Raw genomic sequence first — 47,408 nt, 5'->3', positions numbered from 1 at the left:
GTATTCCGGATTTTGGGGTGCAGCTCAAAAGGGAGCCTTTTTATTTGGTCAAATTTTGTTTAATTTATTTACTATATCTTCAATTTCACTTAGTTTTTCCTTAGCATCTTCAGGATCATTATTTTCTAAGGCCTGATACACACAATGGCTAAGGTGGGCTGATAAAACTTCTTTGTTGATATTTTTTAAAATTGAGATTGAAGCCATTAGTTGATTGCTTATATCAATGCAATACCTATCTTCTTCAACCATTTTTATTAAACCATCGATTTGACCGCCGACAGTTTTTAATTTCCTTATTGTTTTTGCCTTATCAGCGTGCATTACTTATATTCAATACCGTTAAATTCGTATCCTGCTTCTGTGATAGCTTCTTTAATTTGATCTTCTTCAGCACTACCAAAGTAGTCTACTGTTGCATTTTTTGCTTCTAGATCTACATTTGCATTTTCTACAAATGATAATTCATTTAACGCTTTTTCTACATTTTTCTTGCAGTGTTCACAAGTCATTCCGCCTACATTTACTACTAATTTATTTGTATCTGCCATTTTTTCTTCTCCTTTTGTTTCTTCTATATTATTTGATAGGTGTTCATTTTCTTCATTTGATGCTTCTATTTCGTCTATAGCTTTTTGATTTTTAAACTCTGGTTTAAATCCTCTTAGTCTTAGTGAGTTTAAACATACGAATACAGATGAAATACTCATTGCAAAGGCTGCAAACATTGGATTTAATGTGATTCCTTTAAATGGATATAAAAGCCCTGCTGCTACTGGGATTAGTATTACATTGTAAAAGAAAGCCCAGAATAAATTTTGCTTAATGGTCTTTATAGTTGATTTTGAAAGTTCAATTGCACTTACTATATCTAGTAGTGAATTTCTCATCAATACAACATCTGCAGAGTCTATAGCAACATCAGTACCATTACCAATGGCCATACCTATATCACTTCTTGCAAGAGCAGGCGCATCATTAATACCATCACCTACCATGGTTACTTTTTTACCCATATCTTGCAATTGTTTTACAACTTTATCTTTATCTTGAGGTAGGACATCAGCAAATTTTTTATCAATACCTAAGTCAGATCGGATTGCTTCTGCTGTTTTTTCGTTATCTCCAGTTACCATAGTTACTTCATAACCTAGATTTTTAAGCTCATCTATAGCAATTTTTGAAGTTGCTTTTGGTAAGTCCTTAGCAGCTATTAGACCAATTAATTGATTTTCATCAGCAAAGTACATAGAAGTCTTACCTTCATTTGCATAAGTATCAGCTATTTCTATATAGTTTTTAAGATCTATATTATTTTCTTTCATTAGCCTTAAGTTACCTGCAAGGTATCTTTGGCCATTATATGTTGCGCTTATTCCTTTACCAGAAATAGCGTTAAAGTCTGATACATTCTCTGAAGCTATATTATTTTCTTCAGCATAGGTAACTATTGCATTACTTAATGGGTGTTCAGATGAATTTTCTATAGAAGTTGCAAGTTTTATAAACTCATCATGGTCTATATCAGTTTTTACATCTGTAACTTGAGGTCTACCTTCAGTAATAGTTCCTGTCTTGTCTAGAAGTATTGTATCAACTTTGCTTAAGTTTTCTAAACTTTCTGCACTTTTAAATAATAAACCTAGTTCTGCGGATTTTCCAGTAGAAACCATTATCCCCATCGGTGTAGCTAGACCTAGGGCACATGGACAGGATATAACTAAAACTGAAATCATTAAATTTAATGCAAATTCAAAACTATAGCCCAGTGCCATCCATATTATAAATGTAGCAATAGATATTATAATTACAGCTGGTACAAATATAGCTGAAATCTCATCTGCCATTTTTGCAATTGGAGCCTTAGTTTCATTCGCTTCGTTTACTAGATTTATTATCTGAGCTAGAGTAGTATCTTCACCAACTTTGGTTGCCTTAAACTTAAATGAACCTTCCTTATTTATAGTTGCAGTGATTACTTCATCTCCAACACCCTTATTAACAGGAATAGATTCACCGGTTAAAGCTGCTTCATCAAGTAGGGAAGAGCCTTCTATAATCTCACCATCCACTGGAATAGAATCTCCAGGTCTAATTAAGATTATATCTCCTTTTTCTATCTCAGAAACATCTACGCTTTTTTCCTTACCATCAACAAGAATTGTTGCTTTTTTTGGTGCTAGATTTATTAAATTTTCTAGGGATGCTTTAGTTTGACCCTTTGATCTAGCTTCAAAATATTTACCAAGAGTTATTAAAGTTAGAATCACAGCAGCAGACTCAAAATAGAGGTTATGCATATATTGATCTATAATTTCTGGTTGGTTAAATCCGAAACCATAGGCCATTCGCATTATAGCAAAAATACCATAAAATGTTGCTGCACTAGCACCAAGAGCCACTAGAGTATCCATGTTTGGAGCTTTATTAAATAATCCTTTAAATCCATTTATAAAAAACTTTCTATTTACTACTAATACTGGAATAGTTAGTATAAATTGTATAAAGGCATTATTTATAGAACCTTCTCTTCCTTGCATAAAAGAGGGAACTGGTAGACCTATCATAGGTCCCATAGCTATATACAAAAGCGGGATTAAGAAAACCAATGATACTTTTAATCTAAATCTGGTATTACTTTCTTCTTGGTCTTTTTCCTTTTCTTTACTAGCTACTTCTTTTTTACCCTGGTCTTTAGGGCTTGCCCCGTAACCAATTTTCTCCACTGCGTTAATAATGTCATCATCACTTAGCTTATCCTCATCATAATCTACACTCATAGATTCATTGATGAGGTTGACATTTACATCATTAACGCCGAGTTTTTCAACTGCTCTTGTAACATTGGCTTGACAGGAAGCACAAGTCATGCCTGTTACATCGTAGCGTTTTTTCATATAACCTCCTCCTACACCCCTAGGGGGTGTTAATATTATTAAACTATATTGATAATATATTTCAAGTACTATGGTAAAATAAAGGTAAGGAGAAAATATGAAAAGATATAAAATATTATTTAAAGGAAGAGTTCAAGGAGTAGGTTTTAGGTATACATCTAAAATGCTGGCAGATAAATTAAATTTAACAGGTACTGTAGAAAATTTATCTAATGGTGATGTAGAATGTTTTATCCAAGGGACTGATGAAAAAATTGATGAATTTATAAGAGCGTTAAAAAATCAAAGGAATATAAAAATATCATCCTTTGATAAAAATGAAGCAAAGCTAGTAGATAGCGAATCATCCTATAAAATTATAGGTTAGATATTGCCAAGTTCACTTTTTAAGATATACTAAAATTATGAGTGTAAGAAATAAATTAACAAAAGAAATAGCAAAAATAGTTAGGGCAGGACTAAGGCTTACAAATCGTAAGGCAACATCCCTACCTGGCTATGTTGCTTATAAATTAGATAAAAATATATTAAATGAGTTGTCAAAAAATACCAAGTTCATCTTTGTTACTGGTACAAATGGTAAAACAATGACAACCCATTTTTTGGTAAACATATTAAAACAAAGATACGATAAAGTTTTTACAAACGAGTCTGGATCAAATATGGTTCAAGGAATCATAACCACCCTGCTAGATAATCCTTCTAAGGAAGAAACCATAGCAGTTCTTGAAGTAGATGAGGCAAACCTAGTAAGGATAGGTCAAAATATAAAGCCTGATTATGTTATATTTACAAATATATTTAGAGATCAGATGGACAGGTTTGGTGAAATATATAATATTTTTGCAAAACTTATGGAAGGGATGGCAGTAATGCCAGATGCAAAAATTGTTGCCAATGGAGATTTGCCTATCTTTAATTACGATCAGATGAAAAATTATAATAAGACCTATTTTGGTATCAGAGATTATCAAAAGGCGAGCGAAGACTATAATCTGGATGCTGAAGTAAATTCTGATGGTATTCTTTGCCCACATTGCCACCATGTTTTAAAATATAAACTTAATAATTATTCTTCTTTAGGTGACTATGCTTGTCCAAATTGTGATTTCAAAACTCCTGCTATAGACTATGCTATAGATAAATTAATAAAACTTGATGCAAACTATTCTGAGTTTATGGTGGGAGATGAGTTTTATGAGGTAAATGTAGGTGGTTTATATAATGTTTATAACGCTCTTGCTGCTTTAAGTGTTGCCAAAGAGATCGGCTTAAGCTATGAAGAAATTCATGAAGGTCTTCGTAGCCAAAAAAATGTTTTTGGAAGGCAGGAAAATATTGATATCGAGGGTAAAAATGTAACCATTAACTTAGTAAAAAACCCTACAGGTCTTAACCAAATCATAGACCTTATGCTTTTAGAAGAAAATCCAGTATCTCTTATTTGTTTATTAAATGATAATTATGCGGATGGGACTGATGTAAGCTGGATATATGATTCCTACTACGAAAATCTATCTAATCTTGATATAAAAGATGTCTATGTTTCCGGTATAAGAAAAAAAGATATGAAAAGACGTCTAGAGATTGCCGAAATATTTGATGATGCGATTAAAGAATTTGATTATGAAAATGAAATCTATGATGTCATAAAAAATTCTAAGACAGATAATATATATATCCTATCAACTTATACCGCCATGCTTAGATTAAGAGAGGTATTAGGATTATGAAAAAAATAAAAATATGTCACCTTTACGGAAATCTATTAAATACCTACGGGGATGTAGGAAATGTAATGGCCTTTGCCCATGAAGCTAGAAAAAAAGGTTATGAAGTTGAAACTGAAACTATAAGTATAGGTGATAGATTTTCTTCAAATGCTTATGACTTTGTCTTTTTTGGTGGAGGTCAAGACTATGAGCAAAGAATAGTACAGTCTGACCTATTAGAAAAGAAAGATGAATTAGAAAAATATATAGAAAATGGTGGAGTTTTTCTAGCTATTTGTGGAGGCTATCAGCTTTTAGGCCAGTACTACTTTGACGCCTATAATAAAAAAATTAAGGGCCTTAATATCTTTGATCACTACACCCAAAACCAAGAAAATGCTTCTAGGTTTTCAGGCAATATAAAAATAAAGGATGCTATTAATGGCCAAATTTATGAAGGCTTTGAAAATCATGGGGGAGTTACCTATTTATCCGAAAATCAAAAGCCATTTGCTACTGTGATTGAGGGTAATGGCAATAACGGCTCGGATAAAACTGAAGGATTTAGATACAAAAATACAATCGGAACTTATTTACATGGTCCGTTACTAGCTAGAAATGAAAAACTTTGCCAGGAATTACTTTCAATTGCTATAGGCAATAAATCTGATAATTAGAATCATAATAGAAAATTATTTGCATATAAAATCATATGAGCAGAATATTTTGACAAAAGTATGTTCATATCAAATTTTAGTGTATAATACTAATGGAACAAAAGACACATTTTATATACTCGGGGGAAAAATGACAGATTCAAAATTAAGAAATGAACAAATAGATGAATTATTTGAAGCAATTTTAATGCTAAATGATGTTGAAGAATGTTATGCATTTTTTACAGACATTTGTACAGCCAGAGAAATCCAATCTATAGCTCAAAGATTACATGTTGCAAGACTGCTTAAAATTAGAAAAACTTATAATGTTATTGAAGAAGAAACAGGTGCATCAACTGCAACTATTTCTAGGGTAAATAGATCATTAAACTATGGATCAAATGGCTATGACATTGTCCTTGATAAACTTATCGAAAAAGATTTAAAAAGACAAAGAGAAAATCAAGATAAGTAGTTTTTTATTATAAACAAATTTAAAGAGCAGACTTTATGTCTACTCTTTTTTCATGTGGTATAATAAAATAGATAAGGGGGAATGTGATGATTTTAGAAGGTTTAAATGACAAACAAACTCAAGCAGTCCTACATAAAAAAGGACCTCTTTTAGTTTTAGCAGGAGCTGGTAGTGGGAAGACAAGAGTACTTACAACCAGCATTGCAAATTTAATAGAAAATGAAGGGGTAGACCCTAGAAATATATTAGCAATCACATTTACCAACAAGGCTGCAAATGAGATGAAAGATAGAGTGGCTACTCTTTTAAATATGGATGTCAGCCACCTTTGGATAGGCACCTTTCACTCCATTTGTGCTAGAATTTTAAGGATGAATATAGAAAAAATAGGATATTCATCTAATTTTACCATTTACGACACCAACGATCAGAGAACTTTGATAAAAGAAATTATAAACGACTTGGGATATAAGGATGATATAAGTGTAAGAGATGCTCAAAACCTTATAAGTTCTTTAAAAAATAAATCTATAAGTCCAAGTGAGTTTTTGAAAATTGATGGTTACTATAGAAACCAAAATGAATATTACGAAATATACCGCTTATATGAAAAACGTAAAAGAGAGTATAACTCCTTAGATTTTGACGATTTAATAGAAAAAGTTCTTGAACTTTTTATGAAAGATAAGCAAGTTTTAGAATATTATCAAAAAAAATTTGAATATGTATTTGTAGATGAATATCAAGATACCAATGCTGCTCAATATGAACTTATAAAATACTTTGGAGGCTACCATAATAATGTAATAGTTGTTGGTGATGCTGACCAATCTATTTATAGTTTTAGGGGAGCTGATATTAGCAATATATTAAACTTTGAAAGAGACTTTGAGGATGCTAAGGTAATAAAGCTTGAGCAAAACTATAGGTCAACATCAAATATACTAAATACTGCAAACTCTTTGATAGAAAATAACATTGAAAGAAAAGATAAGAATCTTTGGACTGCAAATGGTAATGGCGATGAGGTTATCTACAAAAACAATTCTGTAGAAAGTGAAGAAAGTAAGTTTGTAGTTGATGAGATAAAATCTCTAGTAAACTCAGGTTACTCATATAGTGATATTGCAATTTTATATAGAACCAATGCTCAATCAAGACCATTTGAAGAGACTTTAATGAAAAATCTAATAGATTATAAGGTTATTGGTGGTTTAAAATTCTATGATAGAAAAGAAATCAAAGACTTAGTTTCTTATTTAAAAATTATAGTAAATCCTAAGGATGATGTTGCCCTAAAACGCATTATCAATGAGCCAAAACGTGGCATTGGTCAAAAAAGTGTTGAACAAATGAGTAGGATTGCAAGTGAAAATGACATAGCCATGCTAGAGCTTATTACAAATCCTAATTATGATCAATTATTAACTGCTAGGTTAAATAAACTAGCCTTTAAGTTTTACAATCCTTTAAAAGAAATATTTAAAAATGCTCTAAATTATACTATAACTGATTTGATAAATGAAGTTTTAGATAAGTCTGGTTATTTAAAAAGTTTAGAAGCTAGCTATTCGGTAGAGGATAGGGCTAGAATTGATAATATCAATGAATTTATAAGTGCAGCAAGTGAATACGAAGAAAATAATCCAGATGATACTATCTATGATTATTTGGAAAATCTAAGTCTTATTTCTGATTTGGAAAAGACAGAAGATAAAGAAGATTCGGTAGTACTTATGACCATGCATGCAGCTAAAGGTCTAGAATTTTCAGTAGTATTTGTTGTAGGCTTAGATGATGGATTATTCCCAGGAAAAAGATCAATAGATGAAGGTAATGTAGAAGAAGAGCGTAGATTATTTTATGTAGCAATTACTAGAGCTCGTGAAAAACTATATCTAACTAGTAGTGAAGTTAGAAGATCTTATGGACAGCCAATCTATTATAAGACTTCAAGATTTGTGGACGAAATAAGAGAAAATATAAAAGAACTCGAAAATAAAACTTTTGCTAGTTTTAATTCTAGATCCTTTGAAAGAGCCTCTAATGAAGATTACATGAGAGAAAAAACTCGTCAATCGGTATTAGACACAAAACTTAAGAAGCATGAAAATAGTGATGAAACTTACCAAGTTGGTGATAAAGTTGTTCATTCTAAATGGGGTAAGGGCATGGTAGTTCAGATAAAAGAAAGCGAAGATGGCAATGAGTTAGTGGTAGCCTTTGATAAAAAAGGACTCAAAAAACTCAACCAAGACTATGCTCCAATATATAAGGTGTAATATGGATAAAAAAGAAGAAATTAATGAACTAATAGAAAAAATTGAAGAATTAAACTATCATTATTACACCCTAGATGCACCTTTGGTATCTGATGGTGAGTACGATAAGTTATATGATAGGCTAAAACAACTAGAAAATGAAACAGGTATACATCCTGAAAACTCTCCCACCCAAAAAGTAGGAGGAGAGGTTTTAGAAAAATTTGAAAAACACTTTCATATTTCAAGATTGTATTCGCAAGATAAGGCCCAGTCTTATGATGATTTGAAAAATTGGATAGATAGGGCTATTAGACTTTGTAATGCTTATAATGAAGATAATGATGATAAGCTACCAGAACTCGAGTTTGTAATGGAGTATAAGTTTGATGGTTTAACTATAAATCTGACTTACGAAAATGGCAATCTTATAAATGCTGCAACTAGGGGTAATGGTATTGTTGGCGAGGAAATTTCAGCACAAGTAAAGACCATAAAATCAGTGCCGTTAGAAATTGAAGAAAAGTCTTTAATAGAAATCCAAGGAGAGGCATTAATGCCTCTATCAGAACTAGAAAGATATAATAAAGAAAATGAATTTCAGCTAAAAAATGCAAGAAACGCTGCTGCAGGAGCTTTAAGAAACCTTGATACAAACGAAACCCGCAAAAGAAATTTAACAGCTTACTTTTATAATATTTCAACAACTAACCTAGATTTTTCAACTGAAGAAGATATGTTAGAGTTTCTTAAAAAAGAAGATTTTAACATTCATCCCTACCACAAGTTAGTAAAGACCTACGATGAAATAATCGCAGAACTTGAAAGAATTGAGGTTGAAAGAAAGACTCTCGATATCTTAACTGATGGGGTCGTTATAAAAATAAATGACATAAGAACCCAAGAAGTCCTAGGATTTACTAATAAATTTCCTAGATGGTCAGTTGCTTTTAAATTTGAAGCTGAAGAATTTACTACAACACTTTTAGATGTAGTATGGAATGTAGGTAGGACAGGAAAAGTTACACCATCTGCAATACTTGAACCCGTAGATTTCTCAGGGGCAACTGTTTCTCGTGCAACTTTAAATAACTATGATGATATTTTAAGAAAAAAAGTGCGCATAGGTTCACAGGTCTTTATTAGAAGGTCTAATGATGTTATTCCAGAAATTCTTGGTGTAGTGGATGAAAATCAAGATGGTACAAAAAAAATTGAAAGACCAACTCATTGCCCATATTGTAATACTGAACTAATAGAAGGCAATGTTCATATTATTTGTCCAAACTCTATATCCTGCACTCCTCAACTATTAGCACGTATGGAACATTATGCTTCTAGAAATGCTATGGATATAGAGGGTTTATCAGAAAAAACCATAGCCCAACTAATGGATGAGTTAGATATAGATGATATATATGAAATCTATGATTTAACCTATGATGATTTGATAAACTTAGATAGGTTTGGTCCAAAAAAATCTCAAAATCTGCTCGATGCCATAAAGTTAAGTAAAAATCGCGATTTAAATAGGTTTATTTATGCTATAGGCATACCAAATGTGGGGGAGCGTACTGCAAGAGACCTTGCAAATAAATTTAAAACCTTTAATAATCTACGACACGCTACAGCCGAGCAATTAGTTGAAATAGACGATATTGGCGAAATAACAGCTGATAATATAGTAGAGTTTTTTAAAGATGAAGAAATAAGTGACGCTATAGATATTCTTTTATCAAAGGGTATCAAATTAAATGAGGTCAATGAAGATGAATCTTCAAATGAACTAGAAAATCAAACTTTTGTAATTACCGGAACTATGGAAAATTACAAGAGAGATGATATAAAAGAATTAATTGAAAAAAATGGCGGTAAGGTTACAGGTTCTGTTTCAAAAAATACTGATGCTCTCCTTTGTGGAGAAAAAGCAGGATCAAAACTGACAAAAGCCAGAGACTTGGGTGTGGAAGTTTATGAAGGAGAAAAACTTTATGACTTTTTAAACCACCTAGAAGGGAAGTAAGATGCAAGCAAAAGAAGTAGAAAAAATTTATAGACTAGCAAATCTTAGCCTTGAAGGCAAAGATGTAGATGACTTGTCCGACAAATTTAATATTGTAATTGATTTTATAGAAGATATTTTTGATGTGGATACCGAGAATGTAGAAATGACTGAAAGCATTGATGCCCACAAAGCAGTTTTTAGAAAAGATGAGGCGAAAGAATCATCTAGCCGTGATGAGGCATTAAAAAATGCACCAGATAAAGAATTTGGATATTTTAGATTAGATTGGAATTTATAGGAGATTTTATGAATATAGAAAATTTAGTAAGTAAATTAAAATCTGGAGAAATTTCAGTTACTGATTATACAAAAGAAACATTAGAAAAAATTAAGAAAAATGAGCACAATGCTTATATCTCTTATGATGAAGAGGATGCCCTAACAAGAGCAGAATACTTAGATAATAAATTAAAAAATGGTGAAGAGTTAGGAAAACTTTTTGGTTTACCTGTCGCAGTTAAAGATAACATTTCATATGAAAATATGAAAATGACTTGTGGATCAAAGATGCTAGAAGATTTTACTCCAATTTATAATGCTACAGTTGTTGAAAACTTATTAAAAGAAGATGCAATTATAATTGCTAAAACAAATATGGATGAGTTTGCCATGGGTGCAAGCTCAAAAACTTCATATTTTGGTCCGGTAAAAAATAACTTAGACACATCAAAAACACCCGGTGGATCTTCATCAGGATCTGCAGTTGCAGTTTCAAATGAGGATGTATTAGTTTCTTTAGGAACCGATACAGGTGGATCAGTAAGAGGCCCAGCATCATACACAAATATTATTGGATATAAACCAACATATTCTCTAATGAGCCGTTATGGTGTGGTATCAATGGCAAATACATTAGACCAAGTAGGTTTATTTGCAAAAAATATAGATGATCTAAGATTATTAGCTGATATTACATCTTCACCAGATGAAAATGATATGACTGCTATCATTGATGCCTATGAATATAAAAAAGAAGACTATGACTTTAATGGTAAAAATATTGCAGTTATTAGCACAGATAGCATTCTTTATAATGGTATAGAAGAAGCTGTAAAAGAAGATTACAAGTTAGCTTTAAAAAGACTTAAAGACCTTGGTGCAAATTTAGTAGAAATAGAACTAAAATATGCAATTTATGCAAATCCTGTTTATAATATAGTAATGAGTTCTGAAGTTTCATCAAATATGAGTAGGTTTGATGGAGTAAGATACGGTCACCAAACTGATGGCTATAAAGATTTATCAGACCTATATATAAAGTCTAGATCAGAAGGCTTTGGCGAAGAGGTCCAAAGAAGAATTGCCTTAGGTACTATGTATTTATCAGCAGAAGATGATCAAAAAATTTACAAAAAAGGACTAAAGCTTCGTACCTTGATTAAAGAAGAATTAGAAGAGTTATTTAGTGAATATGATTTGATTGTAACACCAACATCAACAAGCTTACCGCATGATTTAGATGAAAAAACAGAGAAAGATCCACTTTCAGATTTTAAAGCTGATGGATTTAATGTTATTGTAAACCTTGCTGGTATGTGCGGACTATCTATTCCAGTAAAAGAAGGGATATCAGGATCTATCCAATTTATTGGAAATAGATTTGAAGATAATAAAGTTATAAATGCAGCTGATAAATTTTTAGGGGAGGCAAAATGAATTTTAAAACAATAATAGGTCTAGAAATCCACGTGGAGCTAGCAACTAATACAAAAATGTTTTGCTCCTGTAAAAATGAATTTGGAGCAGTACCAAATACAAATGTATGCCCAGTTTGTTTAGGGCATCCAGGTGCTCTTCCAGTTATGAATGAAAAAGCAGTCGAACTTGCTCTTAGAGCAGGACTTGCTTTTAATTGTGATATAGCAAATAATCAAAAAATGGATAGGAAAAAATATTTTTATCCAGACTTAACTAAGGGCTATCAAATTACTCAATATGATAAACCTTATGCTACAAATGGTTATGTAGAACTTTCAAATGGTAAAAAAGTCGGTCTAATCGAAATCCATATGGAAGAAGATACAGGAAAATCAAATCGTGATGAAGAAGGTAGAACACTAATGGATTATAACCGTGCCGGTGTTCCACTTATAGAGATAGTTACAAAACCTGATATAGAATCGCCAGATGAAGCACGTGAATTTGTAGAAACACTTGCATCAACTTTAAGATTTTTAGAAGTATCTGATTGTATAATGGCACAAGGTTCTATGCGTGTGGATGTAAATATCAATATAGTTGATACTGATACAGGCAATAAAACAAGTATAGCTGAAATTAAAAATATGAACTCTATTAAAGCTATAGAACAAGCCCTAGCCTTTGAAGAAGACCGTCAAAGAAAACTTCTAGAAAATAATGAAGCTGGTATAAAAGAAACCAGAAGATGGGATGACGAAAAGTTAGAAACTATCCATATGCGTCATAAAGAAGTAGGAAATGATTATAGGTTTTCTGTAGATGGTGATATTCCTAAAATATATCTAAAAGATAGCTATATAAATAGTGTTGGAGAAAATCTACCAGAATTACCAAGTCAAAAACAAAGTCGTTATATAAAAGAATATGATATGACAGAGTATGATGCAAACCTACTAGCAAATGATAGAGAACTTGCAGAGTTATTTGAAAGTACTAATGAATTAGTAAAGGATGCAAAAATATCTGCGAATTGGATTTTAACAGAATTATCTAGAAGATTAAACGAAACTGAGCAAAGACCATCTACTATGAACCTATCAGTAGAAAACTTTGCAAAACTTATAAATCTTGCAAAAGAAGACAAGATTAATAATAATGTAGCTAAAAAACTATTACGTGAAATTTTTGAGTCAAACGAAGACCCAGAAAAACTAGCAGAGGAGAGAAATCTATTACAAATTAGCGATAGTGGCCTACTAGAAGAAGTAGTGGATGAAGTATTAGCAGAAAATCCAGAATCAATTGAAGATATCAAAAACGGAAAAGACCGTGCTTTTGGTTTCTTAGTTGGCCAAGCTATGAAAAAGACCAAGGGTAAGGGAAATCCAGTTGAGATAACTAATTTATTAAAAGAAAAGATAGGAGAATAAGGAGTGGGCACCCACTCCTTTTTTGTAATATGAACACATTAATCCAAAATACAAATATTTTATCTATGGTAGATGATAATATAAAACAAGGTAATATTTACATAGAAAATGGAATAATATCTAAAATAGGAAAACTAGAAGATTTTGAAGCTGATAAAATAATAGATGGGTCAAATTATATAACCATGCCAGGTTTTATTAATGCCCATACCCACGTAGCTATGAGTTATTTTAGAAACTATGGTGATGATAATGAGCTTTTTACTTGGTTAAATGATTATATTTTCCCAGTAGAAGCTAAACTTACCGAAGAGATAGTATATCATGCATCTTTATTATCTTTTGCTGAGATGATAAAAACTGGCACAACTACTTTCGCGGATATGTATTTTTTTGAAGAACAAACCATAAAAGCCTTAGATAAAGCAAAACTTAGAGCACAAATATCAAGGGGACTAGCAAGTCCAGATCCAGATGATGAGAAAATAAATGAGTGTATAAACCTACATAAAAAATATAATGGCCATAATGGAAAAATAGAAATAGCTATGGGACCCCATGCAGTATATACAACAGATAAAGATTATCTAAAAAAAGTTGCGGCTATAGCAAAAGATAATGAAATTCCAATCCATATCCATCTCTCAGAAACTAAATTTGAAAATGAAGAGTGCTATAAAAAATATGGCCAAAGCCCCACAGAAGTATTTAATGAATGCAATATTTTTGATAACAGAACCATAGCAGCCCATGGGGTGCATTTATCAGATAAGGACATAGAAATTTTAAGAGACAAAAATGTATCTGTGATTCACAACCCATCTAGCAATTTAAAATTGTCATCAGGAATTTGTGATGTAGCCCGTTTAATGGAAGGTGGGGTAAATGTAGCCCTAGGAACTGACTCAGCTTCAAGTAATAATAAGCAATCCATGCTTAGAGAAATAGAAGTAGCATCCTTAATATCAAAATTAAAAGCAGCTGACAATTTAAAAGCATTTGATGTTTTAAAAATGGCAACAATAAATGGAGCTAAAGCCTTAGGTATAGATGATAAAGTGGGCACAGTTGAGGAAGGTAAATGTGCTGATTTAATTATGATAGATATTGATAATATAAATCACATACCTCAAAATGACCTGATAGCATCCATTTGCTATTCAACCTATGAAAATGATATATCCTATGTATTTGTAGATGGTGATTTACTTTATGAAAATGGTAAATACACATACTTAGATATAGAAGATATAAAGAAAAATGCAAGAAAACTAAGCAAAGATTTAATATGATTGGCATAGACCTTGTAGATATAGAAAAATTTTCTATAAAAGCTAGCGATAAATTTTTAAAAAAGATTTATACTGAAAACGAGCTTACTTATAGTTTTAATAAAATAAATAGTTTACAAACTCTAGCAGGAATATTTGCAGCAAAAGAAGCCATCATTAAGGCAATTAATTTAAACTTGGCCTATATTTTAAGAAAAAAAATTGAAATCAAACATATAGATAACAGACCAATAGCCTTGCTAGGTGGAAAAGAGATAAATGGTAGCATCTCCATTAGTCATGATGGCAATTATGCCATAGCCATTTGTCAAATTAAGGAGCAATATCAGATGAATATTAGCAAAGAGATTAAAGCATTAATGCCAAAAAGAAAATCAGAATCTCACAAGGGAGATTATGGTAGAATAGCTGTTCTTGGTGGTAGTAGTGGTATGGCAGGATCAGTTTATATGGCTAGCTTAGCTGCTATGAGAACAGGTGCGGGTATGACTTTCATCCTAGCTCCAAAGTCGATTAGTAAAATTCTACAGATAAAAGCTAACGAGCAGATAATAAAAGAAATTGCTTGTCAAAACTTTTATTATAGTCCAGAAATAGTTAAACAAATATTAGATAATATTGATGACAAAGATGCTCTTATAATCGGCCCAGGTATGGGAAAGGGCGAAAATTTAGATAAGCTTATAAGTGAAATAATAACAAGTACTGACATAGATATTATTATAGATGCAGATGGTTTAAATGCTATTAGCAAAGATTTAAGTATACTAAAGTCTAAAAATAATATAATACTTACTCCCCACATGGGAGAATTTTCTAGACTAACAGATATTGAAATTGATAAAATAAAAGCCGATGAGGAAAATATAGCTAGAAAATTTGCTAAAGATAATGATGTTATTCTTGTTTTAAAATCAAATCAAACAATAGTTACAGATGGCGAAAACTTTTATAAAAATGAAATAGGCAATCCTGGCATGGCCACGGCTGGAGTGGGCGATGTTTTAACAGGTGTTATTGCAAGTTTTATGAAGAGATTAGATCCATTTCAGGCTGCTAAATTAGGAGTCTACATTCATTCCCTAGCAGGAGATATAGCAAGTCAAAAACTTGGTGAAGATTCACTGATGGCAACAGATATTATAGATAGCTTACCAGATGCAATAAAGAAATTGAGGTAATTATGATTGAAAGTTATGTAGAAATTGATATTGACAAGATTATAGAAAATGTTCAAAATATTCGAAGTATAAATCCAGACTCTATGTATTGCGCAGTTTTAAAAGCAAATGGTTATGGTTTAGGAGCCTATAAGATTGCAGAAGAAATTGAAGAATTTGTAGATTATTTTGCAGTTGCCAGACTTAATGAAGCCATTTCTTTAAGAGAAGCAGGTATTAGCAAACCAATCTTAATTCTAGGTGCTGTTTATTATAAAGATGTTAAAAAATGTATAGACTATGATATAGATATACCAATTTTTGACTTAAACTACGCTAAAAAAATAAATGATTATATAGACAAAAAAGTAAATGCTCATATCCTCCTTGATACCGGAATGGGAAGGATAGGCTTTAGGGACTTTGAAGAAAATGAGATAAGAGAGCTTAAAAGTCTGGAAAATTTAAATATTATTTCAGTATTTACACATTTTTCAACTGCAGATGAGGCTGACACTTCATATACTGAAATGCAGCATGATAAATTTAAAAAAATCATTAACGACATTAATGATGCATTTGATTTAAAATTTGTTCATATTGCAAACAGTGCGGCTGCCATAAAGCACAATATTAGCAAAGATATGATGCGTGTAGGCATAGCAACTTATGGTATCTATCCATCTGATTTACTAAGGGAAGAAAACAATGAAGAGCTAAAGCAATGTTTTTCTTTTAGATCACGCGTTATCTTTATAAAAGACGTTGAAGCTGGCACATCAATAAGCTATGGTAGAACATTTATAGCAGATAAACCTATGAAAATTGCTACATTAAGTATCGGCTATGCAGATGGTTTTATAAGAGCTTTTTCAAATCTTGGAGAAGTTCTTATAAATGGAAAACTTTGCAAAGTAATTGGCAGGGTTTGCATGGACCAAATGATGGTGGATGTGACAGGTATAGATGTAAAGGTCGATGATAAGGTAATAATATATCCTGATATATATAAAGAAGCATCAAAAATTGATACTATTCCTTATGAACTAATGACTTCAATTAATCTCCGTGTACCTAGAATTTACAAAAAAAGTGGTAAAATAATTAGTATAGATAATTATATAGGAGAAATCTATGAAGATTAAAAGAGGAGATTTGTTCTATGCAGATCTATCTCCAGTTGTGGGAAGTGAGCAGGGGGGAGTTAGACCTGTTATAGTTGTGCAAAATGATGTGGGGAATAAATATTCCCCGACCATCATTGTCGCACCAATCACCAGCCAACTTAACAAAGCAAAACTTCCCACCCATGTAAAGATAAGAGGAAACGAATTTGGTCTTCCTAAAAATAGCGTAGCTTTACTAGAGCAACTTAGAACTATTGATAAGAGAAGACTAAGAGAGAAAATCGGCAACTTCGATGATACGGTTATGATAAAAATAAATGAAGCCATGGCTATATCCTTAGATTTAGCGCACGATTTTTAAATATGTACATATTAAAAAAATGACCTCCATTAGGGGGTCATTTTTAATTAAGCACTTACTTTTACTTGATCATCTACTATCATATGAGCAAGAACATCAGGGTTACCACATCCAGTAGTAAGTATTAAATCTGATGGATCTGCTATGTCATAAACATAGTCTCTTGCCTCTTCGAAAGTAGCAAGATACTTAGCATTTATTCCTTTTTTATTTAGAGCAGCTACTACATCTTTTGAATGAATAGTTGGGTCATATTTTTCACGAGCTGCATATATATCAGTTATAATAACTTCATCTGCTGCATCAAAGCAAGTTAAAAAATCATCAAATAAAGACTTTGTCCTACTATAGGTATGGGGTTGCCATACACAAACAAGTTTTCCTTCAGTGTGCTCTTTTAAAGCATTTAGGGTTACTTCAATTTCTGATGGATGATGCCCGTAATCTGTCATGATAGTTGAATCATTTACATGGCCAATTATTTCCATCCTACGTTTTAGGCCAGTATATGTCCTTAGACTTTCCTTGATTGTATCTAAGTCAATACCATTTTCATAAGTTGCAATTATTGCAGCCATTGCATTGTTTATATTATGACGGCCTATAACTCCAAGTTCAAAATGCTCAATATTTCCATCTTTCATTTTTAAGTCAAAATTTGGTCTACCTATTTCATCAAAGGCAATATTGTGGGCAACATAGTTAGCATCATAATTCTCTTGGGCATAGGTTATTAGCTCACCTTGAACTGAATCAATAATTAGCTTATTATTTTCCTCATTAAGATTTAAAATAGTTTTAGAGTTTTTATCTTGGTTTCTTAGATATGTTTTAAATGTGTCTACTATATCATCTAAGTCCTTATAATAATCTAGGTGGTCTTCATCTATATTTAAAATTATTACTGTTTGTGGATAGTAGTATCTAATATTTCCCTTATACTCACAAGCTTCAGTCACTAAATACTTATCATCACCAACATGGACGTTGCCATCCATATCATCCAACTCTCCACCTAAAAGAATACTAGCATCTTCACTTGAGTTTAGTAATATTTTTGAAATAATACTTGTTGCTGTTGATTTACCGTGAGAGCCTGAGACCGCTATGGAATGCTTATAATTTCTCATTAAAGCTCCTAAAAATACTCCTCGTGTAACAACTGGTACATCAAGTTTTCTTGCTGCTATTAATTCTTCATTATCATCTAAAATAGCATCTGTATATACTACTAGGTCAGGGTTTGTAATATTTTCTGCTCTTTGACCTATGTAAATTTCAGCGCCATTATTTTTTAAATTCTCTACGATATCAGACATTGATCTATCAGATCCTGATATCTTATATCCTTTATTTAACAGTAAAGAAGCGATACCACTCATTGAAATACCGCCTATACCGATAAAATGAACATACTTATAATCGTGTCCATTTAAATTAAATTCAAACATTATATCTCCTAGTTCTACTTACTTTATTACAATATATCATATGCTTTTTGCTATTACTTGTAAAGTTGATATCCGTATGTTACCATTAAAATAGAATTTATACAATAGGAGGATAAGCTATGATTTATGCAATAGGTAATGACCATGGTGGTATTGATTTATATGAGCCTATTAAAGAAAAATTAGAAGAATTAGGACATGAGGTAATCCATGTAGGTACAGATGGAACAGATAGTGTCGATTATTCTGATTTTGCTCAAAAAGCTTGTCAAAAAGTCTTAGATAAGGAAGCTGATTTTGCAATTTTAGTTTGCGGAACAGGACTTGGAATGAGTATTTCTGCAAATAAAATTGATGGTATAAGAGCTGCCTGTGTTTCAGAAGCTTTTTCTGCTAGGATGAGCCGAGCTCACAATAATGCAAATTGCTTATGCCTTGGGGCCAGAGTAATAGGTAGTGAAACTGCAAAAATGATTGTTGAAGAGTTTGTAACTACAGACTTTGAAGGTGGCCGCCACCAAAGAAGAGTTGATAAAATAACAGAGATTGAGAAAAGATAGAAAGTAAGTCTATCTTTTTTTAGTTTTAAAATAATTTTAAAAATGTTATCATAGTATATGAAATTAAATATTAGGAGAAATTATGAATATACCTACACCACATATTTCAGCAACAAGTGCTGATCAAATTGCAAAAACTGTATTGATGCCAGGAGATCCTCTTAGAGCAAAATTCATTGCAGAAAATTTCCTAGAAGATGTAACCCAGTTTAACAAGACACGCGGCATGCTTGGGTTTACAGGTTATTATAAAGGAAAAAAAGTTTCAGTAATGGGATCAGGCATGGGAATACCTTCATCAATGATTTACTATAATGAACTTTTTGGTGGTTATGATGTAGATACCATAATAAGAATCGGTACTGCAGGTTCCATGCAAGAAGATATAAAACTTCACGATATAGTTTTAGCTACAAGTGCTTGTTCAGAAAGTTCTATAAATGATAACCTTTTTGCAAACATTAACTTTGCTTCTACACCTGACTTTAATTTATTGCTTGAAACTTATAATAAATCTTTAGAATTAGGCTACCCAACCCATTGCGGTCAAGTACACAGTTCAGACCAGTTTTACAATGAATTACCAGAAGGAGTTTTTGAAAGCTTACGTAAGTACGGAGTTTTATGTGTAGAAATGGAAAGTTATGGACTATTTATGGCTGCTAGAAAATATGGCAAAAAAGGTCTTGGTATATTTACCATAAGTGATTCTCTAGTAGAAAATGTAGCCGATAGTGCAGAAAATCGTGAAAAGTCTTACACAGACATGATGACTTTAGCTCTAGAAGTAGCCAGTGAGTAAAACTTATGCTAAAAACAATAATAATGGCTGCGGGTGAAGGGACTAGGATGAAGTCCAAAACATCCAAAGTCTTACATAAATTATTAAATCGAGAAATTATAAAATACGTCGTTGATGCATCAAAGCTTGATGACTCACAAACAATAATAATCGGTGGGAAAAATAAAGACAAGCTAGCAGAACTTTTTCCAGCTGAGACCATAATAGAGCAAAAGATAGGTGATGCTTATCCTTATGGAACTGGTTATGCAGCATCTCTTGCCATAAATGAAATTGCAGATGATGATCAAGTTTTAGTTTTAAATGGCGATATACCTTTAATTACTAAGGAAAGCTTAAAAGAATTTGTAGAAAATCATAAAGAATCTAATAGCAGTGCATCTGTCTTATCAACTAGGGTCCAAAATCCAAAAAGCTACGGTAGAATTATCCGAGATGATGATGGAAACTTTATAGGTATAGTTGAAGACAGAGACCTAGATATAAACCAAATAGCTATAGATGAAATAAATACTGGTATATATATTTTTAAAGGAGAAGACTTAAAGCAAGCTTTAGCTAAGCTTGATACAAATAATGACCAAAGTGAGCTATATCTTACAGACTGCATAAAAATTTTATATAATGATGGTAAAAGAGTCATGGCCTTTGCTGCCAGTGATGCTGATGAATTTTATGGTATAAATAATAAAAAAGAGCTTGCTGAGGCTAAGAAAATACTGCAAAAACGAGTAAATGAAAATCATATGCTAAATGGTGTTATAATAGAAAACCCTGAAATAGCAATAATTGATCCACAAGCTAAAATCGGTATGGATACTATAATTTCAGGACCTGTTAAAATTTTAGGAAAAAGTGAAATTGGGGAAAACTGCATCATAGAAGGTTCATCTAGAATAGAAGATTCTATTTTAAAAGATAATGTAAAAATCAATAATTCTGTAATAGAAAAATCCTTTGTAGATGAAGGATCAGACGTAGGTCCCTATGCCCACCTAAGACCTAAGGCGAAGCTTGGTAAAAATGTTCACATTGGAAACTTCGTAGAAGTAAAAAATGCTACAATTGGTGATGGCACCAAAGCAGGGCATCTAGCTTATATTGGAGATTCTGATTTAGGTAGTAAAATAAATATTGGCTGTGGGGTTATTTTTGTAAATTATGATGGCAAATTTAAACATAGGTCAATAGTTAAAGACAATGCTTTTATAGGATCAAATTCAAATATTATTGCCCCAGTAATTATAGAAGAAGAAGCATACATAGCAGCAGGCTCTACAATTACAGATGATGTTGAGCAAGGCGCCCTATCAATAGAGCGTGCCGAGCAAAAAAATATACCTGGCTATGTAGAAAAAAAACGTAAAAGAGATTTAGAAAAAGAAAAGGAGCAGAAATGACATCTGATAAATCACAATCATCTATTCACAGAGGAGAATTAAAACTTTTAACAGGTAATGCAAACCCAAAATTAGCTGAATCAATTGCAAGAAGCTTAGACAAAAAAATAGGCGATGCAGATATTGAAAAATTTAGCGATGGGGAAATCAAAATAATTATTAATGAATCAATCAGAGGTAAGGATGTATACATAGTACAACCTACTTCATCACCAACAAATGATAACTTAATGGAACTTTTAATAATGATTGATGCTTGTAGACGTGCCTCTGCTGGATATATAAATGTTATTGTTCCTTATTATGGTTACGCTCGCCAAGATAGAAAAACACGTGGTCGTGAACCTATAACTGCAAAATTAGTTGCTAATCTTATTACTGAAGCAGGTGCTGATAGAGTAATTACTATGGATCTACACGCAGGACAGATTCAAGGGTACTTTGATATACCAGTAGACCATTTTACAGCTATTAGACTATTATCAGAATACTTTAAGGATGAAGCATACGATAAGCCAGATGATTATGTTGTAGTAAGTCCTGACCTTGGTGGTGTAAGACGTGCTAGAGAATTTTCTGACTACCTAAAACTACCAATTGCTATTATCGAAAAAAGAAGACCTAGACCAAATGTTTCAGAAGTAATGAATGTAATTGGTGATTTTAAAGGAAAAACAGCTATTCTTGTAGATGATATGGTAGATACAGCAGGAACTATTACAAATGCTGCAAATTACTTAATTGATAATGGTGCAAAAGATGTATACATTGCTGCAACACACGGGGTATTATCAGGTCCAGCTGTAAAAAGACTAGAAGATTCAAAAGTAAAAGAAGTAGTTATTACTGATACAATATACCTACCAGAAGAAAAAAGAATAGATAAATTAACCCAATTAGAAGTAGGACCATTATTAGCTGAAGCTATTCACAGAATAAATACTTACGAGTCAATTAGTGGGTTATTTGAGGATGAAGAATAAATGTACTATATAGTGGGGCTTGGAAATCCAGGCTTACAATACGAAAATACTAGACATAATGTTGGTTTTATGACAATAGATTATTTAGCAGAAAAACATAACATTAATGTCAAAAAATTAAAACACAAAGCACTTTATGGTCAGGGAGAAATCTCTGGCCAAAAAGTTATGCTTATAAAGCCACAAACTTATATGAATAATTCTGGTGAATCAGTAAGGGATTTTAAAAACTTTTATAAATTTGATGATGATAAACTTATAGTTATTCTAGATGATATAGATATAGACTTTGGACGTATCCGTATAAAGAAAAAAGGGTCTGCCGGTACTCATAATGGAATGAAATCTATAATATATCAAACCCAAACTGATAAGTTTCCTAGGATAAAAATTGCTGTAGGACAAAAACCAGAATATATGAATCTTGCAAACTTTGTATTAAGTGGGTTTCATGGGGAAGATGTGGATATAGTAAGAGAAGAAATTATTATGGCTGCAGAAGCTATCGAAATGATGCTAGAATCAAATATCGATAAGGCAATGAATAAGTATAACTCAATAGATTTATTGGAAAATAATGATAAATGAATCAATTAATTAAAATATTAGAAAATACTGAACAACTAAATAAAATAAAAGCGAATTATATAAGTGATTCACCTATTTACTTACATGGTCTTACTGAAGGGATAAAAGCACATTTGATTTTATCTCTTTTTGATACTTTGGATAAAAACATCTTAGTCATTACAGAAAATGAAAAAAAAGCTAAAGACTATCAGAGAAATATAAACAATTTAGTAGATGTGGCAAGTCTATATCCAGCAAGTGAGATTAATTTTTACAATATAAAATCGGTTGATGAAGATATAAAAAGTCTTAGGATGGAAAATTTAATTAGCCAAGCTAGGGGACAAAAGCAAATTACTATAACAACCATGGATGCAATAGTAAATAAAATCACACCTTTACGTAAATTTAACAATAGCTTTGTTAGAATATCTGGTGAGGATATTGTAGATGTAGATGAATTTATAAGCACCCTTGTAAGTTTAAACTATAGTCCTACTACCCTTGTAGAAAATAAAGGTGAATACGCAAAACGTGGTTCTATTATAGATTTTTGGCCAATAGATTATGAAAATCCAGTTAGACTTGAGCTTTTTGATGATGAGATCGATTCAATTAGAATTTTTGATCAGAAAAACCAACGTACTATTAAAAAAGTAGATGAGGTTACTATCTCACCTTTAAATGAACTTATCTATGATCAGGACGATTTTGATAATGCTATAACAAATATTGATAATAATATTAAAAAATTAGAAAAAAATATAAAAGATGCCAATGATCAAAAGCTAATAGATAAGTATAAACAAATTAAGTCATACATAAAAGATAGTATGTATGTAGCTAACTGGGATTTGATAAATGCCTATAGGGCTGATAATTATGAAACTTTTATAGATTATCTATCAGCTGATACAATTTTTGTTATAGATGATATTGCTAGAATCTATGATGAAGAAAATGAATCTTATGATAGGTTTTTAGAAGATGTTACAATTCAAAGAGAAAGGGGAGAAGTTTTTACTGATTTTGCTAACCTCTTAGTAAAAGCAGAAGATATTTATAAAAAAATAGAAAGTTACCCTATTATAAATCTCACATCTATTCTTAAAAGATCCAAGCTATTTAATCCAAAAATGCTCCTTGAATTTAAAACAATTGAGGCAGAGCATTTTAACAGGAAAATAACTACTGTTGCAGATTCATTAAAACATCAAAAATCAGATGCAAAAACTTTTATTTTTGCTGGCAATGAAAACAATAAAGAAAATTTGATAAATGCTCTTAGAGAAAATGATATCTTAGATATATCAGATGACTATAATGCCAAAATTACAGTTACTAGTGATACAGCTAGCGAAGGGTATTATCTGCCAGAATATAACTTTTATTTTTTTACTGAAAAAGAAGTTTATGGTACAAGTAAGAAAAAAGTTAAGAAAAAGATAAAAAATAAAATGTCATCTACTGATATCATCAATTATTCTGACTTGGATAAAGGTGATTATGTAGTTCACGAAAATAATGGTATAGGTGTTTATGATGGCCTAGAAAAAATAGAAGTAAATAACATACAGAAAGATTTTATAGTAATTAATTATAAGGGCAATGATAAAGTCTATGTACCAGTTGACCAAATGAATTTAGTTAGTAAATACATAGGTAATAAGGGTGAGAAACCACGCTTATCTACTCTAGGTTCTCCAACTTGGTCAAAGGCTAAAGCTCGTGCTAAAAAAGCAGTAGATGAAATAGCAGATGATTTAGTAAAACTATATGCCAAAAGATCTAAGGAAGTTGGTCATGCATTTTCACCAGATACCCCTTGGCAAAAAGAATTTGAAGAATCTTTTCCTTATGAGGAAACTTATAGCCAGTTAAGAAGTATCCATGAAATAAAAGAAGACATGGAAAAAGATAAGCCTATGGACCGTCTATTAACCGGTGATGTAGGTTATGGAAAAACTGAAGTTGCCCTTAGAGCTGCATTTAAGGCAATCGTTGATGGATATCAGGTAGCATTTTTAGTACCAACTACAATTTTAGCCAGTCAACACTATGAAACAATGAAAGAAAGATTTAAAGAATTTCCAATTGAAGCTAGACTTTTATCTAGATTTAATTCTAAAAAAGAGCAAGATGAAACTATAAAAGACTTAAAGACTGGCAAAGTGGATATAGTTATAGGAACTCATAGAGTTTTATCAAAAGATGTAAAATTTAAAAATCTGGGTCTGCTTATCATTGATGAAGAGCAAAGGTTTGGGGTAAAACATAAGGAAAAACTAAAGCAACTTAAAACAAGCTTAGATGTATTAACTTTATCAGCAACCCCAATTCCAAGAACTTTACAAATGTCACTAGCTGGTATAAGAGATTTATCAACCCTAGATGAACCGCCAGAAGAAAGGCTACCAGTAAATACCTATGTGATTGAATATGATGAAAATATTATAAAAGCAGCTATCGAACGAGAGCTTGCTCGTGATGGTCAAGTTTACTTTGTTTATAATAGGGTCCACAATATTGATTTACTTTATAATCACATAGTAGAACTTATACCTGAGGCAAGAGTAGAAATTATCCATGGTAAACTAACTCCAAGACAAATTGAAGTAATAATGAATGACTTTGTAAGTGGGGATATAGATATTCTCCTTTCTACAACCATTATAGAAACAGGTATGGATATAGCAAATGTAAATACAATAATTATTTATGATGCAGATATGATGGGTCTATCCCAACTTTACCAATTAAAGGGTCGCATAGGCAGGGGAAGTAGGTCTTCCTATGCTTATTTTACCTATAGACGCGGCAAAGTTTTATCAGAAATTAGCGAAAAGCGATTAAAATCTATTAGGGACTTCTCTGACTTTGGTAGTGGTTATAAGATTGCTATGAAAGATTTAGAGCTACGTGGCGCAGGAAATCTCTTAGGAGAAAGTCAAAGTGGTCATGTAGAAGCTGTAGGATATGATCTATATGTAAAATACCTTCAAGAAGCAGTAGAAAAAGCCTCAGGAAAAGAAGTTGATATTAAGAAAAAATCAGATGTTTATATTGATATTAAAGTCAATGCTTATATACCAAATACCTATATCTCTGATCAATCACAAAAAATTGAAATATATACGAGAATTGCAAATATTGAAAATATAGAAGATTATAATATATTAGTAGAAGATTTGATTGATATTTATGGAGATATACCAGTAATGGTGGATAATATAATGTATGTATCCATGATAAAATCTTTGGCTGAATCAATCGGTTTTAAAGAAATCCGTGAAAGGGATGGCTACATTAATATCAATTTTACAAATAGGGATGATTTTAGTATAGATGAACTAAAAAAAATAAGTGAAGAGTATAAGGGAGAGATGAAACTTGACCTGTCAGCCAATCCATCTTTTAAAATCCCTATATCAAATACAAAATTAATCGATACTTATGATTTACTAGAAGTAATATGTAAGGTAAGGAGTAAAAATGAAAAAGACAAATAAAATTTTAACAATTATGCTAGCAAGTTCAATGTTCTTAGCAGCTTGTAACAATGAAACAACAAAAACAGATAATGATTCTGCTACAAATAAAACTGAAACCGTAGAAAAAGCAGACACAGCAGATAAAAAAGAAAAAACTGATGAGAAATTACCAGAAAATGCTGTAGCCTTAGTAAATGGTGATGAACTAAGCAAAGATAAATATAAAGATGAAATGGCATTTTATTCTGCATTTTTAGCAAGCAGTGAAAATGCAAAATCAAAAGTAGTTAGCATGATGGTTAGAGATAAGTTAGTTTCAGATGATGCTGCCAAACACGATATTACTGTAACCGATAAAGAAGTTTCAGATGAATTTATGCAAACTGTTGAAAATATTAACAGACAAAATGGCAAAGATGCCTTTGATAAAATGCTAGAAGACTACAATATGGATAATGATATGTTTAAAGATACTATCAGAAAAGATATTCTTTATACCAAACACTTAGAATGGTTTAAAGAAAATAATCCTGTAAGTGATGAAGATATCGATAAATACTACGAAGAAAATAAAGAAAGTTTTGAAAAAGTAGATGCAGATCATATTCTTGTTGAAGATGAAGAAACAGCTAAAGAAGTAAAACAAAAATTAGATAATGGGGAAGATTTTGCTGAACTTGCAAAAGAATACTCAAAAGATACTGGTAATGCTGAAAAAGGTGGAGCTTTAGGTGAATTTACTAAAGGACAAATGGTAAAAGAATTTGAAGATAAGGCATTCTCTATGAAAGAAGGAGAAATAAGTGAACCAGTAGAAACACAGTTTGGCTGGCACATTATAAAAGTAAATAAAGTTATAAATGAACTTTCAGAAGATGATCGTAAATTAATTAAAGAAAATCTAGAAAACCAAAAGTACCAAGAATACACGAACGAATTAGCAGAAAATGCTAACATTGTTACCGAAGATTCTCAAACTGCAAACGAAGAATCTACTAACGAAGAAGTAGTTGAAGAGTCTGCTGATAATAAAGATAAAGCAGAAGAAAAAGAAGATAAAGAAGCAGATGAAAAGAAAGATAATTAAGACTGTATTATTTGCAGTTTTAATATTTAATCTATCATCGTGCACTTCTTCTAAACATAGTGAAGGAAATGTAGCACTTGTTGATGGAGTTGCCATTAGTAGCGACACTTATTTAAAGGAATTAGACTTTTACCAAAAATACTATTCCCAAAAATTTGGTGAAGGATATCTTGATCAAGAAGTTGAAAGAGGCAAAACAAACAAAGATATCTTAGAAAAGGACCTGGTTGACTCTTTGGTCAAAGACCAAGTGATGGTAAATGACCTAAAGGCTAATAATATAAAAGTCGATGATAATGTAGCATCATCTCTTAGAAAAGATTTAGAAGAAAAACTAGGAGGCAAAGATTCATTAAAGGCTAATGTCAAAGCCCTAGGTACAGATGAAAATAAGTTTAACCAAGTACTATATAACGACTCTATTAGAAAGCAGCACTATAATTATTATTTAAGTCATAATGATATAAAAGATAGTGAAATTTTAGAATACTATAAAGCAAATGAAAAGTATCATAAAGAGTATAAGTATGACGTTCTAGTATTTGATGATAAAAATGAGGCTAATAAGATACACAAAAATTTAAAATCACCAGCAGATTTTAAATCCTATCTTAATAAGCCTGTACAAAATTATGAAGTGATTAACTCTGATTTTGTCTATAACGATGACCCACTTTTAAAAGAGGCTGGTGTTTTGGAAAAAGATGAGATAAGCGATATCTTTAAACATGAAGATAAATATATGATACTTATGATAAATTCATACAACGAAAATGAAAACGACTTACTAATAAATGTCAAAGATATTTACCTAAAAGAAAAATATGAGGATTATCTTAATAAGTTAGTAAAAAAGTCTAAAATCAGGCTTTTTGTCTAAGTTTTGCTTGAAAAAGCTAGGATTATTTTGTATAATCAAGAATAGAGTTAAACAGAATTATTTATTGATTTATAGGAGGAAATATGAATAAATCAGAATTATTAGTTAGCATTTCAGAAAAAAGTGGACTTAAAAAAAGCGAATCTGAAAAAGCACTAAATGCAATGATAGAAACAATTACTGAAACATTAGTTGCAGGTGATAAAGTACAATTAGTTGGATTTGGTACATTTGAAACAAGAGATAGAAAAGCTCGTGAAGGTAGAAACCCAAGAAAACCTGACGAAGTTATCAAAATCCCAGCTTCTAAAGCTCCAGTATTCAAAGCTGGTAAAACTTTAAAAGAAGCAGTTAATAAATAATTTCTAAAAAACAAAACCGGAACTTGAAATAAAGGTCCGGTTTTTTATTATTCAATTTCTTTGAATTGGTTACTTAAGTCATCATTAGTATCTACGGTTATAGTATTAAAGTTTTCATAATAAACCATACCAGGTTTTGCACCCTTGGCTTTATTTACATTTTTCTTTTCAGTATAGTCAATATCTATTTTTTCTTCATTACTTATTGATGAGTTAATAGCAGCAAGATAGGCGGCAATAATAACATCATCTTCATTTATATTATCTGACCTGAGGATAACATGACTGCCTGGCACATCTTTCACGTGAAACCACATATCATCTCTATTAGCAAGTTTTAAGGTAATGTAATCATTTTGCTTGCTATTTTTACCAACATAGATATCAGAATTATTTTTTGTAACAAAGTGGTAAGGTTTAGATTTTTTATTTTTAATTTTATGCTTAGACGATTTTTTAATAATATTATTTTCAACCATCTCATCACGTAGATCATTTAAATCATCTATACTATTTGATCTTTGGGTAAAGTCTATTAATTGGTTTAAATAATCTAGATATTCTTTTTGCTTTGGTAAATCTTTTCTAGCATAATCTACAGAGTTCTTAATTTTTTTAGCCCTAGTATAGAACGCTTCTGCATTTTCCCAAGGGGTTTTTAAAGGGTCAAGGTCAATTTTCACTTCTTCGTTGTTATTGTAAAAATCGTTTAATAAAATCTCTTTATCACCCTTGTTTATTCTATGAACATTTGCTGATAATAAATCTCCATTTTTTCTAAGACCTTCTATTTTTGATTCGTTTAATATATTATCATTTAAGATATTTATCTTTTTTTGAGTTGTTTTTACATGAGAATTTATTTTTTTAATATAATCAGATTTTATTTGATTTAACCTATCATGGGTTTTATTTACATTAAAAAATTCTTCTATGGCATCACTCATTAACTGATAATTATTTTCCTCGTAACTTAAATGAGTAAGCTTTAGCGTATGAAATTCTCTTACCTTTTTCTTATCCTTATATGAATAAGCATCTAGGTTTTTATTTAAAATATCATCTCGAATTTGATATAAGATCTTATTCATCATTCGTTTTTCATCTTCACTTACTAGCCCCCAAGTAATTCTTGGATCTATACCAGCCCTATATACTATCTCTTTACCAACAATAGGGGAAAATCCTGTATAGGATTTATGAAATATTTTATCAGGCTTAGTATTATCAGCAAGCTTTTGGTCTAATTTTTTGATATCATAAGTAAACTCTGTATCTGTTATATCGTATTTGCTATCTTCTACAAATTCGTAAGTAAGTCCTGGCAATAGCTGTCTAACGGATGACATAGATTCACTAACTCTTTTTATAGAATCAATTATTTTGTAATTATCATCAGTTAGAATAATATTTGAGTATTTACCCATAATTTCAACTATAAGTTTCTTGCTAGTGTCAAAACCCATCTCATCGATAGAACTTATAGAAAATATTACAACTCTGTCTAATCCTTTTTGAGAAATATCTACTATTTTACCTTGGTTGATATGTTTTCTAAGTACCATAGTAAAGTTAGGGGGCACATCTGGATTTTCAAATTTTTTATTTGTCAAATTTATTCTGGCTTCATTATTATTAGCACTTAAAAGTAGTTTATAGCTACTACCCATGGAGTACACATTAAACACAATATCATTTTTAGAAGGTTGGGTGATTTTTTGTATTTTCCCTCCTAAAAGTTTATCATTTAATTCGTTAACTACTTTTCTTGTTACTATTCCATCATATGTCATTATTTCACCTCATTATTCATTATACTTTTTTTCTTACTTGTAATAAGGGGTCTAAAAAGTAAAATATTTATAATAAGGAGGCGTAATGAAGAAAGGTTTTTTATTAGTCATATCTGGTCCATCAGGAGTAGGTAAGGGTACTGTCCTTCATGATCTTATGAATACACAAAAAAACTTAGTATACTCTGTATCTGCCACTACTCGTGATAAAAGGGATGGGGAGATAGAGGGAGTATCCTATTTTTACAAAAGCCATGAAGATTTTAAACAAATGATTGATGAGGATAAGTTCTTAGAATATGCCCATGTACATAACAATTATTATGGTACGCCAAAAGAGTTTGTAGATAAGAAAATTGATGAAGGAAAAATAGTTGTCTTAGAAATTGATGTTCAAGGTGCGATAAATGTAAAGCAAAATACTGACAATGCTGTCTTCATATTTTTGGCGCCCCCAAGTTTATCAGAACTTAAAAATCGTATCGTAGGACGAGGAACTGAGACAGAACATGATATAAATCTAAGAATGAAAAATGCGCGTAGAGAATTAGAATATATCAAGTACTATGATTATCTAGTTATTAATGACCACATTAATTCAGCTATAAATTCAGTAAATGAGATAATAAATGCTGAAAAGCACAAAGTATTTAGAGAAGAAGATTTTGATATAAAGGAGATCTTAGATGAATAACCCATCTTTTAAAAAATTATCAGAAATAAGCCCAAGTAGATATGATATCTGCATGATGGTCTCAAAAAGAGCAAGAAGAATCGTAAGCGGATCAGCTCCACTTACTAATCACGTCGAAGCAAAACCTGTAACCCAAGCCCTAAATGAAGTAATAGAGGGCAAAGTTACTAAAAAATGATTGAAAATAAAAATATATTATTAGGAATAAGTGGGGGAATAGCATCCTATAAGGTTTTAGAATTGTGTTCTAGACTTAAGAAAAAAAATGTAAATATAAAAGTAATAATGACCCCAGCAGCTACAGAATTTGTTACACCCCTATCTTTTGAAACTATGGCTAGATGTAGGGTTTATACTGATATGTGGGAGGGCCACCATGAAAGTGTCCACCATATAGATTTACCAAAATGGGCAGATGTAATGCTTATAGCTCCAGCCACTGCAAATACAATTGGCAAAATGGCAAATGGTATTTCAGATAACTTTTTAACTGCATCATATCTTGCTTGTAATAAGGATGTGATTATAGCGCCATCTATGAATACACAAATGCTTCTAAATCCTGCAACTCAAAAAAATATTGAAACATTGAAATCATATGGTGTAAAAGTGATAGCTCCAGAATCAGGAGTATTAGCTTGTAATACTGTAGGCGATGGTAGGATGGAAGAACCAGAAAATATTGTAGAATACTTAGAAGATTATTTTACAAAAAAAGATCTTAAGGGTAAAAAAATCATCGTATCTGCAGGACCAACCATGGAGCCCATAGATTTTGTAAGATATGTTACTAATCATTCTAGTGGAAAAATGGGCTATAACATTGCAAATGAAGCGAAAAAACGTGGAGCAGAAGTGGTATTAGTTTCAGGACCTGTAAAACCCTTTGATATAAAAGGTCTTAACCGTATAGAAGTTAGTACTAATGAAGAGATGAAAAATGCCATAGAAGAAAATTTTGAAGATGCAGATGCATTAATAATGGCAGCAGCTCCTGTTGATTATAAATCTAGTGTGGTTAGTGATCGTAAAATTAAAAAGTCTGGCCAAAATTTACAAATGGAGTTTATAGAAAATATAGACATTCTAAAATATTTTGGAGAGAAAAAATCAAAGCAAACTATAATTGGTTTTGCTGCCGAAACAGATGATTTAATTGAAAATGCTAATAAAAAGCTAAAAAAGAAGAATGCAGACTACATCATAGCCAACGACCTAACTAAGGCTGGAGCAGGTTTTAATGCTGATACAAATATAGCAAGTATAATTTCTGCTGATGGTGTAAAAGATTTAGACAAGATGACAAAAACTGAACTTGCAAATCAAATCTTAGATTTAATAAGGTGATATTATTTACGCAAAAGTAATAATTGATAGTAAAAGTAGATTTTTAAATCGTGCGTTTACCTATCATATACCAGAAAAATTTAATAATAAAATTGACATAGCAATGAGAGTTTTAGTTCCTTTTGGTAAAGGAAATAAAACTAGCGTTGCTTTTGTTTATGAAATAATTGATATAGTAGATGCCGCTTATGAAATAAAAGACATCCTTGACATTATTGATGATAGAAGGCTAATTTCAGAAGAACTAATGAACTTAGCTTTTTTTATGAGCAAAACTTACATGTCACCCATCCAAGCATCTTTAAAACAAGTGATGCCACCAACTGATATAAAAAATATCAAAACCTATTATTATGCAAAATCAGATGATAATTCTGATATCATTAAGTTTCTAAGCAAAAAAAGAACTATGGATGAGATATGCAAAAAATTTGGCGACATAAAAAATGAAATAAATGAATTAGTAGACCAGGGAGAGTTAGGTGTTTCCTATGATATCAAAAATACTCAAAATATTAGATATGATGAATATGCCTATCTTACTGGTAACAATTTTTCTTTAAATGCTAATGCCAACAAGCAGCAAGCTCTAGTAACTTACTTAGAAAAAAATGGTAAAACTAAAGTCAGTATTCTCTTAAAAGAAACCCAATCTTTAAAGTCTAGCCTAAATTCACTTATTAAAAAAAATATAGTGGCAATTAAAAAGGAAGAAGCAAAAAAAGATATCATAACAGATTATGATAAATATAAGAAATTTAAGTTAAATGGTGAGCAAGAAGAAGCTTTTAATAAAATAAAAGCAAAGCCAGGTGGTCACTTCTTATTATTTGGAGTTACTGGATCAGGTAAAACAGAAATATTCTTACAAATGGTAGAAGAAGTAATTAATCAAGGTAAGGAAGCCATAATTTTAGTTCCAGAAATATCTCTTACTCCACAAACTATAGAAAGATTTAAAGGTCGTTTTGATGAAAAAATAGCCATTATTCACTCAGGACTTACTCCTAGTGAACGCTTTGACCAATGGAGGATGATAAATAACGGTGAGGTGAAAATTGCAATTGGAGCTAGATCTGCAGTTTTCGCTCCTTTTAAGAATCTTGGTATTATTATTATTGATGAAGAACATGATAATTCATATATCTCATCAAAAGATCCGAAATATCATACTGATGAAATAGCAAAATTTAGAGCTAACTACAATAATTGTAACTTAATCTTAGCATCAGCAACTCCATCCATAAAAACAATGACAAGAGCCCAAAACGGAGAGTATGACTTAATACATTTAAAAAATAGAGTAAATAACAATCTCCCAGATATAGAAATAGTAGATTTAAAAGAAGAGTTAAAAAACTCCAACTACTCAATAATTAGCTACAGATTACAAGAAGAAATTAAAAATAACTTAGAAAAAAATGAACAAATTATTTTATTTTTAAATAAAATTGGCCATGATTCCTATACCTTTTGTAGAACATGTGGCTATGTTATAAAATGCGATGCCTGTGATGTAGCAATGACTTATCATAAAAAAATTGATAGACTCATCTGTCATTATTGTGGCAGAACTCAAAACCAACCGAAGGTATGTCCAAATTGCCATTCTAAAAAAATAAAAGAATTTGGAGCAGGAACTGAAAAATTGGAAGAAGAAGTAAGGTACTTATTCCCACATGCAAATATTATGCGTATGGACAGTATGAAGGCTACGAGTAAAGCAAGTTATCAAAAGATGTATGAGGGTATGAAAAACAATAAAATAGATATCCTCCTGGGCACTCAAATGATAGCAAAGGGCCTTGATTTTAAAAATGTAACCCTAGTTGGGATAATATCTGCAGATCTTAGCTTAAATGTAGGTGATTTTAGGTCACAAGAAAATACCTTTGAACTTTTAACCCAGGTTGCTGGAAGAAGTGGACGCGATAAGAAAAAGGGCAAGGTAATAATACAAACCTATAGGCCAGATAATTTTGTTATTCAAGCAGTAAAAAATAGTGATTATGAAAATTACTTCAAAAATGAACTTATCGAACGAAGTGCCTTTTCCTACCCTCCCTTTAAAAATATAATAACCATAAAAATAATAGATAAGAATAGATTAGAAACTATTGATATCTCTCGTAAGTTTACAAATAGTTTGAAAAAAATGTTAATTGATTTTGATCAAGTAGAAATCATAGGTCCGAATCCATGTAAAATATCAAGAATAAATAATAAACATAGGTATAATATTATTATAAAAGCACCAGATGGTGACCTTGATGCAGTAAGAGATGCAGTTAATAAAATAAGAAATGAATTTATAAATGAATATAAGCTTACTAGCTTTATCCCAGCCCTAAACCCAACTAATATAAACTAAGGAGGAAAGATGTTTGACTTTTTTAGAAAAAAGAAAAAAGATGAGGATGTAAAAGAAGAGTATCTAGATAGTGATTATGAGGATAATTATGATGAGGATGACGACTTTTACGAAGATGAAGATTATAATGAATCAAATATTGAAGATAATAGTTATCAACCTACAGATGAAAGAATAGTCTTTGAATCATCAACTTATAGGCCTAGTGATTCTTTTACAGAAGATGGGAAAGTAGAGGATGAATCTACTTTTGAAGATAGACCTATATCTAATGAACCAGTCTACTTTGATGAAAATATTGAAGAATCTTATGATAAAAACTTAAGCTACGATTATGAAGAAAATAATTATGATGATAAGCTAGCCTACGATTACGAGAATGAACCTTATGACGATTATGAATTAGGCGAAGACTACCAAGATTATCCAGAAGATGAAGTTAAAGAAGAATCTCATGGGAAATTAGGATTTTTTGACAGGATAAAAGAAGGTCTAGTAAAAACACGTGATCAATTCTCCTCACAAATCAAAAATTTATTTACTGCAAATGTTAAAATTGATGATGATCTGTATGAAGAGATTGAAGAAATTCTTATCTCATCTGATATAGGGATGGATTCTACTTTAGACATCGTAGATAGTTTACGTGATGAGATTAAAAAACAAAGTATAAAAGAATCTGACCAAATATACCCATTACTTAAAGATATTATGGTTGAGAAACTAGATGAGAATAACCTGGATAATAATTTAAATATAGTGCCAAACGAGCTAGCAATTATTCTTGTTATAGGTGTAAATGGAGTAGGTAAGACAACTACTATAGGAAAACTTGCTCATAGTTTACAAAAAGATGGCAAGTCAGTAATGCTTGCAGCCGCAGATACTTTTAGGGCAGCAGCAATAGAACAATTGGGAGAATGGGCAGATAAATCAAATGTAGAAATGATATCACATAGTGAGGGAGCTGATCCATCAGCAGTTATATTTGATGCTATAAAATCTGCGAAAAGTAAAAATGTAGATGTGCTTATATGTGATACTGCAGGACGCTTACACAATAAGAAAAATCTAATGAAAGAGTTGGAAAAAATCAATAAAACAATTGATACTCATGCAGGTAGTGCAACACGTGAAAATATACTAGTGCTAGATGCAACCACAGGTCAAAATGCAGTAAACCAACTTAGAGAATTTAAAAATGTTACTGATATTTCTGGACTTATTCTTACAAAATTAGATGGTACTGCTAAGGGAGGGATTATATTCCCATTACAAGTAGAGCTAGATGTACCAGTAAAATATATTGGTCTTGGAGAAGGTATAGATAATCTAGAAAAATTTGATTCAGAATCTTTTGTAGAAGCTATGTTTTAGTATTGATATTTCCTATAATCTATAGTAAAATATTACAGTACTACAAAAATATACACACACTCGGATGAGTATCTCGTTGCCACTTGTGGTTAGATAATCAAAAGAAGAGTGTGGAGGAAGAAAACGGAGGAATATATATGGCAGTAGTTTCAATGAAAAAATTACTAGAAGCTGGTGTACACTTTGGACACCAAACTAGAAGATGGAATCCTAAAATGGCTAAATACATCTTCACAGAAAGAAATGGCATCTACATTATCGATTTACAAAAAACAGCAACACAAATCGAAGATGCTTACGCAATGATTAGAGATATTGTAGCAGATGGCGGAGATGTTTTATTTGTAGGAACTAAAAAACAAGCTCAAGATGCTATCGAACAAGAGGCTAAAAGATCTGGTCAATACTACGTATCCAACAGATGGTTAGGTGGTATGCTAACAAACTTTGACACAATCAGAAAAAGCATTGACAAACTAAAAAGATATGAACAAATGGAAGAAGATGGAACATTCGACCTTCTACCTAAAAAAGAAGTACTTCAATACCAAAAAGAAATGGATAGACTTGAAAAAAATCTTGGTGGTATAAAAGATATGGAAAAACTTCCAGATGTATTATTCGTTGTAGACCCAGGTGAAGAATCAATTGCAGTTCACGAAGCTCGTATCCTAGGTATACCAGTTGTAGCAATAGTTGATACAAACTGTGATCCAGATGAAGTTGATTTAGCAATTCCTGGAAACGATGATGCTATTCGTGCGGTAAAACTTATGACATCTATTATTGCAGATGCTGTAGTTGAAGCAAATCAAGGAAGTGAATTTGATCCATCAGCTGAAGAATTTTTCGAACAAGCAGATGAAGAAGATACTTCACTAGAAAATGATGAAGCAATAGAAGATGATACAGAATCTTCTCTATCAGATGAAGAAATAGAAAATGCAGCAGAAGAAATTGAAAAAGCTGCATATGACGAAACAGAAGAAAATTAAGGAGAAAACAATGGCAGTAAGTGCAAGTTTAGTAAAAGAATTAAGAGAAATGACAGGCGCTGGAATGATGGACTGCAAAAAAGCCTTAGAAGAATCTAATGGCGATATCGATGCAGCTGTAAAACTTTTAAAAGAAAAAGGACAAGCTACATTAGATAAAAAAGCAGGACGTGTTGCAGCTGAAGGTGTTATTGGTTCATACATTCATAACAACAAAATCGGTGTTATCGTAGAAATCAACACAGAAACAGACTTTTCTGCAAACACTGATACAGTTCAAGATTTTGCTAGAGATATTGCAATGCACATAGCTGCAGCAAATCCTTTATATATTTCAGAAGATGATGCTGATGAAAAAGATGTTGCTGAACAAAAAGAAATATTAGTTAACCAAGCAATTAATGAAGCTTCAGACAATATGCCAGAAGATAAGAAAAAAATGATTGCTGAGAAAAAAGTAGAAGGAAGACTTAAAAAATATTTCTCAGAAGTTTGTCTATTAGACCAAGCTTACATTAAAAATCCTGACCAAACAGTTGAGCAATATCTAAGAGATACAGCTAGCAAAGTTGGCGAAAACATTAAAATTAGAAGATTTGCTAGATTTGAAGTTGGCGAAGGAATCGAGAAAAAAGAAGAAGATTTCGCTGCAGAAGTAGCATCTCAAATGGATGTTTAATCAGATATAAATTTTGTCACCTATATTATATAGGTGACTTTTTTTCTAAGCAATTTTATTACAAAACATGGAGTATATATGTTTAAAAATTTTAAGTGGTTTATAAGATATGCCAAAAAAAATTATATATTAGGGTCTATTTCCCTAATTGTAAGTGATGTCATATCTTTATTTTTACCATACATTACTGGCCAATTAATAGACATGGTTTATAATAATACTTTAACTATAAATAACTTCAAAAAGATGATTATAATTGCAATTATTTTAGTTATTTTAAAATATGTTACAGCTATGGCCTGGTCTTATAATATTTTTAAAGCTTCTTCGATGATGGAATACTTATCACGTGATAAGCTAATGAATAAGTTTTTAAAACAATCACAAAGGTTTTATGAAAATAATCCAACTGGATCATTGATGAGCAAGTCTACTCAGGATGTTAGCCAAGTAGCACAATTTGCTGGATTTGGAGTGCTAGCTTTTTTTGATGCGGTTTTATTTCCTGTATTTATCATATTAATGATGATAATAACAATTGACTTTAAAATGACAATTTATGCTATAATTCCATATATAATTCTAGCATTTGGCTATTATAAGCTAATGGATAAGATATATAATAGGTCCAAACTTGTAAATAAATCTTTTGATGATCTTACAGATAGGGTTCTAGAAGATGTTGAAGGAATAAGGATAATTAGAGTTTATAATATAGGTAAACTTAGGGCTGAAAGATTTAAGCAAAAAACTAGGGAACTTGCTGATAGATATATTAGTCTTGTAAAAATCCAAGCCTTAATTGAACCCTTTGAAATATTTATTACTTCTATTTCCTATGCTATTGCAGTAGGCTACGGAGCTTTTTTAGTTTCAAGAGGTAACCTATCAGTTGGGAAAATAGTTTCATTTACTTATTACTTGGGCATGCTTATATGGCCAATGTTTGCTTTAGGTGAATTTTTAAACCTTAGCCAGCAAGCATCCGCTGCTATGGATAGAATAGTTGAGATTCTAAATTATAAAGAAGAAATAAATGATACCTCTAGTCTTAAAAATCTAAGTGATGATAATCCGACCATAGAATTTAAAAATCATTTCTATAAGTATCCATCCAGTAAAAATAACATCTTAGAAGATATAAATTTATCTATCGAAAATGGAACTTCTCTTGGTATAGTTGGTAAAACTGCTAGTGGTAAAACTACTCTTATAAGACAATTATTAGATATATACAAGGTTGACAAAAGTTCAATAATAATCGGCGATAGTAGCTTTGATGAAATCTCTGCTAAGTCCTTTAAAGAGAATATAGGATATGTTCCTCAAAGGCACATGATATTTTCTGATACCTTAGAAAATAATATCAAGTTTTCAAAACCAGAAGCAGGTGATGGTGAGATAAAGAGGGCTATTGAAATTGCAGATTTTAGTAAAGATATTGGAGAATTTAAGGATGGCCTTCAAACTCTTACAGGTGAGAAGGGTGTATCTTTGTCTGGTGGACAAAAACAAAGACTATCTATTGCAAGAGCTGTATTAAAAGATCCACAAATACTTATACTGGATGATGCTATGAGTGCAGTTGATGCTAATACTGAGCAAAATATTATAAAAAACTTAACTGCGAGTAGAAAAGGAAAAACTACTATTATAATTGCCCATAGGATTAGCCAAGTCCAAAATTGCGATAAGATAATTGTAATGAAAGATGGTAAAATAACTGATGTTGGTAATCACGAGGACTTAATAAGCTATGATTCTTGGTATAAAAACCAATATGAAAACCAGATAAGTGGAGGTGAAATGAATGGCTAAGCAAGATAAATATGTAAAAGACTTATTAAAACAATACGCCAAAACTGAAAAACCTTCCTTTATAAAAGGATTTGTTTTATCCCTTATTAGAACTGGTTTAGAGCTAGTCACACCTCTAATTTTAGGATATGTTATAAACAATCTAATAAGAAAAGATATGTCTTCCGATGAATTTAAGCTTATAGTTTTTTATCTATTACTATATGTCGCAGTTAGTACTTTGGCAGGATTTATTGCAAATAGGACAACAGTATCGTTTGAAAAAGCTTCTAGTAATATAGCTTTTAAAATGCAAAATGATGTTTATAAAAAAGTAAATTCTTTTCCTATTTCATATTTTGACAATCTTCCTGCAGGAAAGATTTCTTCTAGAATAACCAATGACACAAATAAGATGAAAGTTATGTTTAGATTAATCTTTACTGACATAGCTACAGCAAGTATCCTAGTAGTAGGACTTATAATAACTCTTTTTGTAACTAACCCCATAGCAGGATTAATGTTACTGCCTTTGGCTCCAGTGGTTTATCTAATATACAGGTCTTTTACTAATTACACTAGGACCTATACTAGTGAGATCAGAAAGAATACTTCTGAAATAAATGCTCAAATAAATGAATACATCCAAAATATGGAAATTATCCAAGTTTATAATAAAGAGGATTATATTAAAGAAAAGTTTAATGAAACAAATGATAATATTTATTCTATGGCTAAAAAATTAGCGAAAGTAAGATCTTATTCTGGTTTTAGGGCCATGGATATAGTAACTTATTTAGCTTCTATTATAGTATTAATTTATTTTGGTCTTGGTCAACTTACTGATTATTATACAGTTAGCATAGGAAGTTTATATGTAATTTTTGAATATACTAATAGATTATTTACTGAAATAAGATTTATTATAATGAGGCTAGGTGAGGTAGAAGAAGCTATGGCATCGGCTAGCCACATAGCTGAGCTACTAAAATTAGAATCACAAGAAGTACTAACTGAAAAGATAGAAAATATCGATCAAGATGTAATATTTAATGATGTTAGATTTTCATATATAGATGGTGAAGAAGTTATAAAAGGAATCTCATTTGATGTAGAAAAGGGTCAGTCTATAGCTTTTGTCGGTCAAACAGGATCAGGAAAGTCAACCCTAATAAATTTACTATTAAACTTTTATTCCCCAGATAGCGGACAAATAACTATAGGAGGGGTAGATACTTCAAAAGTTGATAGAGAAAACTTAAGAAAGGATATGGCCGTAGTCTTACAAGATGCCTTTTTATTTAAGGCAGATATTGCACAAAATATAACACTTGGAATGGAGTATAAAGATACACAAATAAAAGAAGCCTTATTAGCTGTAGGAGGAGAAAGATTAGTTAAAAAAGGTATCCATTCAAAAGTGTTAGAAAATGGATCAAATCTTTCTCAAGGTGAAAAACAACTCATATCATTTGCTAGAGCTTATATCAGAAACCCTAAGATATTAATTTTAGATGAGGCAACATCAAATATAGATACAGAAACGGAAACTATAATCCAAGATGGTATAGATAGGTTAAAGAAAAATAGGACTACCTTTATAATAGCCCACAGGTTATCTACTATAAAGGATGTCGATAAAATAATTGTTTTATCATATGGTAAGATTGTAGAAATGGGCAAGCATGACGATTTAATGTTAAATAACGGTTATTATAAACAGATGTATGAGAAGCAAATAAAAGAAAACAAAAGTCTTTAGTAAATCTAAGGACTTTTTTATTGTATATTTTTAATAAATCTTATTCGTATAATTATCAATTTATGGTATAATTATAAAGGAAACTAATTTCCAAGAATTTAATAGGAGGTGATATTAAATGGATAACCCAGTTTTTATAATCATTACTGTCGCCTTCGTATTGTTAGCTTTTATTTTAGACTTCGTTTATCAAAAAAAATCTAGTGAAAAAAAGATAGGTGCAGCTGATGAACTCAGTCGCCAAATCATTGAAGATGCCAATAAGCAAGCAGAAATTTTACGACGTGAAACTCTTGTTGAGGCCAAAGATGAAATATCTAAATTGCAAATAGAAAATGATAAGAAGTTAAGCAAAAGAAGCGATGAACTTGATAAAAGGGAATCTCGCTTACTTAAAAAAGAAGAAAGTCTTGACAATAGAGCTTTATTGATTGACAAAAAAGCTGATCAAATCTCTAGTGATCAGAAGAGGTTAAAACAAAAAGAAGACAGCATTGATAAACTGATTGAAGAACAACAGTTGAAATTGCAAAATATTGCAGGCCTAACAAATAGTGAAGCTAAAGAAATAATTCTTAATGACGTTAGAAAAGATACTATCCATGAATCAGCAAAACTAATAAAGGAAGCTGAAGAAAGAGTAAAAACTGAAAGCAAGAAAATAGCAACAGAAATCCTTGCAACAACTATCCAGCGTTATGCTGCTGACCAAGTTGCAGAAAATACTGTATCAGTAGTTACCCTACCAAATGATGAAATGAAAGGCCGTATAATAGGTCGAGAAGGTAGAAATATAAGAGCCTTCGAACAACTTTCAGGAGTAGATTTAATAATAGATGATACTCCAGAAGCAGTTGTATTATCATCCTTTGAGCCAGTTCGACGTGAAATAGCAAAAGTAGCTTTAGAAAGATTAATTCAAGATGGACGTATAAACCCATCTAGAATAGAAGAAACTTTACAAAAAGCTGATGATGAAGTTGAACAAAGAATCATGGAAGACGGCGAGCAAGCAGTAGAAGCTGCAGGAGTTAGAAACCTCCATCCACAACTGGTAAGACTTGTTGGTAAAATGAAATTTAGAACAAGCTATGGACAAAATATCATGAAACACTCAGTAGAAGTAGCTCAGCTTGCGGGAATGCTAGCTGAAGAAATTGGTGCTGATGCGCAAACTGCACGTAGAGGTGGATTACTGCATGATGTTGGTAAAGCTATAGACCAGGAAATGGAAGGAACTCACGTGGATCTAGGTGTAGAATATGCAACTAGATATGGAGAAAATAAATACGTTATAAACGCTATTCAATCTCATCACGGAGAAGTTGAACCAAATTGTGTTGAATCAATATTGGTACAAACAGCTGATGCAATATCAGCAGCTAGACCAGGTGCCCGTCGAGAAAGTTTAGAAAATTATATCAAACGATTAGAAAATCTAGAAGCTATAGCAAATTCTTACGAGGGAATAGAAAAATCATTTGCTCTACAAGCTGGTAGAGAACTTAGAATAATGGTTAAACCAGAAAAAGTATCAGATGATGAAATGATCGTAATTGCTAGAGAAATTGCAAATCGTGTAGAAGAAGAGCTAGAGTATCCTGGAGAAATAAAAGTAAACGTCTTAAGAGAATCAAATGCAATAGAATATGCAAGATAATTTATTAGAAATAGTAATGAAATCAAACTAAACTGCCAGATTTTATAATTGGCAGTTTTTTTAATTTTCATTTTTATTTTGAGTAGATTGTGTAAAAATATATGAGAATTTTAATGACTAAAATATTAGCTCAATAATTAATATTGAAAAATGAAAATGTTTAACCTTTGAACTATACAGACTATGACTTTAATAAAAAGTAAGTAAAGGATCCTTCTTAACTTTCTAGCATTAACTTTTATATAAGGATAAAAACTAGGCTTTCGTTAGATTTTATTACATTTTAATAAAATATAGATAAATATATGCAAAAGGGAGGAGATTAAGTAACATAAATTATTGCACAAAATAATAATTTTGTGCAATAATTGTATAAATTTTAAATAGAGGTACAATTTTATTATAAACGCATATAAAAACTAATTTATACACTTATTAAAGGAATTTTATATTATGACAGAACAAAAACCTATCATTCTAGCAGATTATTTAAATTATTTAAAATCTATACGCGGACTCTCTACTACTACTATTAAAGAATACTCCTATGATCTTGAAGTATTCTTCGAATATCAGATTATAAGAAAAATTTATTATGGTGATCAGAAAACTTTTAAAGATGAATTCAATCCTAAGGATATTAATAAGATTATAACACCAAACTTTCTAGAAAACCTTAAAATTACTGATTTTTACTCATACCTATCTTATTTAGATAATGAAAAAAATGATAATCCAACTACTAGATCTAGAAAAATATCTGCTATAAAGTCTTTTTATAATTATTTATATCAGGAAATTGAAGTAATTGATAATAATATAACAGTTAAGTTAAAAAACCCTAAAATTAGCAAAAGGCAACCTGTCTACCTCACCTTAGAAGAAACCGAAAGACTACTAAATGTAATAAATACAGAAAGAAATGACTTTCTTAGAGCACGTGATATGGCTATAGTCTTTACCTTTTTAACTACAGGTATGAGGTTATCTGAACTTGTAAGTATCAATGTTTCTGACATTGAAAATGATCATTTTACAATAGTTGGTAAAGGAAATAAAGAACGCACCATTTATTTAACGGAGAATGCCTTAAAAGTCATCCACCATTATCTTAGAATAAGAAAAGATTACCTAGATGAGTTATATATTGATGCCCTGTTTATATCTACTAGGAAGAACAGAATTTCAAATAGAGCTGTCCAATCAACTATAGAAAAATATTTAAGAAAAGCAGGTTTTGATACTAGTATCTACTCAACTCATAAGTTACGCCATACAGCTGCTACACTTATGTATAAGTATGGGAATGTAGATATTAGAGCTTTAAAGGATATCTTAGGCCATACCAATATTTCTACTACTCAAATCTATACTCACCTTGAAGATGAGGATTTGAAAAATGCTATCAATAAGAACCCACTTTCTAATTTAGAGATATAAAAACTAGGGTACCTATATGTATCCTAGTTTTTTAAAATTGCTTAAAACGCATTTTAGAGCGTGCTTTCCATGGTAATAATTCAATCCACCTTGTAAATACGCCACATATGGTTCACGGAGTGGTCCATCTGCTGATAGTTCAGAAGTAGCCCCTTCAACAAATCCTCCAGCTGCCATTATAACTGGGTCTTCATATCCTGGCATAGGAAATGGCTCTGGTACTAAATTAGAATCAACTGATGCTACTTCTTGGATAGATTTGCAAAAGGTAATTACCTTATCTGGATCCTTAAATATAATTGATTGCACTATATCACTTCGTGGATCATCAACTTTTGGTATTACATCATAGCCAAGCTTATCAAAGACTTTTCCAAATAATAAACCTACTTTTATAGCTTCTTTTACAATATGAGGAGCAAAGTATAAACCTTGTAATACTTGTCTTGTTGTGCCAAAACTTAAACCTTCATCCTTACCAATGCCAGGAGCAGTCAATGTATTAGCACAGTATTCTATTAAATCAGCCTTTCCACAAATATAGCCACCAGTAATAGCTATGCCACCGCCTAGATTTTTAATTAAAGATCCTGCTACTATATCAGCTCCAACTTCAATAGGTTCTTTATCTTCTGTAAACTCACCATAGCAATTATCCACAAAAACTATTGTATCTGGATTAGCTCTTTTAATCTCACTTACAGCTTTTCCTATCTCGCTAATTGTAAAAGCACGGCGTTGGGTGTAGCCTGTCGATCTTTGGATCAGAGCAAGCTTGGTGTCTTTATCTATTACATTAGAAATATTACCATAGTCTATTTGATTGTTACTATCTAAAGGCAGCTTATCATAGCTAATTCCCTTTGATAGTAAGTTTCCTTTTTTATTACCAGCAATTCCTATTACTTGCTGCATGGTATCATAAGGATCATCAGTGATTGCAACCATTTTATCCCCGTGGTTTAATAATGCAAACAAAACTAATGATAGAGCATGAGTGCCTGCAACAATACTTGGTCTTACTAAGGCATCTTCGGACTTAAAAATATCTGCAAAAATTTCTTCAACTTTTTCTCGTCCTGTGTCTGCATATCCATATCCTGTAGCAGATATAAAATCTTGGGTATTTAATTTATATTTATTAAAGGCTTTTAATACCTTTAACTGGTTAAATTCAGAAATTTCTTCTAATTTATTAAAATCATCACACAAATCATTTTCGGCCTCTTTTATCAGCTGATCAAAGCTTGGATCAATATTATAGTGTTGATATATATCGTTAAAATTCATAAGTATCCTTTATAAGGCTAATAATTATATCAGCCGCATCATTTTTATTTAAATTATCCATTATTATTTCGTGAGTGAAATCATAAGCTAAATATCGTTTCATCCATGTTACTTGGCGTTTGGCATAGTGTCTGGTATTTTTTTGAATCAAATCTATTAATTCATCTATATCAATTTCTTCATCTATAAATGGAAATAGTTCTTTATAACCAATTGCTGCCATGGATTGAGAATTAGAATTAAGATTATAGTTTCTTACCACTTCTACAAATTCTTCTATAAGTCCTTGATCTATCATTTCTATCACGCGATTGTTAATTTTTTGATAAATACCAGTCCTATCTTTATAATTTAAAAAGAATAAAATCGGGTTAATATTATCATTTAGTTTTTTTTCACCACTTCTAACCTTAGATGGTAATTCACCAGTTGAGTCATAAATTTCAAGGGCTCTAATTATTCTATTAGCTTCATTAGGATGATATTTTTTAGCAGTTAATGGATCAATTGTTAGTAATTTATCATATAAAAAATCATTCCCTTTTTCTTCAGTGATTTTTTGTAGGTTTTCTCTAAATTCTGGATTTTGCTCAACTTTTCCATAATTCATATCAAATAAAATCGAATCTATATAAAAACCAGTTCCTCCAGCAACTACAGCTACTTTTCCCCTACTGTTTATCTCGCTTATAAGTTTAGAAGTATTATTGGAAAAATCTTCTACACTAAAATTTTGATCTGGGTTAACTACATCTATCATATGGTGGCAAATCCCATGATTATTTTTTATTTTGTTGGTACCAATATCCATATGGCGGTAAACTTGCTGACTATCAGCAGATATTATTTCACCATTAAAAGCATTTGCAACTTCTATTGCAATGTCGCTTTTACCACTTGCAGTAGGTCCAGTGATTATAATTACATTATCTGTCAAAATATTTCTCCAGAATTTCTTCTTCAACTTCTAAAATAACCGTTTTTCCATCATAGGTTTTATAAGGGTTATCTAAATCAAATAAATCTGATATAAGTTTTTCAGCAGTATCTTTATTAATTTTACGACCCTTTCTAAAAGAATTTTTTTTAACTCTTTTATAGAGATTTTTATAAAATAATTCATTTTTACTTGCTATATCCATATCTATCAAATCTAAAATAAGTTTTTCATTTATTTCGTTTTCAAATATAGTAGGAATGGACCTCACTATAATTTGATTTTCTCCAAAATCCTCTACATCAAAACCAAGACTAGTTATAAAATCTTTTTTATCTTCATATATATTTTTTTCTTCTGCTCTAAGCTTTATTATCAAGGGATTAAGAAGTACTTGAGAAGAAATCTTAGAACTATCAAGTTCATTAATATATTCTGAAAATTTAATTGCTTGGTCAGCTCTCCTATGATCCATTAGATAAAGCTTGCCACTATCAGCTTTGAATAAGGAATATTTATCAAACACACTAGTTAGATATAAAAATGACTTCTTTTTTATAAAAGAATCAGATTTATAATTATGATTCTTAACTTCAGTAA

40 protein-coding genes (1 of these 40 cut by a window edge) are annotated in these 47,408 nt (G+C 31.2%); 33 read left to right on the top strand and 7 right to left on the bottom strand.

Annotated features, from left to right (window positions below):
• Positions 1-48: 48 nt before the first annotated feature.
• The gene (locus AB9Q04_RS08010) at positions 49-324 is read right to left on the bottom strand and encodes a metal-sensing transcriptional repressor (protein ID WP_410024815.1); all 276 of its coding nucleotides are present in this window, start codon (positions 322-324) and stop codon (positions 49-51) included.
• On the bottom strand, positions 324-2,897 hold the full coding sequence (locus AB9Q04_RS08005) for a heavy metal translocating P-type ATPase (protein ID WP_410024814.1): 2,574 nt from the start codon (positions 2,895-2,897) through the stop codon (positions 324-326). Before AB9Q04_RS08005 ends, AB9Q04_RS08010 begins: the two co-directional genes overlap by 1 nt.
• Before the next feature lie 97 nt (positions 2,898-2,994).
• Between AB9Q04_RS08005 and AB9Q04_RS08000 the strand changes: the two genes are divergently transcribed.
• From AB9Q04_RS08000 to AB9Q04_RS07940, 13 genes are all read left to right on the top strand, one after another.
• On the top strand, positions 2,995-3,264 hold the full coding sequence (locus tag AB9Q04_RS08000; protein ID WP_410024813.1) for an acylphosphatase: 270 nt from the start codon (positions 2,995-2,997) through the stop codon (positions 3,262-3,264).
• 37 nt (positions 3,265-3,301) lie between these two features.
• The gene (locus AB9Q04_RS07995; RefSeq protein ID WP_410024812.1) at positions 3,302-4,630 is read left to right on the top strand and encodes a MurT ligase domain-containing protein; all 1,329 of its coding nucleotides are present in this window, start codon (positions 3,302-3,304) and stop codon (positions 4,628-4,630) included.
• A complete protein-coding gene (locus tag AB9Q04_RS07990; protein ID WP_410024811.1) occupies positions 4,627-5,286 on the top strand; it encodes a type 1 glutamine amidotransferase in 660 nt (219 codons plus the stop codon). Before AB9Q04_RS07995 ends, AB9Q04_RS07990 begins: the two co-directional genes overlap by 4 nt.
• Positions 5,287-5,416: 130 nt before the next feature.
• Entirely contained in the window at positions 5,417-5,743 is a 327-nt protein-coding gene (locus AB9Q04_RS07985; protein WP_410024810.1) for a YerC/YecD family TrpR-related protein, read from the top strand.
• 86 nt (positions 5,744-5,829) lie between these two features.
• Complete coding sequence (locus tag AB9Q04_RS07980) at positions 5,830-8,025, top strand: ATP-dependent helicase (protein ID WP_410024809.1); 2,196 nt, start codon at positions 5,830-5,832, stop codon at positions 8,023-8,025.
• Position 8,026: 1 nt separating this feature from the next.
• A complete protein-coding gene (ligA, locus tag AB9Q04_RS07975) occupies positions 8,027-10,027 on the top strand; it encodes an NAD-dependent DNA ligase LigA (protein WP_410024808.1) in 2,001 nt (666 codons plus the stop codon).
• A gap of 1 nt (position 10,028) precedes the next feature.
• Positions 10,029-10,307, top strand: a complete 279-nt coding sequence (gatC, locus tag AB9Q04_RS07970) for an Asp-tRNA(Asn)/Glu-tRNA(Gln) amidotransferase subunit GatC (RefSeq protein WP_410024807.1) — start codon at positions 10,029-10,031, stop codon at positions 10,305-10,307.
• A gap of 8 nt (positions 10,308-10,315) precedes the next feature.
• Positions 10,316-11,725 carry an Asp-tRNA(Asn)/Glu-tRNA(Gln) amidotransferase subunit GatA gene (gatA, locus tag AB9Q04_RS07965; protein ID WP_410024806.1) on the top strand — a complete coding sequence of 470 codons (1,410 nt, stop codon included), beginning with the start codon at positions 10,316-10,318 and terminating at the stop codon, positions 11,723-11,725.
• Positions 11,722-13,140, top strand: a complete 1,419-nt coding sequence (gatB, locus tag AB9Q04_RS07960; protein WP_410024805.1) for an Asp-tRNA(Asn)/Glu-tRNA(Gln) amidotransferase subunit GatB — start codon at positions 11,722-11,724, stop codon at positions 13,138-13,140. The genes gatA and gatB overlap by 4 nt, the downstream gene beginning before the upstream one ends.
• Positions 13,141-13,169: 29 nt before the next feature.
• Positions 13,170-14,432 (top strand): amidohydrolase, encoded by a 1,263-nt coding sequence (locus AB9Q04_RS07955; protein ID WP_410024804.1) that lies wholly within the window; start codon positions 13,170-13,172, stop codon positions 14,430-14,432.
• Positions 14,429-15,613, top strand: coding sequence for an NAD(P)H-hydrate dehydratase (locus AB9Q04_RS07950; protein ID WP_410024803.1), 1,185 nt, complete (start codon positions 14,429-14,431; stop codon positions 15,611-15,613). The genes AB9Q04_RS07955 and AB9Q04_RS07950 overlap by 4 nt, the downstream gene beginning before the upstream one ends.
• A gap of 2 nt (positions 15,614-15,615) precedes the next feature.
• Positions 15,616-16,737 (top strand): alanine racemase, encoded by a 1,122-nt coding sequence (gene alr / locus AB9Q04_RS07945; RefSeq protein WP_410024802.1) that lies wholly within the window; start codon positions 15,616-15,618, stop codon positions 16,735-16,737.
• Positions 16,727-17,080 (top strand): type II toxin-antitoxin system PemK/MazF family toxin, encoded by a 354-nt coding sequence (locus AB9Q04_RS07940; protein ID WP_394011563.1) that lies wholly within the window; start codon positions 16,727-16,729, stop codon positions 17,078-17,080. The genes alr and AB9Q04_RS07940 overlap by 11 nt, the downstream gene beginning before the upstream one ends.
• A 47-nt stretch (positions 17,081-17,127) precedes the next feature.
• On the opposite strand, the gene murC is transcribed toward AB9Q04_RS07940, so the two are convergent.
• Positions 17,128-18,531 (bottom strand): UDP-N-acetylmuramate--L-alanine ligase, encoded by a 1,404-nt coding sequence (murC, locus tag AB9Q04_RS07935; RefSeq protein ID WP_410024801.1) that lies wholly within the window; start codon positions 18,529-18,531, stop codon positions 17,128-17,130.
• Between the two features lie 119 nt (positions 18,532-18,650).
• Between murC and rpiB the strand changes: the two genes are divergently transcribed.
• From rpiB to AB9Q04_RS07890, 9 genes are all read left to right on the top strand, one after another.
• The gene (gene rpiB, locus AB9Q04_RS07930) at positions 18,651-19,091 is read left to right on the top strand and encodes a ribose 5-phosphate isomerase B (RefSeq protein ID WP_410024800.1); all 441 of its coding nucleotides are present in this window, start codon (positions 18,651-18,653) and stop codon (positions 19,089-19,091) included.
• A gap of 82 nt (positions 19,092-19,173) precedes the next feature.
• A complete protein-coding gene (deoD, locus tag AB9Q04_RS07925; protein ID WP_410024799.1) occupies positions 19,174-19,893 on the top strand; it encodes a purine-nucleoside phosphorylase in 720 nt (239 codons plus the stop codon).
• 5 nt (positions 19,894-19,898) lie between these two features.
• Positions 19,899-21,293: a bifunctional UDP-N-acetylglucosamine diphosphorylase/glucosamine-1-phosphate N-acetyltransferase GlmU gene (glmU, locus tag AB9Q04_RS07920; RefSeq protein WP_410024798.1), complete on the top strand. Its 1,395-nt coding sequence runs from the start codon at positions 19,899-19,901 to the stop codon at positions 21,291-21,293.
• A complete protein-coding gene (locus AB9Q04_RS07915) occupies positions 21,290-22,276 on the top strand; it encodes a ribose-phosphate diphosphokinase (RefSeq protein WP_410024797.1) in 987 nt (328 codons plus the stop codon). The genes glmU and AB9Q04_RS07915 overlap by 4 nt, the downstream gene beginning before the upstream one ends.
• Positions 22,277-22,864 (top strand): aminoacyl-tRNA hydrolase, encoded by a 588-nt coding sequence (gene pth, locus AB9Q04_RS07910; RefSeq protein ID WP_410024796.1) that lies wholly within the window; start codon positions 22,277-22,279, stop codon positions 22,862-22,864.
• Complete coding sequence (gene mfd / locus AB9Q04_RS07905) at positions 22,861-26,355, top strand: transcription-repair coupling factor (protein WP_410024795.1); 3,495 nt, start codon at positions 22,861-22,863, stop codon at positions 26,353-26,355. Before pth ends, mfd begins: the two co-directional genes overlap by 4 nt.
• Positions 26,339-27,424, top strand: a complete 1,086-nt coding sequence (locus tag AB9Q04_RS07900; RefSeq protein ID WP_410024794.1) for a peptidylprolyl isomerase — start codon at positions 26,339-26,341, stop codon at positions 27,422-27,424. The genes mfd and AB9Q04_RS07900 overlap by 17 nt, the downstream gene beginning before the upstream one ends.
• On the top strand, positions 27,405-28,304 hold the full coding sequence (locus tag AB9Q04_RS07895; RefSeq protein WP_410024793.1) for a peptidylprolyl isomerase: 900 nt from the start codon (positions 27,405-27,407) through the stop codon (positions 28,302-28,304). Before AB9Q04_RS07900 ends, AB9Q04_RS07895 begins: the two co-directional genes overlap by 20 nt.
• Before the next feature lie 83 nt (positions 28,305-28,387).
• The gene (locus tag AB9Q04_RS07890; protein ID WP_101540075.1) at positions 28,388-28,666 is read left to right on the top strand and encodes an HU family DNA-binding protein; all 279 of its coding nucleotides are present in this window, start codon (positions 28,388-28,390) and stop codon (positions 28,664-28,666) included.
• A 47-nt stretch (positions 28,667-28,713) separates the two neighbouring features.
• Here AB9Q04_RS07890 and AB9Q04_RS07885 read toward each other — a convergent pair whose 3' ends face one another.
• Positions 28,714-30,459 (bottom strand): Rqc2 family fibronectin-binding protein, encoded by a 1,746-nt coding sequence (locus AB9Q04_RS07885; protein ID WP_410024792.1) that lies wholly within the window; start codon positions 30,457-30,459, stop codon positions 28,714-28,716.
• A gap of 85 nt (positions 30,460-30,544) precedes the next feature.
• Between AB9Q04_RS07885 and gmk the strand changes: the two genes are divergently transcribed.
• The 11 genes from gmk to AB9Q04_RS07830 all read left to right on the top strand — a co-directional run bounded on the left by gmk (position 30,545) and on the right by AB9Q04_RS07830 (position 44,581).
• Entirely contained in the window at positions 30,545-31,153 is a 609-nt protein-coding gene (gene gmk / locus AB9Q04_RS07880) for a guanylate kinase (RefSeq protein WP_394018147.1), read from the top strand.
• Positions 31,146-31,331 (top strand): DNA-directed RNA polymerase subunit omega, encoded by a 186-nt coding sequence (gene rpoZ, locus AB9Q04_RS07875; RefSeq protein ID WP_394011551.1) that lies wholly within the window; start codon positions 31,146-31,148, stop codon positions 31,329-31,331. The genes gmk and rpoZ overlap by 8 nt, the downstream gene beginning before the upstream one ends.
• Positions 31,328-32,500, top strand: coding sequence for a bifunctional phosphopantothenoylcysteine decarboxylase/phosphopantothenate--cysteine ligase CoaBC (gene coaBC / locus AB9Q04_RS07870; RefSeq protein WP_410024791.1), 1,173 nt, complete (start codon positions 31,328-31,330; stop codon positions 32,498-32,500). The genes rpoZ and coaBC overlap by 4 nt, the downstream gene beginning before the upstream one ends.
• A 1-nt stretch (position 32,501) precedes the next feature.
• The gene (priA, locus tag AB9Q04_RS07865) at positions 32,502-34,871 is read left to right on the top strand and encodes a primosomal protein N' (protein ID WP_410024818.1); all 2,370 of its coding nucleotides are present in this window, start codon (positions 32,502-32,504) and stop codon (positions 34,869-34,871) included.
• A 9-nt stretch (positions 34,872-34,880) separates the two neighbouring features.
• A complete protein-coding gene (ftsY, locus tag AB9Q04_RS07860; RefSeq protein WP_410024790.1) occupies positions 34,881-36,248 on the top strand; it encodes a signal recognition particle-docking protein FtsY in 1,368 nt (455 codons plus the stop codon).
• Between the two features lie 137 nt (positions 36,249-36,385).
• Positions 36,386-37,243, top strand: coding sequence for a 30S ribosomal protein S2 (gene rpsB, locus AB9Q04_RS07855; RefSeq protein WP_410024789.1), 858 nt, complete (start codon positions 36,386-36,388; stop codon positions 37,241-37,243).
• A gap of 10 nt (positions 37,244-37,253) precedes the next feature.
• Entirely contained in the window at positions 37,254-37,922 is a 669-nt protein-coding gene (gene tsf, locus AB9Q04_RS07850) for a translation elongation factor Ts (RefSeq protein ID WP_410024788.1), read from the top strand.
• Between the two features lie 78 nt (positions 37,923-38,000).
• The gene (locus AB9Q04_RS07845) at positions 38,001-39,740 is read left to right on the top strand and encodes an ABC transporter ATP-binding protein (RefSeq protein WP_410024787.1); all 1,740 of its coding nucleotides are present in this window, start codon (positions 38,001-38,003) and stop codon (positions 39,738-39,740) included.
• Entirely contained in the window at positions 39,733-41,481 is a 1,749-nt protein-coding gene (locus AB9Q04_RS07840; RefSeq protein WP_410024786.1) for an ABC transporter ATP-binding protein, read from the top strand. The genes AB9Q04_RS07845 and AB9Q04_RS07840 overlap by 8 nt, the downstream gene beginning before the upstream one ends.
• A gap of 118 nt (positions 41,482-41,599) precedes the next feature.
• Positions 41,600-43,141 (top strand): ribonuclease Y, encoded by a 1,542-nt coding sequence (gene rny / locus AB9Q04_RS07835; RefSeq protein ID WP_410024785.1) that lies wholly within the window; start codon positions 41,600-41,602, stop codon positions 43,139-43,141.
• Between the two features lie 453 nt (positions 43,142-43,594).
• Positions 43,595-44,581 (top strand): tyrosine recombinase XerC, encoded by a 987-nt coding sequence (locus AB9Q04_RS07830; RefSeq protein ID WP_410024784.1) that lies wholly within the window; start codon positions 43,595-43,597, stop codon positions 44,579-44,581.
• Positions 44,582-44,593: 12 nt separating this feature from the next.
• Here AB9Q04_RS07830 and AB9Q04_RS07825 read toward each other — a convergent pair whose 3' ends face one another.
• The 3 genes in view from AB9Q04_RS07825 to mutL are tightly spaced (each overlapping or abutting the next) and all read right to left on the bottom strand, a layout consistent with a single transcriptional unit that may run on beyond the window.
• The gene (locus tag AB9Q04_RS07825) at positions 44,594-45,871 is read right to left on the bottom strand and encodes a methionine gamma-lyase family protein (protein ID WP_410024783.1); all 1,278 of its coding nucleotides are present in this window, start codon (positions 45,869-45,871) and stop codon (positions 44,594-44,596) included.
• Positions 45,861-46,808, bottom strand: coding sequence for a tRNA (adenosine(37)-N6)-dimethylallyltransferase MiaA (gene miaA, locus AB9Q04_RS07820; protein WP_410024782.1), 948 nt, complete (start codon positions 46,806-46,808; stop codon positions 45,861-45,863). The genes AB9Q04_RS07825 and miaA overlap by 11 nt, the downstream gene beginning before the upstream one ends.
• On the bottom strand, positions 46,798-47,408 hold the 3' portion of the coding sequence (mutL, locus tag AB9Q04_RS07815) for a DNA mismatch repair endonuclease MutL (protein WP_410024781.1). Its footprint extends 1,180 nt past the window's final position; the window shows 611 of its 1,791 coding nt (coding positions 1,181-1,791); its start codon lies beyond the right edge, outside the window; its stop codon occupies positions 46,798-46,800. The genes miaA and mutL overlap by 11 nt, the downstream gene beginning before the upstream one ends.

The sequence above is a fragment of the Anaerococcus groningensis genome (assembly GCF_046365465.1).
Classification (GTDB): domain Bacteria; phylum Bacillota; class Clostridia; order Tissierellales; family Peptoniphilaceae; genus Anaerococcus; species Anaerococcus groningensis.
Note: the sequence above shows the minus strand (reverse complement) of the source record. Positions and strands in the feature narration are given on the sequence as shown.

Excerpts from the sequence above, each read along its gene's own strand:
- AB9Q04_RS07900 (WP_410024794.1), top strand. The coding sequence starts at position 26,339 with ATGAAAAAGACAAATAAAATTTTAACAATTATGCTAGCAAGTTCAATG.
- AB9Q04_RS08005 (WP_410024814.1), bottom strand. The coding sequence starts at position 2,897 with ATGAAAAAACGCTACGATGTAACAGGCATGACTTGTGCTTCCTGTCAA.
- rpoZ (WP_394011551.1), top strand. The coding sequence starts at position 31,146 with ATGAATAACCCATCTTTTAAAAAATTATCAGAAATAAGCCCAAGTAGA.
- rpsB (WP_410024789.1), top strand. The coding sequence starts at position 36,386 with ATGGCAGTAGTTTCAATGAAAAAATTACTAGAAGCTGGTGTACACTTT.
- pth (WP_410024796.1), top strand. The coding sequence starts at position 22,277 with ATGTACTATATAGTGGGGCTTGGAAATCCAGGCTTACAATACGAAAAT.
- AB9Q04_RS07830 (WP_410024784.1), top strand. The coding sequence starts at position 43,595 with ATGACAGAACAAAAACCTATCATTCTAGCAGATTATTTAAATTATTTA.
- coaBC (WP_410024791.1), top strand. The coding sequence starts at position 31,328 with ATGATTGAAAATAAAAATATATTATTAGGAATAAGTGGGGGAATAGCA.
- glmU (WP_410024798.1), top strand. The coding sequence starts at position 19,899 with ATGCTAAAAACAATAATAATGGCTGCGGGTGAAGGGACTAGGATGAAG.
- AB9Q04_RS07990 (WP_410024811.1), top strand. The coding sequence starts at position 4,627 with ATGAAAAAAATAAAAATATGTCACCTTTACGGAAATCTATTAAATACC.
- gmk (WP_394018147.1), top strand. The coding sequence starts at position 30,545 with ATGAAGAAAGGTTTTTTATTAGTCATATCTGGTCCATCAGGAGTAGGT.
- gatA (WP_410024806.1), top strand. The coding sequence starts at position 10,316 with ATGAATATAGAAAATTTAGTAAGTAAATTAAAATCTGGAGAAATTTCA.
- AB9Q04_RS07940 (WP_394011563.1), top strand. The coding sequence starts at position 16,727 with ATGAAGATTAAAAGAGGAGATTTGTTCTATGCAGATCTATCTCCAGTT.
- AB9Q04_RS07980 (WP_410024809.1), top strand. The coding sequence starts at position 5,830 with ATGATTTTAGAAGGTTTAAATGACAAACAAACTCAAGCAGTCCTACAT.
- deoD (WP_410024799.1), top strand. The coding sequence starts at position 19,174 with ATGAATATACCTACACCACATATTTCAGCAACAAGTGCTGATCAAATT.
- alr (WP_410024802.1), top strand. The coding sequence starts at position 15,616 with ATGATTGAAAGTTATGTAGAAATTGATATTGACAAGATTATAGAAAAT.
- AB9Q04_RS07885 (WP_410024792.1), bottom strand. The coding sequence starts at position 30,459 with ATGACATATGATGGAATAGTAACAAGAAAAGTAGTTAACGAATTAAAT.
- AB9Q04_RS08000 (WP_410024813.1), top strand. The coding sequence starts at position 2,995 with ATGAAAAGATATAAAATATTATTTAAAGGAAGAGTTCAAGGAGTAGGT.
- ftsY (WP_410024790.1), top strand. The coding sequence starts at position 34,881 with ATGTTTGACTTTTTTAGAAAAAAGAAAAAAGATGAGGATGTAAAAGAA.
- AB9Q04_RS07985 (WP_410024810.1), top strand. The coding sequence starts at position 5,417 with ATGACAGATTCAAAATTAAGAAATGAACAAATAGATGAATTATTTGAA.
- ligA (WP_410024808.1), top strand. The coding sequence starts at position 8,027 with ATGGATAAAAAAGAAGAAATTAATGAACTAATAGAAAAAATTGAAGAA.
- tsf (WP_410024788.1), top strand. The coding sequence starts at position 37,254 with ATGGCAGTAAGTGCAAGTTTAGTAAAAGAATTAAGAGAAATGACAGGC.
- rpiB (WP_410024800.1), top strand. The coding sequence starts at position 18,651 with ATGATTTATGCAATAGGTAATGACCATGGTGGTATTGATTTATATGAG.
- AB9Q04_RS07955 (WP_410024804.1), top strand. The coding sequence starts at position 13,170 with ATGAACACATTAATCCAAAATACAAATATTTTATCTATGGTAGATGAT.
- gatC (WP_410024807.1), top strand. The coding sequence starts at position 10,029 with ATGCAAGCAAAAGAAGTAGAAAAAATTTATAGACTAGCAAATCTTAGC.
- AB9Q04_RS07895 (WP_410024793.1), top strand. The coding sequence starts at position 27,405 with ATGAAAAGAAAGATAATTAAGACTGTATTATTTGCAGTTTTAATATTT.
- AB9Q04_RS07825 (WP_410024783.1), bottom strand. The coding sequence starts at position 45,871 with ATGAATTTTAACGATATATATCAACACTATAATATTGATCCAAGCTTT.
- AB9Q04_RS07995 (WP_410024812.1), top strand. The coding sequence starts at position 3,302 with ATGAGTGTAAGAAATAAATTAACAAAAGAAATAGCAAAAATAGTTAGG.
- AB9Q04_RS08010 (WP_410024815.1), bottom strand. The coding sequence starts at position 324 with ATGCACGCTGATAAGGCAAAAACAATAAGGAAATTAAAAACTGTCGGC.
- murC (WP_410024801.1), bottom strand. The coding sequence starts at position 18,531 with ATGTTTGAATTTAATTTAAATGGACACGATTATAAGTATGTTCATTTT.
- AB9Q04_RS07845 (WP_410024787.1), top strand. The coding sequence starts at position 38,001 with ATGTTTAAAAATTTTAAGTGGTTTATAAGATATGCCAAAAAAAATTAT.
- AB9Q04_RS07890 (WP_101540075.1), top strand. The coding sequence starts at position 28,388 with ATGAATAAATCAGAATTATTAGTTAGCATTTCAGAAAAAAGTGGACTT.
- gatB (WP_410024805.1), top strand. The coding sequence starts at position 11,722 with ATGAATTTTAAAACAATAATAGGTCTAGAAATCCACGTGGAGCTAGCA.
- mfd (WP_410024795.1), top strand. The coding sequence starts at position 22,861 with ATGAATCAATTAATTAAAATATTAGAAAATACTGAACAACTAAATAAA.
- AB9Q04_RS07840 (WP_410024786.1), top strand. The coding sequence starts at position 39,733 with ATGGCTAAGCAAGATAAATATGTAAAAGACTTATTAAAACAATACGCC.
- AB9Q04_RS07950 (WP_410024803.1), top strand. The coding sequence starts at position 14,429 with ATGATTGGCATAGACCTTGTAGATATAGAAAAATTTTCTATAAAAGCT.
- AB9Q04_RS07915 (WP_410024797.1), top strand. The coding sequence starts at position 21,290 with ATGACATCTGATAAATCACAATCATCTATTCACAGAGGAGAATTAAAA.
- rny (WP_410024785.1), top strand. The coding sequence starts at position 41,600 with ATGGATAACCCAGTTTTTATAATCATTACTGTCGCCTTCGTATTGTTA.